Source organism: Kosakonia sp. MUSA4, assembly GCF_013085925.1.
Classification (GTDB): Bacteria; Pseudomonadota; Gammaproteobacteria; order Enterobacterales; family Enterobacteriaceae; genus Kosakonia; species Kosakonia sacchari_B.
The window spans coordinates 208,003-264,594 of sequence record NZ_CP025697.1; the positions used below are offsets into that span (position 1 = coordinate 208,003).

The window sequence follows — 56,592 nt, forward strand, 5'->3', positions numbered from 1 at the left end:
CCTCACGCATTGAAAGTTCTTCATCGGGAGCAGTCCGGACAACAGTCATCCGGAACGCCGGAGAATGGCGGTCATTTTTCCAGGTAATACCATCAAGACCGTGGAGTTGCCAGGCTCTTACCCAGCGTCGCACTGATGTTCTTTCAACACCAAAACGTTCAGCGGTACGGTGTGTTCCATCTTTTCCGGCGAGGTAGTGATTAACTACAGCTAATCTGGTTTCGAGGGAATATTTTGGCTTTGCCATAAAAAACTGCACCTTACTCAGTTGGGTGTCCAACTTTTGGGGTGCAGTCCAACCGCCGGGCTTTTTTTTACGGCTGTACGGAGCGGATCGTTGTGGCGCGGCGCTTCGGCAGCAGCAACCACAGCGCGGCCAGCATGATCACCGCATACAAACTCTTCCAGCCAGGGATTACCAGCAGTAACAGGCACAGCGCGCTGCCGACCATCGCCAGCGCTTTATAGCGCCCTTTCAGCAAGCGGCAACCTGCCAGCATGCACAGCAGGTAGATCATGATGAAAATGCCGTTGGCGTAGATAATCAGCGTATCCAGATTAATGCTGAAAGCGTAGATGACGATGGTGCATACCATGCAGCAGAACAGCACGGCGTTGAGCGCATTCACCGGTAACTGGCGTTTAGAGAGCTTTGCCAGCGCGCTCTCGGGTTTATATGCCGCCTGCGACCACACCAGCCGGGCGAAGCTCTGGATATAAATGTTCAGGCTGGCGAAGCAGGCCAGATAGCCAATAATGCAGGCTATCCACAGCGCCTGTTTACCGAACAGTTCAACGACGATTGCCGGAAGCGATGCCGCTGCGCCGAGCGTGCGCCAGACATCAAAGTGCAGCACCACCACGGTACAGGCCCAGTAGACTGAACCCGCCAGTAGCAGGCCAATCATCAGCGCACGTGGAAAATCCCGCTCCGGGTTTTTGAATTCCGAAGCCAGATGGGCGAAAGCCTCCAGGCCGACAAAACACCAGAACATTACCGCCAGGGATGCCGACATCGCGGAAACCGACACCTGCGGCAGCGGCGGGAAAGGAATGTCGCGGAAGGTGATGCCGCCACGCCACCAGATAGCGACGATTAATGCCACAATCAGCCCGGCAATAATCGACTGCAAATTGGCGCTGGAACCTGCGCCGCGCGTGCCGATAAACCAAATCAGCACCAGCGTGCCAAGTTCAGCCATCAGCAATAACGGCCCTTGCCAGCCAAACATGCCTTGCCAGAAGCCCGCGGCAATATGCAGGGCTGCCGGCAGACCGACCGGGATCACCGAGAGAAACAGCCAGCCGGTGACCCGCTCAAGCCGCGGGCCGAACGCCAGACCAACAAAGTGGGCGACGCCACCCGCGCTCGGGAAATGACGACCAAGTATCGCAAACACAATCGCCACCGGAAACACCAGTAAAATGAGCACCGGCCATGCCCACAAGCTGCTGTCGCCTGCGGCCAGCGCCGCCAGCGCGGGTACGGCGAATACGCCGGTGCCGAGTAAAGACGTTGATAACAATCCAATGCCCTGTGCCAGCCCCAGCTCTTGTTTTAATCCACTCATTGTCTTCGTCTGTCGATTGTCGGTTGCGCCGATGTTATCACAATCGGTTTTACTTATGGCCGCGCCAGTGCCTGCCAGCAAGGGTGGGAACCGCCTGGTTTAGCGGGTGAGTCAGATTTCATAAATTTTTTTTGTTGTTCCCCCTTGAAGGGTGAAACAGCTAACCCCATCTCTCTGGTCACCAGCCGGAGAACCGTTTGCGGCCCGGCGCCATCCATAACTGATAAAGACTTTCTCAAAGGAGAGCTATCAATGAGTATTCGTCCGTTACATGATCGTGTGATCGTCAAACGTAAAGAAGTTGAATCCAAATCTGCTGGCGGCATCGTTCTGACCGGTTCTGCAGCAGGTAAATCAACTCGTGGCGAAATCATCGCTGTCGGTAAGGGCCGCATCCTGGAAAACGGTACCGTTCAACCACTGGACGTGAAAGTGGGCGATATCGTGATTTTCAACGATGGTTACGGTGTGAAAGCTGAAAAAATCGACAACGAAGAAGTGCTGATCATGTCCGAAAGTGACATCCTGGCAATTGTTGAAGCGTAACAACGCGCGCGAACCTGAACGAATTTAAGGAAAGAGAAAATGGCAGCTAAAGACGTAAAATTCGGTAACGACGCCCGTGTAAAAATGCTGCGCGGCGTAAACGTTCTGGCAGATGCAGTGAAAGTTACCCTCGGTCCAAAAGGCCGTAATGTGGTTCTGGATAAATCTTTCGGTGCACCGACCATCACCAAAGATGGTGTTTCCGTAGCACGTGAAATCGAACTGGAAGACAAGTTCGAAAACATGGGCGCGCAGATGGTGAAAGAAGTGGCCTCCAAAGCGAACGACGCTGCGGGCGACGGTACTACCACTGCAACCGTTCTGGCGCAGTCAATCATCACTGAGGGTCTGAAAGCTGTTGCTGCGGGCATGAACCCGATGGATCTGAAACGTGGTATCGACAAAGCTGTCGCTGCTGCGGTTGAAGAGCTGAAAGCACTGTCCGTACCGTGCTCTGACTCTAAAGCTATCGCTCAGGTAGGTACTATCTCCGCAAACTCCGACGAAACCGTGGGTAAACTGATTGCGGAAGCGATGGATAAAGTGGGTAAAGAAGGCGTGATCACCGTTGAAGACGGTACCGGTCTGCAGGACGAACTGGACGTGGTTGAAGGTATGCAGTTCGACCGTGGTTACCTGTCTCCTTACTTCATCAACAAGCCGGAAACTGGCGCAGTAGAACTGGAAAGCCCGTTCATCCTGCTGGCTGATAAAAAAATCTCCAACATCCGCGAAATGCTGCCGGTTCTGGAAGCCGTTGCGAAAGCAGGCAAACCGCTGGTTATCATCGCTGAAGACGTTGAAGGCGAAGCGCTCGCAACACTGGTGGTTAACACCATGCGCGGCATCGTGAAAGTCGCTGCTGTTAAAGCACCGGGCTTCGGCGATCGTCGTAAAGCTATGCTGCAGGACATTGCAACCCTGACCGGTGGTACCGTGATTTCTGAAGAAATCGGTATGGAACTGGAAAAAGCCACCCTGGAAGATTTGGGCCAGGCTAAACGCGTTGTGATCAACAAAGACACTACCACCATCATCGATGGCGTGGGTGAAGAAGCTGCAATCCAGGGTCGCGTAACCCAGATTCGTCAGCAGATCGAAGAAGCGACTTCCGATTACGACCGTGAAAAACTGCAGGAGCGTGTAGCTAAACTGGCTGGCGGCGTTGCCGTTATCAAAGTTGGCGCAGCAACTGAAGTTGAAATGAAAGAGAAAAAAGCACGCGTTGAAGATGCGCTGCACGCGACCCGTGCTGCCGTTGAAGAAGGCGTGGTTGCTGGCGGTGGCGTTGCGTTGATCCGTGTAGCAAGCAAAATTGCTGAGCTGAAAGGCCAGAACGAAGACCAGAACGTCGGTATCAAAGTTGCGCTGCGCGCAATGGAAGCTCCGCTGCGTCAGATCGTGCTGAACTGCGGCGAAGAGCCGTCTGTAGTGGCGAACACCGTTAAAGCTGGCGACGGCAACTACGGTTACAACGCTGCGACCGAAGAGTACGGCAACATGATCGACATGGGTATTCTGGATCCGACCAAAGTGACCCGTTCTGCTCTGCAGTATGCGGCGTCCGTTGCTGGCCTGATGATCACTACCGAGTGCATGGTAACCGACCTGCCGAAAAGCGATGCGCCTGATTTAGGTGCTGCTGGTGGCATGGGCGGCATGGGCGGTATGGGCGGCATGATGTAATTGCTGCCTGACGCGCGAGCAGGGCGACCTGTCGCGGGTTCAACGAAAAAGAGCGGGCATTCCCGCTCTTTTTTTGCTTTCTGCTTTGCTCATGGATGTGCATGAAACTATACCAGCAACGCTAACTCTGAAGGCGCCTGCACGTCCTGGTGCCAGCTCGCGCGAGGCTGAAGGCCTGTGGAAAAATTGCAGATACCAGTGCGGCTCTGCCAGACGCCAGTCAATAGCATGAAAAGCACGACCAGCAGCAATAATAACCCTAACTTTTTACAGTTTCTGCATATTAGCGGTGCGTCCGCTCTTACCCCACTATTGGCGAATTCTTTATTGGCAACAATATGTATATCCGCACTCAGTAAAAAACCTGTCTTAGGAATGGTTTTAATAACTTGAACGCCTAATCCAAAATTAGATAACATTCTACGTAACAGAGAAATATATTGATTTAACGTATTATTTGACGAGTGCTGACCATATTTACCCCAAACCGCTTTCAAAATATCATTGCGCGGTAAGATTTTTCCTTGATTCTCAATTAAAAAAGTCAACAATCTACTGCTGGCTCGAGTCAGTGTTAAATGGCTTTTTTCGCTTTCAACTTCGTTATTCCAGATAGTGCCATCGGCAGGCCTGAAATGGATTTTGTGATTAATGATAAATATCATAGTCGTACCTTGCATGGCGATGCTTATTATGGTTTTAGTTATTCTGCATTAATGAGTTAATTAAAGGTTGTTGTTACCACAAAACATTATAGTTGTTGCGATCTGTTTTTTAATGAATGTCCCATTGATGATTCCGTTCAACGAATTTTTTGATGTGCTACCATACTGTCTATCTAATATATGTTGTCAATGGTTTTGGTGATTGTTTACCCGGGTGGAGGGGTTAATCAGATTATTATGAGTACCAGGGTTTTAACATGTTACGGTTTGTAGATTCAGTTGATGCGCTTGATATTCTTTTCTTCGTTACCTGGCATATTATTTTATTGCCAATTATCGGTTGATATATAATCGCTTAACACGTTGTATTCAGCCCCGGGTTCTGCTTGAGGCGATGAGCACTGGCGGTGAAAAACCAGGCGTAACGCCGTGCGTGAAACGTACGCCTCAAACAGCACGGCCGCGTTGAAGAGCAGACAGCCTCTCCTGGCGTTGCTCCCTATCCAGTTTTATCGTTGCAATACGCTTTTCCTGGCACTATTTTCCGCGATTTGTGCGGCTTATGCTGAGGATGTTTTTCTTTTAGTCATCTTTTTAGTATAAGGTTTACACACGGGCGGCATGCGTCCAGCTCATTGATTATGGGGAATAACATGTACGTAAAACGTTTGGCTGGGATTATGGGCGGCGTGCTGCTGTTAGCAGGTTGCAGCAGTAGCAGCAGTGAACTAAGCGCCGCAGGGCAAGGCGTACGCTTTGTGGAAGATAAGCCAGGCGCGCAGTGCCAGTATCTCGGCACCGCCACCGGCTCGCAGAGCAACTGGCTCGCTGGCCAGCATGGTGAAGAGGGTGGTTCAATGCGCGCTGCGGCGAATGCGTTGCGCAACCAGGCGGCTGCGATGGGCGGCAACGTTCTTTATAACGTTTCCAGCCCGACGCAGGGTTTCTTATCCAGTTTTGTCCCGACCGCCAGCGAAATGAACGCGCAGGTCTATAAATGCCCTAACTAAGTTGTTTCTGCGGACTCCCGCTCATGCTGGCGGGAGTCTGTTAATTGCTTCATTCCGTTATTTATTCCTCTTCTCCTGACTCTTTTTCATAAATTTTGTTATTTCCCCCGTCCTGAATATTAAGTTTTCTTAAGGTTAAACAATATTTTCTGTTTCTTTGATGAGAAGATACCGCGATCACTAAAGTATGCGATTTTATTGTCGATATTGTTGGCAGGACGCAAAATAAAAGGATTTTAAAACGGGGTGATTTTGGTGGGTCAGAAGGGGGGCGGAAAGTCGATGAATATTACAAAAAAGCTATTGCTTGCATTTTCTTTATTAATCTTGAGTTTAATTGGTACAAACCTTATCGCAGTTTTTTCACTATCGAAAATTGGTAACGCGCAAGATTATTTCCAGGCAAATATCTTGCCGAGCCTCGACGCCATGAACAAAGAGATGCTGAAGGTCACCAGCATCCGTAGTCAGCTTTATCTACATGGTCTGACGCAAGATGCTGCTGGTATGAATGAAGTACAACAAAAAGCGTTAAAAATGTATGATGAATTATATGCCATGCATCAACATTACCTGAAAGACCTTATTTCCGATCAACACGATCTTGATTTGTCGAATAAAACGTTAGGTGATTTAGAAAAATTCCGTGCGGTGATGGATCAATATTTTAAAATATCCAATGCTAACGATCGTGATGGCATTGTTAAAGCCATGCATTCCGGGGGATTGGTTGCGAGTAGTATTACTCAATTGGTCAATGATTTTGACGAGCAAATTGCTTATAACACCTCGTTGGTGACTACCGCCAACAGTAATAATAGTTCGTTGATTTCTCGCGCAATGACGCTATCTCTGATTGCCACGCTGGCGGCGACGCTTATTCTGGGACTGTTTGGTTTATTCACCGTGTTGAATATCAAACGTCGTCTGAATGAGATGAAAGACGGGATGGTCAGTATCAGCGAAAAACTGGATCTCAGCCATGCATTACCAACGGGACGACTGGATGAGATTGGCCAGGCCGTTGGGGCATTCAACCGGCTAATTGAACGGGTCGCGGAATCACTGACCATGGTGCGCAGCGCCTCCGGCTCGGTGAATACTGCTGCCAATGAGATTGCGCTCGGCAACAATGAACTCTCTGCACGTACCGAACAGCAATCGGCCGCCGTGGTGGAAACGGCGGCGAGCATGGAAGAGCTGAGTTCGACGGTGAAACAGAACGCGCAGAACGCGCATCAGGCCAGCCAGCTAGCCACGTCAGCGGCAGATACGGCGGTAAAAGGCGGCACCGTTGTTAGCGTGGCGGTGAATCGCATGAAGGATATTATCGAAAGCTCGAAGCGCATTTCCGAAATCACCTCTGTGATTAATGGCATTGCATTTCAGACCAACATTCTGGCGCTTAACGCCGCTGTTGAAGCAGCCAGAGCGGGCGAGCAGGGGCGTGGTTTTGCGGTGGTAGCAGGCGAGGTGCGAAACCTCGCGCAGCGTAGCGCCCAGGCGGCGAAAGAGATTGAAGCCCTGATTCATGAGTCGGTTAACTATGTCGAAGAAGGTTCCCGGCAGGTCGATCTGGCGGGGGAAACGATGAGCGGCATTGTACACTCCGTGCAGCAGGTTAAAGATTTAATGCAGGAGATCGCCGCCGCGTCCGACGAGCAAAACCGTGGTATCTCGCAGATTGCCCAGGCGATGTCGGAAATGGATACCACCACGCAGCAGAACGCCGCGCTGGTACAGGAGTCTTCTGCCGCTGCCGGTAGCCTTGAAGAGCAGGCAAGCAAACTGCAACAGCTGGTTGATGTGTTCCGTTTGCCAGGGCTGCAACTGGAGAAAGTGAAAAAGTCGATCGGGAAAATACATCAACCAAAACAGGCTGTTGCCACTACGGGACAGGACGGTTGGGAGACGTTTTAAACGATAATGACGAGCCTGCAAAGGCTCGTCATTATTTGCGGCTTAGCGCTGGCGTAATTGCAAATCCAGCGGCGTCTTACTGGGTTCGCCGCCAATCTCGCGGGCAAGTTTCGGCACCATATAGCCGGAAACCAGCGTCAGAAGCTCGCGCATAATCAAACGCGCTTCGTCATCGCTCACCATAAAGTGCGCAGCGCCCTGAACTTTATCCAGCACGTGCAGATAGTAGGGCATCACCCCCGCATCAAATAACGCATTGCTCAACTCCGCCAGCGTTTGCGCATTATCATTCACGCCGCGTAGCAGCACGCTTTGATTCAGTAAAGTGACGCCCGCCTGCCGCAGTGCGGCCATCGCCGCGCGGAAGTCATCGCCGATCTCCTGGGCATGGTTAATATGATTGACCAGCAAAATTTGCAGAGATGAACGGGCGAAACGCGCGACCAGCGTATCCGTGATGCGCGCCGGGATCACAATCGGCAGGCGGCTGTGAATACGCAGGCGTTTAATGTGCGGAATGGCTTCCAGCTGTTCCAGCAGCCAGTCCAGCTCATGATCTTTCGCCATCAGCGGATCGCCGCCGGAAAAGATGATTTCATCCAGCTCCGGATGCGCTGCAATATAGTCCAGCGCGCCTTGCCAGTTACGCTTGTTGCCCTGATTTTCCGCGTAGGGGAAGTGGCGACGGAAGCAGTAGCGGCAGTTCACGGCGCAGCCGCCTTTCACCAGCAGCAGGGCGCGATTACGGTACTTATGCAGTAATCCGGGCACCACGCTACTCTGCTCTTCCAGCGGATCGGTGGTGAAACCGGGTGCGGCGATAAATTCCTGTGGTGCGGTGATCACCTGGCGCAATAGCGGATCGTTGGGATTGCCAGGCTGCATGCGCGCAGCGAAGGATCGCGGTACGCGTAGGGGAAACAGGCGTTTTGCCTCACGGCCTGCGGTTAAATTTTCATCCGTGTCTATCTTTAAAAGACGTAACAGTTCGTCCGGATCGGTTATTACATCGGCAAGTTGCATTAACCAATCTTCTCTGGACGGGGTATTTAGGGTTACAATATGCGCCATTTTGTGGCTAAGCTACCAGTTAACAATTTTCAGAGGGCCTTATGGCGACTTACTATAGCAACGATTTTCGTGCTGGTCTTAAAATCATGTTGGACGGCGAACCTTATGCGGTTGAAGCCAGCGAATTCGTTAAACCAGGTAAAGGCCAGGCATTTGCGCGCGTTAAGCTGCGTCGCCTGCTGACCGGTACTCGCGTAGAAAAAACCTTCAAATCTACTGACTCTGCCGAAGGCGCAGACGTTGTCGATATGAACCTGACTTACCTGTACAACGACGGTGAGTTCTGGCACTTCATGAACAACGAAACTTTCGAACAGCTTTCCGCTGACGCCAAAGCGATTGGCGACAACGCAAAATGGCTGCTGGATCAGGCTGAGTGCATCGTGACTCTGTGGAACGGCCAGCCGATCTCCGTCACCCCGCCGAACTTTGTTGAGCTGGAAATCGTTGAAACCGATCCAGGTCTGAAAGGCGACACCGCAGGTACCGGCGGCAAACCGGCTACCCTGAGCACTGGCGCAGTGGTTAAAGTTCCGCTGTTCGTACAGATCGGTGAAGTCATCAAAGTGGATACCCGCTCCGGCGAATACGTGTCTCGCGTGAAGTAGTGTCCGCGGCTTCGGCGTAGCGTCATGCTACGCCGTTGAACATAACAAGGCAGGAATGATGAAACGCCTTACCAAAATCCTTTTACTTATGCTTATCAGCAGCGCTTTGCTGTCGGGCTGCAATACGGCGCGCGGCGTCGGCGAAGATATTCAGAGCCTGGGCCACGCGATCTCTCACGCGGTCAGCTAAAAACTTCACATCTTCTTAAAAATCTTCCCGTTCCGGTCTCACTGCGGAATTTTGTCTATGCTTAAGTGGCTATACACGAATAATATTGGTCACAAAAGGAAGATATTATGGTTAAGAAGACAATTGCTGCGATCTTTTCTGTATTGGTCCTTTCATCCGTTCTGACAGCGTGTAACACCACGCGTGGCGTCGGTCAGGATATCTCTGAAGGCGGCAGCGCAATTTCTGGCGCAGCAAGCAAAGCGCAGCAGTAATCCTTGCCGGTACGGCATACGCCGTACCGCTAATTTGAATTTTCCGGCAGTGAAAGGAACGGTGTAAACCGATTTCCCATTCCGAGTTTCATGCGAATATTACGCTTGTAGGTATAAACGGTTTTGCCGTTAATACTTAGCCTGGCAGCGATGCTTTGGTTACTTTTCCCTTCCATCCATAGCGTGAGCACTTTCTCTTCCTGTTTGGTCAGTAATGGTGTCGCCATTTGTGGAATTGAACGCATCGGGCGCGCCAGCACAATGTCATCAATGACCTGCGCCAGTTTCTCCAGCGGTTCTGTTTTTAGCAGCGTTGCGCGAATTTTAAATTGCGCATAGAACCCGGAAAGTTGCTCATCGATACCTGATTCCAGCAGCAGTACCTGGTTTGAGTCGCCGCAGACGGAAAATAGCGAAGCAAGCTGTTGAATATGATGGATTTCATTTTTGAAACCATGAAGGTCGGCAATCACCAGATCGGGCTGCCACTGCACAATATGTTCTTTCGCCAGCATTAAATTATGCAACCCGGTGACGATAAACGAGGCGGGGAACAAATCGGGTTGATTGAGCCAGGACTCCACCCCAACGCGGGTGAAGTAACAACGGTCAATCACGAGAATCTTGAACATATTTTTCTTCGCAGTCAGAGGGTGGCGCACAACTTCCTGTATTCAGGAAAGTGATTCATCATAGGGGGTACATAAGGTGGGTAAATGCTGGAATTCCGCAGCGAACAGTGGCTATTTCTTGCTTTAACTTGCTGAATGTCAGCGGGCATAATCAAGTTGAAATTTTAAACTGTAGCGGGCAGAATTTGCCTCTCTTCACATCTCTGGCGGGACGACCTGTCAGTTTCATTTTTTTCGGGGACGGCCCCGCATCGGAGCCAATCATGTCCTGGTTAATTCTTCTTATCGCCGGTCTTCTTGAAGTGGTTTGGGCTGTCGGCCTGAAATACACCTACGGCTTTACGCGCCTTGTCCCCAGTATCATCACCGTTACCGCGATGATCGCCAGTATTGTGCTGCTGTCATGGGCAATGAAAACCCTGCCGGTCGGTACCGCTTATGCTATCTGGACCGGGATCGGTGCGGTGGGCGCGGCGGTTGCAGGGATTGTGTTGCTTGGCGAATCGGCAAGCCTGGCGCGTATTCTCAGTCTGTGTCTGATTGTCGCCGGAATCATTGGGTTAAAGCTCAGCACACATTAGTAAGACTGATTAATCCAGAGTAGTTTCTCCACAGCAAAACCTTGCCGGCTGGCGATATCCAGCATCTGCTGTTTGACCTCGGCTGGCAGGGTTGGCGTGCGCGACAGCAGCCACAAATAGTCGCGATCCGGGCCGCAAACCAGCGCGTAGCGATATTCATCGTCAAGAGCGATGATGTTGTAACCGCCATAGAAAGGACCGAAGAAAGAGACCTTCAGCGCAGCGGTATTCGGATTGCCGGTGAAATATGCCACGCCGGTGGACTGTTGCCACATGTCGCGCTGAGGATTATAGCCGCGGTTTATCACCGTCAGCCCGCCGTCGTTGCGCAAACTGTAGGTGGCGGTGACTTTCTCCAGACCGCTCTCGAAGTGGTGATCAAAACGCGCGATTTCGTACCATCTTCCGAGATAGCGCTGGGTATTGAAGTTTTGCACAACGGTGACGCCATCAGGCGGGGTAGGGGAACTACAGGCGGAGAGCAGTAACGCAGCGGTAATCGTGACGATCATCAGCAACATGCGCATGGGATTTTTCCTTCCAGATCTTTTCTTTAGGGTATAGACGCTGGCAGGAAATTTGCTCTCCCGCTTGCGCAGGAGAGCGACAGGTATCAAATAAAAATGACGCCGATCAGAGTGACCACGGTCAGAATCGCCGCGAGACCGTAGAACACCCATTTACCGTTCGGTACGTGAATTTTCAAATCATGCATCATATGGTGAATACGGTGCAGACCGCACCACACCGGCAGGACAATCATCAAAAACAGGAACACGCGGCCAATGAAGCTTTGCGCAAACGCCAGTACGCGCTCATAGCCCAGCGCTTCACCAGGGTAGAAGCCCAGCGGCAGCAGAATGCCGACCAGCAGCACGATGACCGGTGCGACAATGGCGCTCCACATACCACCTGCGCCGAACAAGCCCCAGAATACGGGTTCGTCAGAACGTTTTGGATTCGGGTTAATCACGTTGGCCTCCTTACCAGAAAAGAGCCACAAGCAGCACCACCACAGTGACTACCGCAGTCACCACCCAAAGCCCTTTCACTACCGGCTCTGGCCCCATTTTTTCGCCTTTGACGATGATAAGCTGCGCTTTCGGCGCCAGATCAAACCAGGTTTTGGTGTGCAGCAGCGCGGCAGCGAGCGTCACCAGATTGAGGATCACCACAATCGGGTTTTGCAGAAAATGCACGAACCCTTGCCAGCTTTCCGGCCCATGTTTTAGCGCAAACAGACCAAAGATCAGTTCGATACTGAACCAGACCGCAGGCACCGCCGTTCCTTCACGCAGCATATAGAAGCGATAAAACGGCAGAGTTTTCCACCAGCTTGACGGCATGGGACGAACCCAGGCTTTACGTTTAGTCGTCATAATGCACTCCTTAGCGTGGTTTCAGGGTAGCGATAAGAAAGTCTTTCGAGCTTTCCACCTTGCCCTGCTGAATGGCCGCAGCCGGATCGACATGTTTCGGACACACTTCCGAACAGTAGCCGACAAACGTACAGCTCCACACGCCGTTCTGGCTGTTGAGTTGCCCCATGCGCTCTTTTTTGCCGTTATCGCGGCTATCAAGGTTATAGCGATGCGCCAGCGTAATTGCCGCCGGGCCGATGAACTCAGGATTCAGACCAAACTGCGGGCAGGCGGCGTAGCACAGGCCACAGTTAATGCAGCCGGAGAACTGATGATACTTCGCCATCTGCGCCGGGGTTTGCTTGCCGGGCCCCTGATCCAGCGTGCGCGTATTGCCAATGATGTAAGGCTTAATCGCTTCGAGACTTTCGATAAAGTGGGTCATATCGACTACCAGATCGCGCTCAATCGGGAAGTTCGCCAGCGCCTCGACTTTCAGGCCTTTCTCGTAATCGCGCAGAAAGGTTTTACACGCCAGTTTCGGGACTTTGTTGACCATCATGCCGCAGGAGCCGCAAATCGCCATACGGCACGACCAGCGGTAGCTCAGATCCGGCGCAAGGTTATCTTTGATATAGTTCAGCGCATCGAGCAGAGAAGTGGCTTCATCGTAAGGCACGTCATAGAAGGCACTGTGAGGCGCATCGTCCACTTCCGGGTTGTAACGCACCACCTCCACTTTCAGATTCTTCATCTCAGACATTGTTCGTCTCCTTCTTCTCAGACGATTCAGCTTCTGCACCGTATACGCGTTTTGCCGGTGGCAGCGTAGTGATCTTCACGTCGCTGTATTCCAGTCGGGTTGCGCCGTCGGCATCGCGGAAAGCCAGCGTGTGCTTGAGGAAGTTGACGTCATCGCGCTCAGTACATCCCTCATCCAGGCGCTGATGCGCCCCGCGGGATTCTTTACGCGCCAGCGCCGAGTGCGCCATACATTCGGCCACGTTCAGTCCGTGTCCTAGTTCGATGGTGTAGAGCACGTCGGTGTTGAAGACGCTGGAAGTATCGGTAATGCGCACGCGTTTGAAACGCTCTTGCAGCTCGGCCAGCTTATCCACGGTTTTCTGCATTAATTCCGGCGTGCGGTAGATCCCGCAGCCTTCTTCCATGGATTCGCCCATTTCGTCGCGGATTTTCGCCCAGCTTTCGTTGCCGTCCTGATTGACCAGCGCTTTCAGCCGCTGCTCGACATCGGCTGCCTGCGCGTTTAACGCATCATCATTGGCCTGGCTCGCGGAGGCCGAACGTGCAATGGCGCGTTCACCGGCCAGGCGGCCAAACACCACCAGTTCCGCCAGCGAGTTCGAGCCGAGACGGTTGGCGCCGTGCAGGCCGACCGACGAGCATTCACCCACTGCAAACAGCCCGGTGATGCGGGATTCGCAGTTTTGGTCGGTTTCGATACCGCCCATGGTGTAGTGGGCTGTCGGGCGTACCGGAATCGGCTCTTTGATCGGATCGACGCCGACATAGGCTTTCGCCAGTTCGCAGATAAATGGCAGGCGCTCGTTGATTTTTTTCGCGCCAAGATGACGCAGATCGAGGTAGACCACATCACCGCGCGGCGTGGAGATAGTGTTGCCTTTACGCCACTCATGCCAGAACGCTTGCGACACTTTGTCGCGCGGGCCGAGTTCCATATATTTGTTCTTCGGCTCGCCCAGCGGCGTTTCCGGCCCCATGCCGTAATCCTGCAAATAACGGTAGCCGTTTTTGTTAACCAGAATGCCGCCTTCGCCGCGGCAACCTTCTGTCATCAGAATGCCGGAACCCGGCAGGCCGGTTGGATGGTACTGCACGAACTCCATGTCGCGCAGCGGAACGCCGTGCGCCAGCGCCATGCCCATGCCGTCGCCAGTTACAATGCCGCCGTTGGTGTTGTAACGGTAAACGCGGCCAGCGCCGCCCGTTGCCATCACCACGGCATTGGCGCGAATCTGCACCAGCGTACCTTCCATCATATTCATGGCGACCAGCCCGCGGGCATGGTTGTCATCCACAAGGATATCCAGCACGAAATGTTCGTCGAAGCGTTGGATTTGTGGGAACTGAAGAGAGGTTTGAAACAGGGTATGCAGCATATGGAAGCCGGTTTTATCGGCGGCGAACCAGGTACGTTCGATTTTCATCCCACCGAAGCGCCGCACGTTGACCGAACCATCCGGGCGACGGCTCCACGGACAACCCCACTGTTCAAGTTGGGTCATTTCTGTCGGGCAATGATGCACAAAATAGTCAACGACATCCTGTTCGCAAAGCCAGTCACCGCCAGCAACGGTATCGTGGAAATGGTATTCGAAGCTGTCATGATCCTGGGCGACGGCGGCAGAACCGCCTTCTGCGGCAACCGTGTGGCTGCGCATCGGATAAACTTTTGAAATCAATGCGATTTTGGCTTTCGGGTTGGCTTGCGCCGCCGCGATTGCGGTGCGTAATCCCGCTCCGCCTGCGCCTATCACAGCGATATCGGCTTGAAAGGTTTGCACGACATTCCTCCAGATTATTGTTGTTCCGCAACGATAAGCCAGACCGCTTAAGGCAGTTGCGAATATGTTCCACTGCTCCTTTTTGGGTAAGGAGCAGTATAACCGCAGAGATCCAAGGGAAATTTGATGCGTTCGATTTTTTTGCTGTTCTTTAAGGCAATGCATCATTCATATTGATAAATATCATCCTTGATTACTTCCTCTTTATTTATAGACGAGATAAATGAAATTTTTTTGCGCAAAATTTGTCTCTGCGGATCGATGCGGGTAGACTTCGTGCCCTTGTCTGAATTCGGAGAACGTACCATGAGCGAAACGGCCACCTGGCAGCCGAGCGCATCCATCCCCAATTTATTAAAACGCGCGGCAATCATGGCGGAGATCCGGCGTTTCTTCGCCGATCGCGGCGTACTTGAGGTGGAGACGCCCTGTATGAGCCAGGCAACGGTAACGGACGTTCATCTGTTCCCGTTTGAAACCCGTTTTGTTGGCCCCGGCCATTCTCAGGGGATCAATCTCTATCTGATGACCAGCCCGGAATACCATATGAAGCGTCTGCTGGCGGCGGGGTGCGGCCCGGTATTCCAGCTGTGCAGAAGCTTCCGTAATGAAGAGATGGGCCGTCATCACAATCCTGAATTCACCATGCTTGAGTGGTATCGTCCGCACTACGATATGTACCGTCTGATGAACGAGGTGGACGATTTACTGCAACAGGTACTGGAGTGCCCGGCAGCGGAATCGCTCACTTACCAGCAGGCATTTCAGCGTTATCTGGAAGTGGATCCGCTCTCTGCTGATAAAGCGCAGCTGCGCGAAGTGGCGGCGAAACTCGATCTGAGCAATATTGCCGAGACAGAAGAAGACCGCGATACGCTGCTACAACTGCTGTTTGCCATGGGCGTTGAGCCGCATATCGGCAAAGACCGTCCGACTTTCGTGTATCACTTCCCGGCAAGCCAGGCCGCGCTGGCGCAGATCAGCACCGAAGATCACCGCGTGGCGGAACGTTTTGAGGTCTATTTCAAAGGCATTGAGCTGGCGAATGGTTTCCATGAGCTGACTGACGCCCGCGAGCAGCAGCAGCGTTTTGAGCAGGATAACCGCAAGCGCGCGGCGCGCGGTCTGCCACAGCAGCCGGTGGACAATAATTTGCTGGAAGCGTTGAAAGCCGGCCTGCCGGATTGTTCTGGCGTGGCGCTGGGCGTTGATCGTCTGGTAATGCTGGCATTGCAGGCGGAAAGCCTGGCTGAGGTTATTGCGTTTACCGTTGACCGGGCCTGATGAGTCGGTGCAGTAACATGAAAAAAGGCGCCTGGGGCGCCTTTTTTGTTGCCTTACAAACTTCCCGCCGGGCGATTGCCTTTGCCTGCGGAAGTCAGCGTTCGCGCCGTGCGTTTCCCGTCGAGGCTCTCCAGCCGCATCTGGAATGGCGGGAACGGCAAATCGATACCGTGTTCGCGGAAGCCCGCCAGAATCAGCTGGTGGATTTCGTGGCGCAGCGGCATACGATGCCCCATCTCAGCGGCATAGATGCGCAGTTCAAACAGTTGAATACCCTGTTGCAGATCGACCAGGAACACTTCCGGTGCCGGATTATCAATCACAAAAGAGCAGCGTTCGGCTGCGGTATACAGGATCTGCGTCACCTCTTCACTGTTGGCATCTGCTGGCGCAGGCACGGTTAAAACCACGCGCGTGACGGAATCGGAGAGCGACCAGTTAATAAACTGCTCGGTAATAAACGCTTTGTTCGGCACGATGATCTCTTTACGATCCCAGTCGCTGATGGTGGTGGCGCGGGTGTTGATTTTCGTCACGCTGCCCGTCAGATCGCGGATCGTTACGGTATCGCCAATGCGGATCGGCTTCTCAAACAGAATGATCAGGCCAGAGATGAAGTTGGCGAAAATCTCCTGTAAGCCAAAGCCGAGACCGACACCCAATGCGGCGACCAGCCATTGCAGTTTGGCCCATTCGATGCCGATCATCGAGAAGCCGACCAGCCCACCGAACAACATCAGCAAATATTTAGTGATAGTGGTAATGGCATAACCGGTGCCGGGCGACAGATCCAGATGTTGCAGCAGCGCCAGTTCCAGCAATGCCGGAAGGTTGCGCACCAGTTGCGTGGTGATGATAAACACGAGAATGGCGATCAGCACCGCGCCGAGCGTAATTGGCTCCAGGCTTTCCACTCCCTGCACCGTCGAAGTGACATCCCACAGCGGAATATTTTCCAGAAAACCAAAAGCGGAATGGATCTCCGACCACAGCACGATGACAGACAGCAGCGCAATCAACATCAGGATCGACCGCACCAGCCGCAGCGACTGGACGCTGATCGCATCGAGATCCACTTCCTGTTCATCGACATCGGCAGCACCTTCGGTGCTGGCGTGATGCGGCACATCCTCTTCGCCCCGCGCACGTTGCGCGAGGATTTCCGCGCGGCGGTGGCGTGCGCGTTCAAACGCCAGGCGACGGCGCTGAATCAGCATCCAGCGGCGGATAATGTGGTAGACCACCAGCAGGGCGAACCAGATAGCGACGGAGGTTTCCAGACGCGCCAGCAGCGCCTGCGACGTAGCCAGGTAGCCGACCGCTGCGGCGAGGATCGCCGTCAGCGGCGCGCACAGCAGCAAATTCCACAACAGATGATTCGGCAAATTATCGGCGCTGCCGCTTTTGTCCACATAAAGCGGGATCCCGGCGCGTTTCAGGCTCAGCGTCACCAGCGCCAGCGCGCCACAGATGAGGATAAAGCACAGCCGCCCCAGCGAGCCGGAGAACTCCCGATCGTTGAGGTTATCGAACATAATCAGCGCCATGATCAGCGGTACGATAAAGCCAATACTCATCAGGTAGTAACGCATGCCGCGCGCAACGCGGTTGCGCGGCCAGCCAAAGTGGGCAACAAACAGGCCGGTTGGACGGGCGAAGGTCGCGCAAATCATCACCACCCACAACAGCGGCACGGTAGCCGTGACGCCATCGCCGACGGCGACCGCCAGCGGCCAGGGCCAGGCTTCCTGCAAACCGTAACCCAGCGTGGCCCACAGCACCGGAAGCGGTGATGCGACGAGGATCGACCAAAAAACGGTGCGCATGGTCAGCCAGAAGTGATCCTGTGTGACCTTGCCGACGCGGGCGCTTGAACGCTCCAGAAAGCGGGTAAAGTGCCGACGTGAATAGATGCTGAAACCCACCAGCGCTAACGCACCAAACAGCGGGAACAGCGTCTCTTTGCTGGTCAGCATCATAATACTGGCTTTGCCAAGCTGGCTGAGGGTATCCAGCGACAATAAGCGGCGCAGATCCTGCACAATCTCGATTGGCCATGTAAAGGTCAGCGGGCTGACATCCGCCGTCCAGAACAGATAGCGGTGCGTCGCTTCATTCACCTCTTTCAGCGCATCTTCGAGCTGGCTATTGGCCACTTTCAGCTTGGTGAGCTCAAGGATCAGCGTATCGCCGCCCTGAAGCAAAGAATTCAGCAGTTCGCGTTGCGTACGTAACTGGGCTTCCAGAATGCGGTTCTGCTCGGCGGTAAGCGCTTTGTCGTCCGCCTGGCGGATTTGTCGCAGTTGTGGCTGCTTATTCAGCAAATCTTCATAGCGCATCCGATGGACGCGCAGTTGCGCCATCTCGGTATCCAGTTGCTGTGGTTTTGGCATTTCCGGTAGGCGGGCAACCTGCGCGCGCAGCGCTTCACCCAGCATATTCGAGGCGCCGAGCCATTGAGACTGCTCACGCAGCGTATTAAGCGCCTGGCGAACCTGTAAAGTCTGCCCGGATGCCTGCCGCTGCTGGGATGCGACCAGATCCATACGCTGCGCCTGTTGGTTCAGCGCCTGCGACAGTTCGCGGTTGATGCGGAACTGCTCGACGATACCGGCAGGCAGATTGGCGCTGTTTTCCGCCAGTAGCTCAGTGCTCTCCAGCGCCTGTTCGGCTTCGCGCTGTCGCTGGCTGTTGAGCTGGTTACGCAATGCCTGTAGATACGCATCCAGTTGCTGGCTCTGCTTCTGCGCCAGTTCGGAGCGCATCCGCGCCAGTTCCTGACGGTTATTGGCGGAAAGTTGTGCCAGATCGAGCTCATCAACCAGCGCTTTCAGCTTTGCGGATTCTGCCTGCGCGCCGAAGTTTTGCGCCTGCGCCAATGGCGTGTTGGTGTTTTGCGCGCCGAGTCGGCGCTCCACTTCGGTGACCTGACGGCGCGCGTCGGTCTGCTGTTGCGGGATCTGACTCAGGGAATCGCTGATCTCTCTGGCGCGTTCCTGCTCCTGCTGGGCGAGGCGGGTTTTTTCCAGCAACTGGCTGCTGACCTGCAGGATCTCCTGATTCAGCGCGTCGCTGCTCATCCCCTCGGGAACCGATTTGGGTTCCTCGCGCAGGTTATCCAACTGTGCGCGCAGAGTGCGGGAAAGCTTGGGGAAATTATCAATAACTTGTTGATATTGCTGTGCACGCTCGAGGGAACCTTTGCGTTCCTCAAGGGCGTTTAGCGCGGCCTGGAGCACCTCGATCGTTTCTGCCTGCTCCGGCGTGTTTTTCGCCGCCTTAACCTGCTCCAGTTCCTGGGTGATTTGTCGGGCATCGGGAGCCGTTGCTGCAACGGCTCCCTGGCTGAGGCACCAGGCCATCAGAAAAACGATAATCAGGCGCACATCAGTCTCCGTGGTGCGGGGGTTAGCCCTGGTCTTTTTGATCGTCAACCAGCGGGCTGGCGTCGTGTTCTGCCTGGATTTCCGCTTCCGGCAGCGGTGCCGGTTCGGCATCTACCGGCGCGAAGGGCTCGGTAGAAACGGCCAGCGGCTGGCCGATTTTGGTTACCGACAGGCTTTGCAGTTGCTCTGCCAGCGCCACTTTACCCGGCGCAAACAGGTTGATGACGGTCGAACCGAGTTTGAAGCGGCCCATCTCCTGGCCTTTCAGCAGCGCAACCGCGCCTTCGCTGTCGCCCGCAGGCCATGTCCAGCGTTTGATAATGCCTTCGCGCGGCGGCGTGATGGTGCCTGCCCACACGGTTTCGATACTTCCGACAATGGTCGCGCCGACAAGAATTTGCGCCATCGGGCCGAACTCAGTATCAAACAGGCAGATCACGCGTTCGTTACGGGCAAAGAGATTAGGGACATTTTGCGCCGTCAGATGGTTAACGGAGAAGAGATCGCCCGGCACGTAAATCATCTCGCGCAGGATGCCATTACACGGCATATGAACGCGGTGATAATCGCGCGGAGAGAGATAGGTGGTGACAAAGCTACCGTTGCGGAACAGGTCTGCCATCAGGTAGTTGCCTGCCAGCAGCGCTTCCAGGCTGTAGTTGTGACCTTTGGCCTGCAGGATTTTGTCATTCTCAATGGCGCCGAGCTGGCTGATAACGCCGTCTGCGGGCATCACCAGCACGTTCGGATCGGTATTGATCGGGCGCACGTCGTCGCGCAGCGGACGCACAAAGAAATCGTTAAAGGTGCGGTAGCTGGCGGTGTCCGGCTTCTGCGCCTCTTTCATATCGACCTTGTAATATTTTACGAACAGATCGATAACCAGTTTGGTCAGCCAGCCTGCACGTTTGCTTGCGCCCCAGCCCGCCAGGCGAGTGAGCCACAGTTTAGGCAGAATGTATTGAAGCGAAAGTTTAAATGAATTTAACAAGGTAGCCTCCAGGCCATTGTTTTTGTCGTTCCTGACCCGACGCCGAAGCGCCTGAGTCTTTGAAAAGGGGACGATTTTAGCGACGCTTAGCTTAGTTGTCAGTCGTCCGATTCAGAAAAGCTTTTACGCGTTTTTACTTGCGCCATGCTTTCAAGAATACGGTGATAGTTGTCGAAACGGCTTTCTGCAATCTCGCCATTTTCTACCGCCTCGCGGATGGCGCAACCGGGATCGGTATCGTGTTTGCAGTCGCGGTATTTACAGTGACCGATGTAGTCATGGAATTCGACAAACCCGTTGGTGATTTGTTCCGGGTCAAGATGCCAGAGGCCAAACTCACGAACGCCCGGTGAATCAATCACATCGCCGCCGTGCGGGAAATGGTAGAGGCGCGCTGCGGTAGTGGTGTGCTGCCCCAGGCCGGAAACATCAGAAACATCGTTAGTGAGTATTTGCTCTTCCTGGAAATCGAGCAGCGCATTGAGCAGGCTTGATTTCCCGACGCCGGACTGCCCGGCAAAGATGCTTATACGGTCGGTTAGCGCTTCAACGAGCGGCGCCAGGCCATCTTGCTTGTGGCTGGAGACCATCAGCACCTTGTAGCCAATGTTGCGGTAGATATCCATCTGCTCATTGACGAATGCCATTCCTTCGTCATCCAGCAGATCGATTTTGTTCAGGACGATCAGCGGAGCAACCTGCAACGCTTCGCAGGCGACCAGATAGCGATCGATAATGTTGAGTGACAGTTCCGGCAGGATCGCGGAGACCACTACGATTTGATCGATATTGGCGGCGATGGGTTTTACGCCATCATAAAAATCAGGGCGCGTCAGCACCGAGGTGCGTTCGTGCACAGCTTCAACGATGCCCTTGACGGTGACGCCTTCCGCCGCTTCTTTACCTGGGCGCCAGACAACGCGGTCGCCGGTGACCAGCGAGCGGATCGTGCGGCGAATGTTACAGCGATGCACTTCGCCGTTGGCAGATTCCACATCGGCGTGCATGCCAAAGCGGCTGATCACCACCCCTTCGGACGCTTCGCCGAACAGGTTGTCATCGTAGTCAGCTTTCTCCGCAGACGTTTTCAGTCGGCGCTGGTGGTTCGCTTTTACGCGGCGCTGCTGTCCTTTGGAGAGTTTATTTTTACTCAATCGTGCTGGCTCCTGGTCGCCCTGGATGGGCAAAACCTCTATGATACACGCAATTTTAGATGAATATAGTTACGCGAGAAGGGTGGAAAATAGCATGAGCGCAAATGAAAACAACCTCATTTGGATCGATCTGGAGATGACGGGGTTAGATCCCGAGCGCGATCGCATTATTGAGATCGCCACGCTGGTAACCGATGCGAATCTGAACATCCTGGCGGAAGGGCCGGTGATTGCGGTACATCAATCCGACGCGCAGCTGGCGTTAATGGATGAGTGGAACGTGCGTACTCATACCGGCAGCGGTCTGGTTGATCGCGTTAAAGCCAGCCAGCTCGACGATCGAGCCGCGGAACTGGCGACGATCGAATTCCTTAAAGAGTGGGTGCCGGCGGGCAAATCCCCCATCTGTGGCAACAGCATTGGCCAGGATCGCCGTTTTCTGTTTAAGTACATGCCCGAACTGGAAACGTATTTCCACTACCGTTATCTGGATGTCAGCACGCTGAAAGAGCTGGCGCGTCGCTGGAAGCCGGAAGTCCTGGAAGGCCTGAAAAAACAGAATACCCACCAGGCGCTGGATGATATTCGCGAGTCGGTGGCTGAACTGGCGTACTATCGCGAGCATTTTATTAAGCTTTAAGGCAATGAAGGCGCGGGGCCGATTATTTTTTCAGTTGCCCCGCAAGCCAGTGCTGGCGCGGGTTTGCTGGAAAAATGCGCATTTTGTCGATTAAAGCAGCACTTGAACAAAAAAAGCGAAAATTTGCTGTCGGGGGCTTGCAGCAGAAATGATTTCTCGTATAATGCGCCTCCCGTGAAGACACAGAAATGTGCAACACGGCATCACGGAATTTCAGCGGAAATTGTTCGTAATTAGCTGAAAAATCGATGATAAGCGGGAATAGCTCAGTTGGTAGAGCACGACCTTGCCAAGGTCGGGGTCGCGAGTTCGAGTCTCGTTTCCCGCTCCAAAATTTGAAATGCACCATCCAGATTTACTGGTTTCGGCATTGAAGCTGAATCCGGATAAATATGCGGGAATAGCTCAGTTGGTAGAGCACGACCTTGCCAAGGTCGGGGTCGCGAGTTCGAGTCTCGTTTCCCGCTCCAAATTTGAAATGCCGAAAGGCACGCACCATCCAGATTTACTGGTATCGGCAAGCAAGCCTGTCCAGATAAGTATGCGGGAATAGCTCAGTTGGTAGAGCACGACCTTGCCAAGGTCGGGGTCGCGAGTTCGAGTCTCGTTTCCCGCTCCAAATCTTCATCTATAAAAAATTATCCACAGCGGGATCCCTCGCTGGGGCCGTTTTTTTATTGTCCTGTCAAACTATTATGAACAGAGTTATCCACAGGCATAACTTTCATTCGCAACACTATCATTGCTTCGCCAGGTGAATAGTCTCTTTTCAACCATCTGAAAAATAAAAACAAAATAATATTTCAAACTGTTAATGCGATCGCTTGACGATTTTGTGAACGTTGAATCGTAATGTGTTTTTTATTTTATTCACAAGCTGTGGATGGTTCAGGCATCGCGCGGCAGCCCTTTTTCAACCACCCGTACCAGTCGCTGCTTTTGCGGGGGTTGTACTTCCACTACGCAGGTATTTCGTTTCTCAATTTGCTGCGCAATCGCCCATTCTATGTGTTCGTCGAGAAGTGGGTGCTCACCCAGCCGCTGTCGGAGAGCCTGGATAATGGCCTCGTCCCACGGCGCATTGCCCAGCGCAACGGCAATATTGCGTAGCCAGCGTAAATGACCAATACGGCGAATCGCCGAACCTTCCGTGACTTTCAAAAAGTGCGCTTCATTCCAGGCGAACAGCTCAATCAGTGCGGGCGCATGCAGCGCTTTGCGCGGGCTGAAATCCTCTTCGTTGGTCAGCTGTGAGTAGCGATTCCAGGGGCAAATCAGCTGGCAGTCGTCGCAGCCGTAAATGCGGTTACCAATCAGCGGGCGAAACGCTTCCGGGATGGCACCTTCCAGCTCAATCGTCAGATAAGAGATGCAGCGGCGGGCATCGACGGTATAAGGCTCGACAATGGCGCCGGTCGGGCAAATCGTCATGCAGGCCACGCAGCGCCCACAGCCCTCTTCAACTGGCGAATCCACGGGTAACGGGAGATCAATCAGCAGTTCGCCAAGGAAAAAGAACGAGCCTGCATCGCGGCTGAGGATAAGTGAGTGCTTACCTGTCCAGCCCAGCCCGGCTTTTTCCGCCAGCGGACGCTCAAGAATGGGCGCAGAATCAACAAAAGGTCTAAAATTCAGCGAAGCACAATGCTGCTGGATAAGTTCTCCGAGCTTTTTGAGCCGGTTGCGCAGCAGCTTATGATAATCGCGACCCAGCGCATAACGGCTGACATAGCCCAGCGTTGGGTCTTTCAGCGTGCTGGCGAAAGCAGCCTGTGCAGGAAGGTAATTCATGCGCACGCTAATGACGCGCAGCGTGCCGGGGAGAAGCTCGTGGGGGCGGGTGCGCATCATGCCGTGGCGCGCCATCCACTCCATTTCGCCGTGATATTGTTTGTCCAGCCACGCCTGCAGCTTCGGCTCGCTGGCGCTGAGATCGGTATCCGTAATACCGACCTGCTGAAAACCCAGTTCAGAGCCCCACTGTTTGATTTGTTGCGCTAAGTCATTGAGATTGAGGGGCTGTGACATGACGGACCATAGAAATGAAGAAAAACGCAGCAAGTATACCACACTCTGTCTGGCCAACGGCTGAGATGAAACGCATGGAACGCGAGGCGGCAGACAGCCTCGGCATCACGCTCTATGAACTTATGCAGCGCGCGGGCGAAGCCGCGTTTGCCGTCGCGCGGGAGCAATTTCCTGACACGCGTAGCTGGCTGGTGCTTTGCGGGCACGGTAATAACGGCGGCGACGGCTATGTCGTGGCGCGTTTGGCGGCGGCGGCGGGCATTGCCGTGACGCTGCTGGCGCTGGAGAGTAGCAAGCCGCTGCCGGAAGAGGCCGCAACCGCGCGTGAAGCCTGGCTTGATGCAGGAGGCGTCATCCATGCCGCGGATGTCGCCTGGCCGGACGACGTGGACTTAATTATCGATGCCTTGCTCGGTACGGGGCTTACCAGCGCGCCGCGCGACGATGTCGCCGCGCTGATTGAACATGCCAACCTACATTCCGCGCCGGTGCTGGCGCTGGATATCCCCTCCGGCCTGAATGCGCAAACCGGCACGACGCCGGGCGCAGTCATTCAGGCGCAGCACACCGTGACGTTTATCGCGCTTAAACCGGGCTTGCTGACCGGCAAAGCGCGTGATGTCGTCGGTCAGTTGCATCACCATGCGCTGGGGCTTGAACCCTGGCTTAACGGCCAGCAAGCGCCGCTTTTCCGTTTTGATGAGAGCCAGTTAGCGCAGTGGTTGCCACCGCGCCGTCCAACAGCGCATAAAGGCGATCATGGGCGGCTGGTGATCATTGGCGGCGATCACGGTACGGCGGGTGCCATCCGTATGGCCGGTGAAGCTGCGCTGCGCGCAGGTGCCGGCCTGGTTCGCGTGCTGACGCGTAGCGAGAATATCCCCCCCATTATCACTGCCCGCCCGGAACTTATGGTCCATGAGCTGACGGCGGCATCGCTGGATGAAAGCCTGGAGTGGGCGGATGTGGTGGTGATAGGGCCAGGGCTTGGGCAGCAAGAGTGGGGCAAAAAAGCGCTGCAAAAAGTGGAGAATTTTCGTAAGCCGATGCTGTGGGACGCCGATGCGTTGAACCTTCTGGCAATCAATCCCGATAAACGTCACAATCGCGTACTGACGCCGCATCCCGGCGAGGCAGCGCGTTTACTCAACTGTAGCGTGGCGGAAATCGAAAGCGATCGCTTACTTTCTGCTCAACGTCTGGTAAAACGTTACGCTGGCGTGGTGGTGCTGAAAGGCGCTGGTACAGTGGTGGCGAGCGAGGCCGGTGAGACAGGCATTGTTGATGCCGGAAATGCCGGAATGGCGAGCGGTGGCATGGGCGACGTGCTGTCGGGCATTATTGGCGCGCTGCTCGGTCAGAAACTCAGTTTGTATGATGCGGCTTGCGCCGGATGCGTCGCGCATGGCGCAGCGGCCGACAGACAGGCGGCGCAATATGGTCAGCGCGGTATGCTGGCCACCGATCTTTTTATGACGCTTTTGCGTGTTGTTAACCCGGATGTAGTTGATACAAAAGATGATTAATCGAGTTATTCCTTTACCTGACGAGCAATCGACACTGGATCTCGGCAACCGCGTGGCGCAGGCCTGCGACGGCGCGACGGTGATTTATCTGTATGGCGATCTCGGTGCGGGTAAAACCACTTTTAGCCGGGGCTTTTTGCAGGCTTTAGGTCATCACGGGAATGTCAAAAGCCCGACTTATACGCTGGTGGAGCCTTACACCCTCGATAAGCTGATGGTGTATCACTTCGATCTCTACCGCCTTGCGGACCCGGAGGAGCTGGAGTTTATGGGGATCCGCGATTATTTTGCCAACGACGCGATTTGCCTGGTCGAGTGGCCGCAACAAGGTGCGGGTGTACTGCCTGACCCGGATGTCGAAATCCATTTAGATTACCAGGCGCAGGGGCGTGAGGCGCGCATTCGTGCTGTTTCCTCATCTGGCGAGTCGTTGCTGGCGCGTATGGCCGGTTAACAGGAAGGGTGACGGGATGATCTCTCGCGTGAAAGGTTGGTTGGCGGCAGTTCTTTTGCTGGCGTGTGCTCACGCTGGCGCAGCAAGTTTAGCCGATATTCAGGTGTCCAATGGCGACAGCCAGGCGCGTATCACCTTTAGCTTTATGGGCGATCCTGAGTATGCGTTTTCGCAGCAGGGTAAGCGCAGCGTGGCGCTGGATATCAAACAGACCGGCGTTATTCAGGGATTGCCGTTGCAGTTCAGCGGCAACAATCTGGTGAAAAGTATTCGCGCAGGTACGGCAAAAGATAACCAGTCGATCCGCCTGGTAGTGGATCTGACGCAGAACGGCAAAACCCGTGCGGTGAAACAGCAAAACGGCGCGGGTTACAAGGTGGTATTTACCATCGATGCTGATGTCCCGCCGCCGCCGCCGGTGGTGGCGAAGCGTGTCGAGACGCCTGTTGTTACGCCGCGCCAGACACAGCCTGGACGCAATCCGTTTAAATCAGACAATGACCGTATTACCAGTGTTACCAGCAGCAACACCGTGACGCGTCCGGCGGTGCAATCGCGCACGGTATCCGGCGACAAAGTGGTGATTGCGATTGACGCCGGGCACGGTGGCCAGGATCCTGGCGCAATTGGTTCCGGCGGCACGGAGGAGAAAAACGTCACCATCTCCATTGCTCGTAAATTGCGTGCGTTGCTGAATGACGATCCCATGTTCAAACCGGTGATGACCCGCGACGGCGACTATTTTATCTCCGTAATGGGGCGTTCCGATGTGGCGCGTAAGCAGAACGCCAACTTTCTTGTCTCGATCCACGCCGATGCTGCGCCAAACCGTGACGCTACCGGTGCGTCGGTCTGGGTGCTGTCGAACCGTCGTGCCAACAGCGAGATGGCGGGCTGGCTGGAGCAGCATGAGAAACAATCCGAATTGCTGGGCGGCGCGGGCGACATGCTGGCGAACAGCCAGTCTGACCCCTACCTCAGCCAGGCTGTGCTCGATTTACAGTTCGGCCATTCTCAGCGCGTAGGTTATGATGTCGCCACGGACATACTGGGCCAGCTCCAGCGCGTGGGGGCATTACATAAACGCCGCCCGGAACATGCCAGCCTTGGCGTGCTGCGTTCGCCGGATATTCCGTCGGTACTGGTCGAAACGGGTTTTATCAGCAACAGCGGTGAAGAGCGCTTGCTGGCCAGCGATGCGTATCAGCAGCAAATCGCCGAAGCGATTTACGGTGGCCTGCGTAACTATTTCCTCGCTCATCCATTGCAATCCGCGCCGCAGGGCGGAGGTGGGCAAACAGCCAGCGCCGCAGCGCCTGCAAGCGGTCTGCTTAACTAAGGATATTTTTCATGCCGATACAGGTTCTACCGCCGCAGCTTGCGAACCAGATCGCCGCTGGCGAAGTGGTTGAACGCCCTGCGTCGGTGGTGAAAGAGTTGGTGGAAAACAGCCTTGATGCCGGAGCGACGCGTATCGATATCGACATCGAACGCGGCGGTGCGAAGCTTATTCGCATCCGCGATAATGGCAGCGGCATCAAGAAAGACGAGCTGGCGCTTGCGCTGGCTCGCCATGCCACCAGTAAAATCGCCTCGCTTGACGATCTGGAAGCGATTATCAGCCTCGGTTTTCGTGGCGAAGCGCTGGCCAGTATCAGTTCAGTCTCCCGTTTAACGCTCACCTCCCGTACCGCCGATCAGCAAGAAGCGTGGCAAGCCTACGCGGAAGGCCGCGATATGGACGTAACGGTAAAACCTGCTGCGCACCCTGTTGGCACCACGCTGGAAGTGCTGGATCTGTTCTACAACACGCCGGCGCGGCGTAAGTTTATGCGTACGGAAAAAACCGAGTTTGGTCATATCGATGAGGTGATCCGTCGCATTGCACTGGCGCGTTTTGACGTCACTATCAATCTGAATCACAACGGTAAAATGGTGCGCCAGTACCGCGCAGTTGCCGAAGGAGCACCAAAAGAGCGTCGGCTTGGCGCGATATGCGGCACGGCGTTTCTGGAACAGGCGCTGGAGATTGCATGGCAGCACGGCGATTTATCTCTGCATGGCTGGGTGGCCGATCCTAAAAGCACCAGCAACGCGTTTGCTGAGATCCAGTATTGCTACGTGAATGGTCGCATGATGCGCGACCGGTTAATTAATCACGCCATTCGACAAGCATGTGAAGATAAGCTGGGTGCCGATCAGCAGCCTGCTTTTGTGCTTTATCTGAAAATTGACCCGCACCAGGTGGATGTGAATGTGCATCCGGCAAAACATGAAGTACGCTTCCATCAATCGCGTCTGGTGCATGATTTTATCTATCAGGGCGTATTGAGTGTGCTGCAACAGCAGCTCGAAACGCCGCTTCAACTGGAAGAGGAGCCTGCGCCGCGCGCGTTGCCGGAGAACCGTGTTGCAGCCGGGCGTAACCAGTTTGCTGCGCCACCCGTTGCCCGGGAACCCGATGCACCGCGTTATTCATCACCTGCTTCCGGCGCATCACGCGGGGGCAACGGTGCTACGGGGCAACCGTGGCCGAATGCGCAGCCGGGGTATCAGAAACAGCAGGGGGCGCTCTATCGCCAGTTGCTGGAAACGCCCGCGGCTGAACGTAAAACCGAAAGCGTTACTTCTGTTGCTCCTGCACTGGAAGGGCATTGCCAGAGTTTTGGCCGCGTGCTGACTTTGATCGCACCGCATTTTGCCTTGCTTGAGCGTGATGGCAACCTTGCGCTGTTGGCGCTGCCGGTGGCTGAACGTTGGCTGCGACTGGCGCAGCTTTCCCCGGACAATGCGCCGGTATGCGGCCAGCCGCTGCTGATCCCGGTACGTTTAAAAATCTCCACTGAGGAGAGTACGGCGCTGAAGCGTGCACAGCCGGTGCTGGCAGTAATGGGGATTGAATTGCTGCTGGATGGCCAGCATGTGACCATTCGTGCAGTGCCTTTACCCTTGCGCCAACAAAATTTACAAATCTTGATTCCTGCTCTGATAGGCTACCTGGCGCAGCAGACAAGCATTGATGCGGTGAATATAGCCCAGTGGCTGGCTCGTCATCTGGCGAGCGATCATCCGCAATGGAGTGTGGCGCAGGCGATTACCCTGCTGGCCGACGTCGAACGGCTTTGTCCGCATCTGGTGAAGACTCCGCCAGATGGTTTATTACAACCTGTAGAGCTACAAACGGCGATGAACGCCCTGAAACATGAGTGAAGTGAGTAAGGCAAGCCTGCCGAAGGCAATTTTTTTGATGGGGCCGACGGCCTCCGGCAAGACTGCGTTAGCCATTGAGTTACGTAAAGTTTTGCCAGTAGAGTTGATAAGCGTTGATTCTGCCCTTATTTATCAGGGCATGGATATCGGCACCGCCAAGCCGAGCGCGGAAGAATTACGCGCCGCACCGCACCGGTTGCTGGACATTCTCGATCCCGCGCAGGTTTATTCCGCCGCCGATTTTCGCCGCGATGCACTGGCGGCGATGCAGGAGATCACCGAAGCAGGGCGCATTCCTCTGCTGGTGGGCGGTACAATGCTCTACTTTAAAGCGCTACTGGAAGGGTTATCGCCCCTGCCATCAGCAGATGCAAAAGTCAGAGCGGAAATAGAAAAACAGGCGGCAGAGCGTGGATGGGAAGCGTTGCATCAGCAGTTACGGGAGATTGACCCCGTTGCGGCAGCGCGGATTCATCCAAATGATCCGCAAAGGCTTTCCCGGGCACTGGAAGTTTTTTTCATTTCGGGTAAAACTTTAACGGATCTGACGCAAACGTCAGGAGACGCTCTGCCTTACCAGGTGCATCAGTTCGCCATCGCCCCGGCGAGCCGTGAACTGCTCCATCAACGGATCGAGCAGCGTTTTCATCAGATGTTAGCTTCAGGTTTTGAAGCAGAAGTGCGGGCGCTTTTTGCTCGCGGAGATTTGCATACGGATATGCCTTCCATTCGTTGTGTGGGATACCGCCAGATGTGGTCGTATCTTGAAGGTGAAATCACATACGATGAAATGGTTTATCGAGGTATTTGCGCCACGAGGCAGTTAGCCAAGCGGCAGATAACCTGGTTGCGGGGCTGGGATGGCGTTCACTGGTTAGAGAGTGAAAAGCCAGAAAAGTCTTACCGTGACGTGTTACAGGTTGTTAGTGCTATCGCAGGGTGAATGTGTACAATTAAGTCGTATCGTGCGCGAATTTTTACGCAGTTTTCAGAACCTTCGGGTTCTAAGTACAAAACAAGCATATAAGGAAAAGATAGAATGGCTAAGGGGCAATCTTTACAAGATCCGTTCCTGAACGCACTGCGTCGGGAACGTGTTCCAGTTTCAATTTATTTGGTGAATGGTATTAAGCTGCAAGGGCAAATTGAGTCTTTCGATCAGTTCGTGATTCTGTTGAAGAACACGGTCAGCCAGATGGTCTATAAGCACGCGATTTCTACTGTTGTTCCATCTCGTCCGGTTTCTCATCACAGCAACAATGCGGGCGGCGGTACCAGCAGTAACTACCATCACGGTAGCAACGCGCAGGGCTCTGCACAGCAAGACGGCGAAGAAACCGAATAAGGTTGACGGCTGATTTTCCAGATCGGGGAGCCAGTTAAGCTGTGTTCCCCGCTGGTATTTTATGAGGGTTTACGCTTGTTTGACCGTTATGACGCCGGTGAGCAGGCGGTACTGGTACACATCTATTTTTCGCAAGACAAAGATATGGAAGATCTCCAGGAGTTTGAATCTCTGGTTTCTTCCGCCGGTGTCGAAGCAATGCAGGTGATTACCGGTAGCCGTAAAGCACCGCACCCCAAGTACTTTGTTGGTGAAGGTAAAGCAGTAGAAATTGCGGATGCCGTAAAAGCAGCGGGCGCTTCCGTCGTGCTCTTTGATCATGCGCTAACCCCCGCCCAGGAACGAAACCTGGAGAGACTGTGCGAATGTCGGGTTATCGATCGCACTGGTCTGATTTTAGATATTTTTGCCCAACGTGCGCGCACGCACGAGGGGAAATTGCAGGTTGAGCTGGCGCAGTTGCGCCATCTGGCGACGCGTCTGGTGCGTGGCTGGACCCACCTTGAACGACAAAAAGGCGGGATTGGTTTGCGCGGTCCGGGTGAAACCCAGCTCGAAACCGACCGTCGTTTGCTGCGTAATCGAATTACCCAGATCCTCTCGCGTCTTGAAAAAGTTGAGAAGCAGCGCGAGCAGGGACGTCGCTCCCGCATGAAAGCCGATATTCCAACGGTTTCGCTGGTGGGCTATACCAACGCCGGTAAATCCACGTTGTTTAACCAGATTACCGAAGCGCAAGTCTACGCGGCGGATCAGCTATTTGCGACGCTGGATCCCACGCTTCGTCGCATTGACGTAGCGGATGTCGGCGAAACCGTGCTGGCCGATACGGTCGGGTTTATTCGCCATCTGCCGCACGATCTGGTGGCTGCATTTAAAGCGACCTTGCAGGAGACGCGTCAGGCGACGCTGCTGCTGCATGTTATTGACGCCGCCGATGTGCGCGTGCAAGAGAACATTGATGCAGTGAATACGGTGCTTGAAGAGATTGAAGCGCACGAGATCCCAACGCTGCTGGTGATGAATAAGATCGATATGCTGGAAGATTTTGAGCCGCGTATCGACCGGGATGAAGAGAATAAACCAATTCGCGTCTGGCTCTCTGCGCAGACGGGCGTTGGCGTACCACTGTTATTCCAGGCTTTAACAGAGCGTCTTTCCGGTGAAGTCGCGCAGCACACGTTGCGTTTACCACCGCAGGCAGGGCGTCTGAGAAGTCGGTTTTACCAGCTTCAGGCAATAGAAAAAGAGTGGATGGAAGACGATGGCAGCGTAGGTATGCAGGTGCGTATGCCGATTGTCGACTGGCGTCGACTCTGTAAACAAGAACCGGCACTCGAAGAATACGTCGTTTGACCGGCAGCCTGAAGATTTTTCCCCTTTGGGGGTGCCCGCGAGGCCGGGCATACACCGCACGATATATACATATGGAGCACATACATGGCGTGGAATCAGCCCGGTAACAACGGACAGGACCGCGACCCGTGGGGAAGCAGCAAACCAGGCGGCAACTCTGAGGGAAATGGAAACAAAGGCGGTCGCGATCAGGGGCCACCTGATCTGGATGATATTTTCCGCAAACTGAGTAAAAAGCTCGGTGGCCTGGGCGGTGGTAAGAGTACCGGCGGCGCGCCTGGTTCCTCTGGCCCTCGCGGTCAGGCGGGCGGACGCATTGTCGGCATCGTTGCCGCTGCAGCCGTGATTATCTGGGCTGCGACCGGGTTCTATACCATTAAAGAAGCAGAACGCGGCGTCGTTACGCGCTTCGGCAAGTTCAGCCATTTGGTTGAGCCAGGTCTGAACTGGAAGCCAACCTTTATCGATAGCGTGACGGCGGTAAACGTCGAATCGGTTCGTGAACTGGCGGCTTCCGGCGTGATGCTTACTTCTGATGAAAACGTCGTGCGCGTTGAGATGAACGTGCAGTACCGCGTGACCGATCCTGAGCGTTACCTGTTCAGCGTTACCAGCGCCGACGACAGTCTGCGCCAGGCAACCGACAGCGCCCTGCGCGGTGTAATCGGTAAATATTCCATGGATCGTATTCTGACCGAAGGGCGTACCGTTATTCGTAGCGATACCCAGCGTGAGCTGGAAGAGACCATTCGTCCGTACAACATGGGGATTACCCTGCTCGACGTCAACTTCCAGGCTGCGCGCCCGCCGGAAGAGGTGAAGGCTGCGTTTGACGACGCGATTGCAGCACGTGAAAACGAGCAGCAGTACATCCGTGAAGCGGAAGCTTACAGCAACGAAGTACAGCCGCGCGCAAACGGCCAGGCACAGCGTATTCTCGAAGAGGCGCGTGCTTATAAGACGCAGACCGTCCTGGAAGCGCAGGGTGAAGTGGCGCGTTTCGCGAAGATCCTGCCGGAATATAAAGCCGCGCCGGAAATTACCCGCGAGCGTCTGTATATCGAAACCATGGAAAAAGTGCTGAGCCATACCCGCAAGGTGCTGGTTAACGATAAAGGCGGCAACCTGATGGTGCTGCCGCTGGATCAGATGCTGAAAGGCGGCGCGAGCGCGCCTGCGGCAAAGAGTGATAGCAGTGGCGCAAACAACCTGCTGCGCCTGCCGCCTGCGTCAAACTCTGGCAGCAGTGCAAACAGCGCCCCGGCACCATCTGCCGGAGACATCATGGACCAACGCCGCGTAAACGCGCAGCGTAACGACTACCAGCGTCAGGGGGAATAACGATGCGTAAGTCAGTTATCGCGATCATCATCATCGTGCTGGTAGTGCTCTACACCTCTATTTTTGTGGTGAAAGAAGGCGAGCGCGGAATTTCGCTGCGCTTTGGTAAGGTATTGCGCGACGACGAAAATAAACCGCTGGTTTATGAGCCGGGCTTGCACTTTAAGCTGCCGTTTATCGAATCGGTTAAACTGCTTGATGCGCGTATTCAGACCATGGATAACCAGGCCGATCGCTTTGTTACTAAAGAGAAGAAAGACCTGATTGTTGACTCTTATATCAAGTGGCGCATCAGCGATTTCAGCCGTTATTACCTGGCGACCGGCGGCGGTGACGTCTCCCAGGCCGAGGTGCTGCTGAAACGTAAGTTTTCTGACCGTCTGCGTTCTGAAATTGGTCGTCTGGATGTGAAAGACATCGTTACCGATTCTCGTGGCCGTCTGACTCTGGAAGTGCGTGATGCGCTGAACTCCGGTTCTGCGGGGACGGAAGACGAAGTGGCGACGCCGGCAGCAGATGACGCCATTGCGAAAGCCGCAGAGCGCGTACAGGCTGAAACCAACGGTAAAGTACCGGTTATCAACCCGAACAGTATGGCGGCGCTGGGTATCGAAGTGATCGACGTGCGTATCAAGCAGATCAACCTGCCGGCAGAAGTGTCGGATGCGATCTACAACCGTATGCGCGCCGAGCGTGAAGCGGTAGCCCGTCGTCACCGTTCGCAGGGCCAGGAAGAAGCGGAAAAACTGCGTGCTGCCGCGGATTACGAAGTGACGAAAACACTGGCGGAATCTGAGCGTCAGGGGCGTATCCTGCGCGGTGAAGGTGATGCTGAAGCGGCAAAACTGTTTGCCGATGCCTTTAGCCAGGACCCGGATTTCTATGCCTTTATCCGTAGCCTGCGCGCATACGAAAATAGTTTTGATAGCAACCAGGATGTGATGGTGCTCAGCCCGGACAGCGATTTCTTCCGTTATATGAAAACGCCGACTTCCGCGACGCGCTAAGTTTGCGCCTGCGGTTTTCATGGTAAAAACCACCGCCAAAACCCGGCGGTGGTTTTGTTTTTTAAGGATTAGACATGAATTCGACAATCTGGCTCGCCCTGGCGCTGGTTTTGGTCTTTGAAGGCCTTGGTCCGATGCTTTATCCGCGTGCCTGGCGGCGTATGATTGCCTCGCTGAGCCTGCTTCCGGACCATCTTCTGCGTCGTTTTGGCGGTGGGCTTGTGGTTGCGGGAGTAGTGATCTACTACATGTTGAGGAAAACGATTGGCTGAGTGAAAAGTGGGCGTCTTTGGTCAATTTTGCGCGGAAAAAGTGCTGAATCTGAAAAAAAGCGGTGGTAGAATCCATTTTTAAGCAAACGGTGATTTTGAAAAATGGGTAACAACGTCGTCGTACTGGGCACCCAATGGGGTGACGAAGGTAAAGGGAAGATTGTTGATCTTCTGACTGAACGGGCTAAATATGTTGTGCGCTACCAGGGCGGTCACAACGCAGGCCATACTCTCGTAATCAACGGTGAAAAAACCGTCCTCCATCTTATTCCATCAGGCATTCTTCGCGAAAACGTCACCAGCATTATCGGTAACGGCGTTGTGCTGTCTCCGGCGGCGCTGATGAAAGAGATGAAAGAACTGGAAGACCGTGGTATCCCGGTTCGTGAACGTCTGCTGCTTTCCGAAGCATGCCCGTTAATCCTTGATTATCACGTGGCGCTTGACGTTGCGCGTGAAAAAGCGCGCGGCGCGAAAGCTATCGGCACCACCGGCCGTGGCATCGGCCCTGCGTACGAAGATAAAGTGGCTCGTCGCGGTCTGCGCGTGGGCGATCTGTTCGATAAAGCGACTTTCGCCGACAAACTGAAAGAAGTGATGGAATATCACAACTTCCAACTGGTGAACTTCTACAAAGTGGAAGCCGTTGACTACCAGAAAGTGCTGGATGATGTGATGGCGATTGCCGACATCCTGACTGCGATGGTTGTGGATGTTTCCGACCTGCTGGATCAGGCGCGTAAACGTGGCGATTTCGTCATGTTCGAAGGCGCACAGGGTACGCTGCTGGACATCGATCACGGCACCTATCCGTACGTAACCTCTTCCAACACCACGGCTGGCGGCGTCGCTACCGGTTCTGGTCTTGGTCCGCGTTACGTTGATTACGTGCTGGGTATTATCAAAGCATACTCCACGCGTGTGGGCGCAGGTCCGTTCCCGACCGAGCTGTTCGACGATATTGGCGAGTTCCTGTGCAAACAGGGTAACGAATACGGTGCTACTACCGGTCGCCGCCGCCGTACCGGCTGGCTGGATGCGGTTGCGGTGCGTCGCGCCGTGCAGATCAACTCCCTCTCTGGCTTCTGCCTGACCAAGCTGGACGTGCTGGATGGCCTGAAAGAGGTGAAAATCTGCGTTGCTTATCGTATGCCAGATGGCCGCGAAGTGACGACCACGCCGCTGGCTGCTGACAACTGGGAAGGTATCGAACCGATTTACGAAACCATGCCTGGCTGGTCTGAGTCTACTTTTGGTGTGAAAGATCGCAGCGGTCTGCCGCAGGCGGCGCTGAATTACATCAAACGTATTGAAGAACTTACTGGTGTGCCGATTGATATTATCTCAACTGGCCCGGATCGTACTGAAACCATGATCCTGCGCGATCCGTTCGACGCGTAATGTTGTTCCGGGGCGCGTTTTGCGCGTCCCGTCTCCTCGCTTTTTTTACCCTTCTGTTCAAATAAATTAGCGGCATGACTAGTGGCTGGTTTATCATCAATAGAGTCAATACCTGCGGGTATCTCATCTTTTCCCATTTACTGAGGTTGATGTGCAGTTAACGAGTTTTACCGATTATGGTTTACGCGCCCTGATCTATATGGCATCGCTGCCTGATGGAAAAATGACCAGTATTACTGAAGTCACAGAAACCTATGGCGTATCCCGTAATCATATGGTCAAAATAATCAACCAGTTAAGTCGTGAAGGCTATGTCACGGCCGTGAGAGGGAAAAACGGTGGGATTCGGCTGGGGAAACCCGCGCAGGATATCCGCATTGGTGATGTCGTCCGTTCGCTGGAGCCGCTTGCGCTGGTCAATTGCAGCAGCGAATTTTGCCATATCACCACTGCATGCCGCCTGAAAAAGGCGCTTGCCAAAGCCGTGCAAAGTTTTCTCAAGGAGCTGGATAACTACACGTTGGCCGATTTGGTTGAAGAGAATCAACCGCTTTACAAATTATTGCTGGTGGAATGACGAAAATTTCCGCCAGAGCTGACTACGGAGGACCCGCAATGTCACAAGATCCTTTCCTCGAACGAGAATCTGAAAAATATACCAACCCCATTCCCAGCCGCGAATTTATCCTCGATCACTTAGCCAAACGCGAAAAACCAGCCAGCCGCGATGAACTGGCGGTTGAACTGAAAATCGAAGGCGAAGAACAAAATGAAGCGCTGCGCCGTCGTTTGCGCGCCATGGAGCGTGACGGCCAGCTGGTGTTCACCCGCCGTCAGTGCTACGCCTTGCCGGAACGTCTGGACTTGCTGAAAGGTGTGGTGATCGGCCACCGCGACGGCTATGGCTTCCTGCGCGTCGAAGGGCGTAAAGACGATCTTTACCTCTCCAGCGAGCAGATGAAAACCTGCATCCACGGTGACCAGGTGCTGGCGCAGCCGCTGGGTGCCGATCGCAAAGGCCGCCGCGAAGCGCGTATCGTACGTATTCTGGTGCCCAAAACCGGGCAAATTGTTGGCCGTTACTTCACCGATGCTGGCGTCGGTTTTGTGGTGCCGGACGACAGCCGCATGAGCTTTGACATTCTGATTCCGCCGGAAGAAACCATGAGCGCGCGCATGGGCTTTGTGGTGGTGGTGGAGTTAACCCAGCGTCCGACACGCCGCACCAAAGCACTTGGCAAGATTGTTGAAGTGCTCGGCGACAATATGGGTACCGGCATGGCCGTCGATATGGCGCTGCGTACCCATGAAATTCCCTACCAGTGGCCGCCAGAAGTTGAAAAACAGATTGCCGGGCTGAAAGAGCAAGTACCGGAAGAGGCAAAAGCGGGACGTGTGGATCTGCGCGATCTGCCGTTGGTCACTATTGATGGCGAAGACGCCCGCGATTTCGATGACGCTGTCTATTGCGAGAAAAAACGCGGCGGCGGCTGGCGTTTGTGGGTGGCAATTGCCGATGTGAGCTATTACGTGCGCCACGGAACATCGCTCGACAACGAAGCGCGCAATCGTGGCACATCGGTATACTTCCCGTCGCAGGTCGTGCCTATGCTGCCGGAAGTGCTCTCAAACGGTCTCTGTTCGCTCAACCCGCAGGTGGATCGCCTGTGTATGGTCTGCGAAATGACCGTCTCGACGAAAGGCCGTTTAACCGGTTTTAAATTCTACGAAGCGGTGATGAGCTCCCATGCGCGTCTGACCTACACCAAAGTGTGGCATATGTTGCAGGGCGATCAGGAGCTGCGCGAGCAGTATGCGCCGCTGGTGAAGCATATCGAAGAGTTGCATAACCTCTACAAAGTGCTCGACCAGGCGCGTGCTGAACGCGGCGGCATCTCGTTTGAGAGTGAAGAAGCGAAGTTTATCTTCAACGCCGAGCGCCGTATTGAACGCATCGAACAGACCCAGCGTAACGATGCGCACAAACTGATTGAAGAGTGCATGATCCTCGCCAACATCTCGGCAGCGCGCTTCGTCGAGAAAGCCAGCGAACCGGCGCTGTTCCGTATTCACGATAAACCGACCACCGATGCGATCACCGCATTCCGTTCCGTGCTCGCCGAGCTGGGGCTGGAACTGCCGGGCGGCAACAAACCGGAACCGCGCGATTATGCCGAGTTGCTGGAGTCGATTGCCGATCGTCCCGATCACGAGATGCTGCAAACTATGCTGCTGCGCTCGATGAAACAGGCGATTTACGATCCGGAAAACCGTGGTCACTTCGGGCTGGCGCTGCAATCCTATGCGCACTTTACGTCGCCGATCCGCCGTTATCCGGACTTGTCATTGCACCGCGCCATTAAGTATCTGCTGGCGAAAGAGCAGGGGCTGAAGGGCAACAGCACTGAAACCGGCGGCTGGCACTACAGCATGGAAGAGGTGCTGCAACTGGGCCAGCACTGTTCGATGACCGAACGCCGCGCAGATGAAGCCACCCGTGAAGTGTCGGACTGGCTGAAGTGCGATTTCATGCAGGATCAGGTGGGCAACACCTTCCCGGGCGTTATCGCCAGCGTCACCGGCTTCGGTTTCTTTGTGCGCCTGAACGATCTGTTTATCGATGGCCTGGTGCATGTCTCCTCGCTGGACAACGACTACTACCGTTTTGACCAGATTGGTCAGCGCCTGATTGGCGAATCCGGCGGGCAAACCTATCGCCTCGGCGATCGGGTGGAAGTGAAGGTTGAAGCCGTCAATATGGATGAGCGTAAGATCGACTTCTCGCTGATCTCCAGCGAACGCGCGCCGCGCAATGTCGGTAAAACCGAGCGTGAAAGAACGAAAAAAGGCGCTGCGGGTAAAAACGTTGGCGGTAAAAAACCGCCGCGTCGCCAGATGGGGAAAAAGGTGAATTTTGAGCCGGACAGTGCCTTCCGCGGTGATGCCGCAGGTAAAGGTAAAAGCAAAGCGAAAAAAGCCAAAAACCCCTCGGCAAAAACGCAAAAAATAGCCGCAGCCACCAAAGCTAAACGCGCGGCGAAAAAGAAAGTCGAGCAGTAATATCCGCGAAGCCCTTCCACTGTGAAGGGCTTTTTTTATAGCTTAGCTATTTCCTGCACATCGATATTTATTATTTATCGTTAGCCTGCGAACACAGATCTATATAGTAAATATCCATCTCGTATTTACCGAATTAAAACCGTGGCATTTCGCTTCGGTTGGTCTCTGTTTTCCAAGGAGCGATTATGCATCTGGCCCGTTTCCCCCGCCTGTCATTAGGTCATTTCCCGACGCCGTTAGAACCGCTGGAGAAGTTAAGCGCGCTGCTGGGCGGTCCCAAAATATGGATCAAACGCGATGACGCTACCGGTCTGGCGACGGGCGGCAATAAAACCCGCAAGCTGGAATTTTTGCTGGCGGATGCGCTGGCGAAAAACGCAGACGTAATTATTACCCAGGGCGCAACGCAGTCGAACCACGTCCGGCAAACCATTGCTGGCGCTGCGAAACTCGGGCTGGCAAGTAAAGTGCTGCTGGAAAAACGCGTCACCGATTTTGGTGAAGATTATCAGCGCTCTGGCAACATCCTGCTGGATGAGTTGCTGGGCGGTGAAATTGTCGCCCATCTGCCGGGCGGCACGGATATGCAAAAAGCCATGGAAGAGTATGCCGAACAGTTGCGCGAACAGGGACATCGCCCGTATGTCATCCCCGGCGGCGGCTCCAACGCCATCGGCGCGCTGGGTTACGTTGCTTGCGCCGAAGAGCTGTTATTCCAGTCCTCACAGTTACGGCTACGCATCGATCATGTCGTCCACGCGACCGGCAGCACCGGGACGCAAGCCGGGCTGGTGGCAGGTTTCACCGCTACTAACAGCCATGTGCCGGTGCTGGGCATCAGCGTCCGCGCGCCGAAAGCGAAGCAGGAAGAGAACGTCTGGAACCTGGCATCACGCACGCGCGAACTGCTGGGCGTGGCGGGCGATCTGCCACGTGAAGCGGTAGCCGCCAATAGCGATTACGTCGGTGATGGTTACGGTTTGCCGACAGAAGGCATGCTGGAAGCGCTGACGCTGTTTGCCCGCCATGAAGGCATTTTGCTCGACCCGGTTTATTCCGGTAAAGGCGCCGCCGGGCTTATTGATCTGATTCGCAAAGGCTACTTCACGCATGACGAAAATGTGGTGTTTATCCACACCGGCGGCTCAGCCGGGCTATTCGGTTACCGCCAGGTGCTGGAGGCGCATGCCCGCCATGGCTAAACCCTTCTTACTGGGCGTGCTGGGCGGCATGGGGCCGCTCGCCACGCTCGATTTTCAGCACAAGCTGTTACAGGCGACACCTGCCGATAGCGACCAGCAGCAACTGCCGTCGGTGGTGTGGAACGTGCCGCAAATCGCCGATCGGCAAAAAGCGCTGGCCGGGCTGGGGCCATCGCCGCTGCCGCAGTTGCTTCGGGGAATTGAAAAGCTTAATCAGGCGGGCGCCAGCCATATCGCTATTCCCTGCAACACCGCGCATCACTGGTATGACGAACTCAGCCGCGCCAGCAACGCGCCGCTGTTGCACATTGTGGATGCCACAATGGCGTCGCTGGCGAATTTAGTGCACAGACCTCAGCGGGTTGGGCTGATTGCCACGCAAGGCACGCTGGATGCGGGTTGGTATCAGCAGCGCCTGGCACAGCAGGGAATTGAGGTGCTGCTGCCGAATGACGATGAACTGCAACAGTGGTTTGTGCCCGGCTGTTATGCCGTGAAACGCGGCGCACTGCGTGAGGGCGGTGAATTGCTGGCAAAGCAGGCAAATGCGTTACTGGCGCGCGGCGCGCAACAGTTGATTCTGGCTTGTACTGAAGTGCCGGTTGCGCTGGAAGCGATTGCCGCGCCGTTTCTCGCACAAACCTGCGATCCGTCACAGGCGCTGGCGCAGCAGTGCGCACAAATCTGGCTCGATTATCGCCATTCTTATTCCACGTATATCCAACGCAATAATTCGAATAAATAAAAGCGCCGCCTGTCGATATAGTAGTTCGGCGCTAATAACATCCAAGGTTTAATAACATGAAAAAAAGTCTCTGCTTATTACTGGCAGCGGGTAGCTTATGGCTAAATACCAGCGTTGCCGCTACACCAGCCGAAGTACGCGTCGCTTATAGCGGCGGTTCCCAGGTATTAATGTTGGCGAAAGCCGATGGTTCGCTGGATAAAGCCTTAAACACGAAAGTTCAGTGGGTGCAATTCGCCTCCGGCGCGGATGCGCTCAGTTATTTCGCCAGCAATGCTATCGATATTGCCAATTTCGGTTCCAGCCCGGCCACGGCCGGTATTGTGCGTAAATTACCCGTGGAAATTATCGGCGTTTCCGGCGTGATTGCCAGCTACGAACGTTTAATTGGCAAAGATGGCATTAAAACGCTGCGTGATATCGAAGGAAAACGCGTGGCCTATCCGCCAAATTCGACGGCGCAATATGCGCTGGAAGCCGCGATCAGCGTGAATAAACTCGACCGCAGCAAAATTACCTTGCTGCCGCTGCGTCCGGCAGAAATGGTGGCGGCCTGGAAACGCGGCGATATCGATGCCGGTTACGTCTGGGCGCCGTTTGCCCAGGAGCTGGAATCCTCCGGCGGCCATCAGGTCTTTGCCACCAAAGATCTGCAAAAAGAGGGCTACCTGATTTACAACAATTACGTGGTGCGCAAAGCTTTTGCTGAGCAGTACCCGGAAGCGGTGACCGCCTTCCTGCGCGTACACCAGCAGAAAGTGGATGAGTTCAAAAAGGATCCTGAACGCGCCGCCGCGATTGTAGCAAAAGAGGTCGGCGCGCCGGTGACTACCGCCGCCAATACCCTCGGCGGGCTGGAGTATCCCACGTTAAGCGAGCAGGGCACTGCTGCGTGGCTGGGTAACGGCACGCAAACCAGCGAGAGCGGCATCGGAAAAGCGCTGAGCAAAACCTCGAACTTCCTTGCCGGAATTGGCGAAATCCGCAAACGCGATATCCCGGCGAACTGGGATAGCGCCATCGACTCGCGCTACATCCGCGAGGCAGCAGCCGCAAAATGAAACTGCGTCAACATATCGCCATCAGCGTGCTGTCAGTGGCGATCTTTTTTGTGATTTGGCAAGTGGCGGCCACCCGGCAATGGGTGGACCCGCTGTTGTTACCTTCGCTGACCGACATTGGGCTGACCGCCGAAGAGCTGCTGGCGGACGGTTACCGCCAGGTTCCGCTGTGGCAGCACGTCGCTGTCAGCCTGGCGCGAGCGCTGAGCGCTTTTGCGGTGGCGATTGTCATCGGTATCCCACTGGGTTTGTTGATGGGCTTATCCGACGGTCTTTCTGCGGTGCTCAACCCGTTTGTGCAGTTCCTGCGCCCGCTACCGAAGATTGCGCTGATCCCGCTGGCGGTGGTCTGGCTGGGGATTGGTGAAGCGTCGAAATTCTTTCTGATCTTTATTGCCACCTTTTTAAGCGTGGTCGTCGGTGCCAGCGCGGCGGTGGAACGCATCGGTCGCGCACGCATTCGCGTCGCGCAAACGCTGGGAGCATCCAAAAGACAGATCTTTTTGCGCGTTGTGCTACCGGATGCATTGCCGGAGTTGTTTACCACCGTGCGCCTTTCCATTGGCATTGGCTGGACATCGCTGATCGCCGCCGAAATGGTCGCCGCCAGTTCCGGCCTCGGCTGGATGGTGATCAACGCCAGCTCTTATTTACGGACGGACATTGTCATGCTTGGCATTCTGCTGCTGGGCGGCATTGGTTACTTACTGGATTTGTTACTGTTAGGGCTACAACGCGGTCTGGTGCCCTGGGCGGGGAAAGAGTGATGACGGCACAAATCGCGCTGGAAAATGTTTCTCTGACGTTTGCGGCAAAACCGCAACCGTTCACGGTGCTGGAGGATATCTCGCTGGCGCTGGCGCCGGGGGAATTTGTTGTGCTGCTTGGCCCCTCCGGCTGCGGTAAATCCACCATTCTCAACCTGGTTGCCGGGTTTACCCGGCCCGATAGCGGGCAGGTTCTGGCGGCCGGAAAAACGGTGAGCCAGCCTGGACCGTCGCGCGGCATGATCTTCCAGCAGCCGAACCTGTTCCCGTGGTTATCGGTGCTGGATAACGTGACGTTCGGCCCGCGGCTCGGCAAATACCGCAAAGAAGAGGTTAACGCCCAGGCGCTGGACTGGCTGGCGCGCGTGGGGCTGAAAGGTTTTGAACACCATGCGCCGTGGCAGCTTTCCGGCGGCATGAAACAACGTGTCGCGCTGGCGCGCGCCTGGCTGCCCGGCCCGGATGTGCTGCTGCTCGATGAGCCGTTTGGCGCGCTGGATGCGCAAACCCGGCTGATGATGCAGGAACTGCTGCGCAGCGCCTGGCTGGAAACGCGCACCACGCTGCTGTTCGTAACGCATGATGTGGATGAAGCGCTGTTTCTCGCCGACCGCATTCTGATCATGTCAGCGCGCCCCGGCAAAATCGTCGAAGAGATTTCTCTGCCGTTTGGCCGCGATCGCGATATCGAAACCCTCGCTGGCGATCCGCACTATGGCGAGATCAAGCAGCACGTGCTGCATCGTGTACGGCTGGAGGCAAAACGGCATCTGAGTTAGCGAGGTACTTTCTGCGGCGCGTGTCGGTTATAATGAGCGCAGGTGATGAGAATCACAGCCCACATAACACGGCGAAACTGCCTCAAACGAGTACCATCAATGAGTGAAATGATTTACGGCATCCATGCGGTGCAGGCACTGCTGGAGCGCGCCCCGGAGCGTTTTCAGGAAGTCTTTATTCTGAAAGGCCGCGAAGACAAACGTCTGCTGCCGCTGATCCATGCGCTGGAAGCGCAGGGCGTGGTGATCCAGGTGGCGAATCGCCAGTATCTGGATGAGAAAAGCGAAGGCGCGGTGCATCAGGGGATCATTGCACGGGTGAAACCAGGGCGTCAGTATCAGGAGAACGATCTGCCGGATCTGATCGCCAGCCTCGAACAACCGTTCCTGCTGATCCTTGATGGCGTTACCGATCCGCATAATCTTGGCGCCTGTTTGCGCAGTGCAGATGCGGCAGGCGTTCACGCGGTGATCGTGCCGAAAGACAAATCTGCCCAGTTGAATGCGACCGCGAAAAAAGTGGCGTGCGGCGCAGCGGAAAACGTTCCGCTGATCCGCGTCACCAACCTCGCGCGCACCATGCGTCAGTTGCAGGAAGAGAATATCTGGATCGTTGGCACCGCCGGTGAAGCGGACCACACTCTGTTCCAGAGCAAAATGACCGGGCCGATGGCGCTGGTCATGGGCGCGGAAGGCGAAGGTATGCGCCGCCTGACGCGTGAACACTGCGATGAGCTGATCAGCATCCCGATGGCGGGCAGCGTTTCATCGTTGAACGTCTCAGTGGCGACCGGCATCTGCCTGTTTGAAGCGGTGCGCCAGCGCGCGCTTTAAGTCCGCAATACCACAAAAACCACCCTTATTTGGGTGGTTTTTTTTGCCCTGAATCCGGAGATTTCACGGCAGGTCTTTTGATGAAGTGGTAGGCATGGGTATCCGTGAAGCCAGTACGCTCCAAAGATACTTCGCGGTTTGTGCCGCGTTATATCGCCGGATAAACCCAAGCCCGGTAGCGCCATGCCACCGGGATGCTTCACTCTTCCAGCGAACGCAAATGATCGTTTTTGTTGAGTGTCATCAGCGCCACCATACTCACCACGGCGGTCGCCATCACGTAGTACGCCGGGATATCGACATTGCCGGTCTCTTTGATAAGGCCGGTGATAATTAACCCCGCACAACCGGAAAAGAGCGCATTCGACAGTGAATAGGCCAGGCCCAGCCCGGTATAACGTACGCGCGTGGGGAACATCTCTGCCAGCATTGCCGGGCCTGGCCCGGCCAGCATGCCGACCAGACCACCGGCAACCAGCACCACCAGCGCTTTTATCGCTAAGGTGCTGGATTCCGCCTGCAAAAGGTTCAGCAGCGGCAGCGCCAGAATTAACAGCAGCGCGGTGGCAAGCACCATCACGGCGCGCCGTCCGATGCGGTCGCTCAACATGCCGGACGGAATAATAGTTAATGCAAAGCCAATATTGGAGATCACCGCAATCAGCAGCGCCTGGTTAAAACCGGTATGTAGCGCCGACTGCAAATACGCGGGCATGATCACCAGATAGGTGTAACCGGCGGCAGACCACACCATCACCCGGCCAATCCCCATGACAATGGCTTTTAGCGTATCGGCGAAGTGCGCCCGTTCGGCAACCGGTTGTTCTTGCTGTTGCACGAAGCTCGGCGTCTCTTCCATGCTGACCCGTAACCACAGCGCGACGATGCCCATCGGCAACGCGAGGAAAAAGGGGATGCGCCAGCCCCAGTCATGCAGCGCGTCTGGCGTCAGCAGCGCGGAAAGCAGCGCCACAATGCCTGCGCCAGCCAGCAGCCCTAACGCGACGGTAAAAGATTGCCATGCGCCATACAGCCCGCGTTTGCCGCGCGGCGCGAACTCCGTCATCAGCGACACCGCGCCGCCGTACTCCCCACCGGCAAATAAGCCCTGCAAAATTCGCAAACCGGTGATGATGAGCGGCGCGGCGAGGCCGATGCTGGCATACACCGGAACGAGACCGATCGCGGCAGTGGCGAGCGTCATCATCACCAGTACGATAATCAGCGTCGGTTTGCGGCCGATACGATCGCCGATACGCCCGAACACCATGGCACCCAGCGGGCGGAAGAAAAAGGCGATGGCAAACGAGGCGTAGGTGAGGATTAAGCTGGTCAGCCCCGTTTCCCCCGAGAGCTGAAAGAAATTTTTGGCGATGACGGTAGCGAGGAAACCGTAAACCGCGAATTCATACCACTCGATAAAGTTGCCAATCGAGCCTGCCATTAAAGCGCGCTTATGCGCATTGGGTGCAACGTGAGGTGCCGGCATCATTATTCTCTTCTGCAAGGTGAGAATAAATTATTCACCACGAACATCGATGGCGAAATATATTATTCTTATATTATGTGAGCCGTTTCACGAATGAGCATTGCAAGATCGCGGCCTTGTGAGCCTGTTCCCGTGCAGCATTGAGGTGCGCTGTCCATACTTATCTTCAGTGCCCATGAAGGAGGGAGACACCATGCACTGGCAGACTCATACGGTTTTCAACCAACCTGTTCCTCTGAATAACAGCAACTTATTTCTTTCCGACCGCGCGCTGTATGACGCCGTCATGCGCGAGGGCGCGGCGTGGGACGCCGAGTTCCTTGCCAGCATCGGGCAGCAGCTGGGAACGGCGGAATCACTGGAACTGGGGCGGCTGGCGAATGCCAATCCGCCAGAATTGTTACGTTATGATCCCGCAGGCCAGCGGCTCGACGACGTGCGTTTTCACCCGGCCTGGCATTTATTGATGCAGGGATTGTGCGCCAACCGGGTTCACAATCTGGCGTGGGAAGAAGACGCGCGTGTTGGCGCGTTTGTCGCTCGCGCCGCGCGCTTTATCCTGCATGCGCAGGTCGAATCCGGCACGCTGTGCCCCATCACCATGACGTTTGCCGCCACGCCGCTGTTGCAACAGGCGTTGCCGAAGCTTTTTCACGACTGGTTTAAACCGTTACTCAGCGATCGTTACGATCCGCATATGGCGCCTGGCAATCAGAAGCGCGGTCTGCTGATCGGCATGGGGATGACGGAAAAACAGGGCGGTTCCGATGTGCTGAGCAATACCACCCGCGCGGAAAAAAGCGGCGATGTGTACCGGCTGGTGGGACATAAATGGTTCTTCTCCGTACCGCAGAGCGATGCACATCTGGTGCTGGCGCAGGCTCCCGGCGGCCTCTCCTGCTTCTTTGTGCCGCGCTTTTTGCCCGACGGTCAGCGCAACGGCGTACGGCTGGAGCGGCTGAAAGACAAGCTCGGCAACCGTTCAAATGCCAGCAGCGAAGCGGAATTTTGCGATGCCAGCGGCTGGTTGCTGGGGGAAGAGGGCGACGGTGTACGGCAAATTCTGAAGATGGGCGGCCTGACACGTTTTGATTGCGCACTGGGCAGCCACGGTTTGATGCGGCGCGCTTTTTCGGTGGCGCTGTACCATGCGCACCACCGGCAGGCTTTTGGCAAAAATCTGGTCGATCAGCCATTGATGCGCGACGTTCTTAGCCGTATGGCGCTGCAACTGGAAGGGCAAACCGCGTTTCTGTTTCGTCTGGCGCGCGCCTGGGATCTCCGCGCTGATGCGCAGGAAGCGCTATGGGCGCGGTTATTTACCCCGGCGGCGAAATTTGCCGTCTGCAAGGCGGGCATACCTTTTGTTGCGGAAGCGATGGAGGTGCTCGGCGGGATTGGCTACTGCGAAGATAATGAGCTGCCGCGCCTGTATCGTGAAATGCCGGTGAATAGCATCTGGGAAGGATCCGGCAATGTGATGTGCCTGGATGTGCTGCGCGTGTTGAGCAAGCAATCAGGTGTGATAGCGCTGCTGGCCGAGGAGTTTGGCGCGGTGAAAGGCCAGGATCGCCATTTCGATCGCGCCTGGCGGCAGTTGCAGCCGCAACTGCATAAACCGAATGAAACGCAGGGTAGAGCCATCACCCGGCAGCTCTTTCTGTTGGGATGCGGAGCGCAAATGTTGCGCCACGCATCACCGCCGATGGCGCAAGCCTGGTGCCAGGTGATGCTCGATACCCGTGGTTCGTCGCCGCTGGCCGTCCAGATTCAGGACGACCTGCTGCTCCGCGCCACGGGTGGGGCAAATTAATCCACTTTAAGGCGGAACTGGCTCACCAGACGGGTCAGGTTAGCGCCTTTTTCCCGCAGCGCCTGGGCGGTTTCTTCGCTATGCGACACCCGCCCGGCGTTGACATTGGTGGCATCGCCGATGTGCGTCATCGCCAGATTGACCTGATTGATCCCCGCCGACTGCTCGCGCGAAGCGTGGTTGATTTCGCCGACCAACTGGTTGATATGGCTCATATGGTGGATGATCGATTGCATCGCCACCTGCGTCGCTTCCGACTGAGCATGACCTTCGCCCACTTTCTTCTGCGTGTCGCCAACCAGCACTTCGATCTCCTTCACCGCATTGGCACAGCGTGACGCCAGCGCGCGAACTTCCTGCGCGACCACCGCAAAACCTTTCCCGTTTTCGCCTGCGCGGGCGGCTTCCACCGCCGCATTCAGCGCCAGGATATTGGTCTGGAAGGCAATGGATTCAATAACATGGGTGATATCGGCAATCCGCTGCGAGGCGGTGCGAATATCTTCCATCGTCGTGACGGAAAGGGCGACGGTCTCGCCGCCTTTTTGCACCACATCGGTGGTGTCATTCACCAGGCTTTGCGTTTGTTCCATGTTGGCAGCATTTTGCTGCACGGTGGCGGCCAGTTGCTCCATGCTGGCGGACGTCTCTTCCACGCTGCTGGCCTGCTTGTTGATCTGCTCACTGATCTCACTGCTGTCGGAAGCCAGCGCATTGGTGCCAAGGTTTATTTCCGCTGCGGATTCGCGCACCTGCAACACAATGGTGTGCAGACCATCGCCAATGCCGTTAATGGCGGTGATTAACTGGCCGACTTCATCCTGGCGATCGACTGCGAGCGTGGCGCGGAGATCCCCGGCGGCATAACGCTGGGCCAGCTCGATAACGCTACGCAGCGGGCGGGTCAGCCAGCGGCGAATAATCACCACGAACATGGCGGCAAACAGCAGGGAGATGACTACGCCTGCCAGCAGGAACAGGTTGCGCATAAAGGTGACATCCTGTAACAGAACGTCTTTATCCACTTCGCCAATTACGCTCCAGTTCCAGCCGGGCAGCGTGGTGTACGACATCAGCAGTGTACGGCCATCTTCACTTTCACGTTCCAGCGTGCCTTCGCTGTTTTTCAGCAACGTTTGCAGATCGTTTTCATCCCATTGCGGACGCTTGCCTTCCTCGGTGTCATGGAACAGGTAGCTACCGTAATCATCACCCTCATTGCGATCGAGTACGAAAATGCGGCCGCTGTCGCCCAGCTTGTTTTCGAGGATTTTGCTGCGCATTACATCCCAGGAGCGGGAGATATCGACGCCGACAAACAGGATGGCGATGATATTGCCGCTGGCATCCTTCACCGGTTGATACTGAGTGATGTAGCGTTTGCCGAACAGCAACGCCTGGCCGCGGTAAACCTCGCCTTTCATGATTGAGGTGAAAGCCGGGCTGGTTTTTTCCAGGCGGGTGCCAATCGCGCGCTCGCCATCCTCTTTACGCAGCGAGGTGGCTACGCGGACGAAGTCACTGCCGCTACGCACGAATATCGTGGCGATCGCGCCGGTACGCTTCAGAAAGTCATCCGCGATGGCGTTGTTGTTGTGCAGCTCAATGTCGCCGCCTTTGAACAGTGGGACATCAATGCCGCTAATTTCGCGACGCAGTTGCGGATCGACCGCCAGCGGTTGCGGCAGGAAGCTGCTGAACAAACGCGTGTAGCTTTCCACCTCTTCGCTAATACTGCTGTTGAACATTTCTACCATACTCACCACGCCGGTGGTCTGGTTACGCAGATCTTCCATCGCCAGCGTTTCCTGTAACTGGCTGGCTTTATTGCTCATCAAAAAAGTAAACAGGAGGAAAAGCACAGCAACGCTGATGCCAGTCAGGAGTGACAATTTGGCACCGAGGCCAGTGCGAATAAAAAGGGGTCTCATAGGATGTCCATATATTTTGCGGGTATGCCATTACCGCCGAACAATAGGAGATGCAAATTTGATTGTCAAAATAGTGAAAATTCATTAATGGCTATTCGCCATAAAATATAATTATTGTGTATGTGTTCGTGCGCAGACACGCGGGATAGCATTTCGGGAAGGAATGTGTGGTGCTGAAATACGGTGATTTTAATAATATTTCATGAGAATGAGATGAGGATTTTCTGCATGCTAAATATATTTATCTCTACCGGTTTTCTTTTTTTCTCTTTTCAATGGTGATAATTATTTTAAGACAATGAGTTTTCTGGCTGTTTTTTAACTATAAATTGTCGGTGAAAATAATAATGGCTTTTTGCTGACGAGCGCTAAACAGAGTGGGATCCAGGTAAATCCTTATAAAACGATGGCCCGCAGCACAAAAAGAACAGATAAACAGATGAAATCTGACCTGTGACTCTCTGTGCTGCGGGCAGTGACGTTAATCCATTTTTAAGCGGAACAGGCTGACCAGCTCTGTCAGATGCGCCCCTTTTTCCCGCAATGTGCGGGCGGTTTCTTCGCTTTGCGATACGCGTCCGGCGTTGATATGCGTGGCATCGCCAATGTGCGTCATTGCCAGATTGACCTGGTTGATTCCCGCCGACTGCTCACGGGATGCATGGTTAATCTCATGGACTAAGTTGTTGATATCGCTCATATGGCGGATGATCGATTGCATCGCCACTCGCGTCGCTTCCGACTGAGCGTGGCCTTCGCCCACTTTCTTCAGCGTGTCGCCAATCAGCGCTTCGATCTCCTTCACCGCGTTAGCACTGCGTGCAGCCAGCGCGCGGACTTCCTGGGCGACTACGGCAAAACCTTTACCGTGTTCACCTGCGCGGGCAGCTTCAACCGCCGCGTTCAGCGCCAGAATGTTGGTCTGGAAAGCAATGGATTCAATCACATGAGTGATATCAGCGATACGCTGCGAGGCTGCGCGAATATCTTCCATGGTTGCCACCGAGTGATCCACGGTTTCGCCGCCTTTTTGCACGGCATCGGCGGTGTCATTCACCAGGTTTTGCGTCTGTTCCATATTGGCGGCATTTTGCTGCACGGTGGCGGCCAGTTGCTCCATGCTGGCGGACGTCTCTTCCACGCTGCTGGCCTGCTTGTTGATCTGTTCGCTGATTTCGCTGCTGTCGGAAGCCAGCGCAGTGGTGCCAAGGTTTATTTCCGCTGCGGATTCGCGCACCTGCAGCACAATGGTGTGCAGCCCATCGCCAATGCCGTTGATCGCGGCGATCAACTGGCCGACTTCATCCTGACGATCAACGCTAAGGGTGGCACGCAGATCCCCGGCGGCATAGCGTTGCGCCAGATCGATCACCTGGCGCAGCGGACGGGTGAGCCAGCGGCGAATAATCACCACAAACAGCGCGGCAAACAGCAGGGAAACCACTACGCCAGCCAGCAGGAACAGGTTGCGCATGCGGTTGACGTCCTGCAACAGCACCTCTTTGTCCACTTCACCAACCACGGTCCAGTTCCAGCCGGGTAATGCGGTGTAAGACATCAACATTGTGCGGCCATCGGCATGGGTGCGGGCCAGCGTGCCGCTGCTGGTTTTGAGCAGCGTTTGCAAATCCTTTTCATCCCACTGCGGGCGTTTGCCTTCCTCGGAATCATGGAACAGGTAGCTGCCGTAGTTCTTGCCTGCATTACGATCGATCACAAAGAAATGGCCGCTTTCCCCCAGCTTACGGCCGAGGATCTTGCTGCGCATGATCTGCCACGAGCGGGAGATATCAATGCCGACAAACAGGATGGCGATGGTATTGCCGCTGGCGTCTTTCACCGGTTGATACTGGGTGATGTAGCGCTTGCCGAACAGCAGCGCCAGGCCGCGATAAACCTCGCCTTTCATTACCGGGGCGAAAGCCGGGCTGGCGTTGTCCAGCCGGGTGCCAATCGCACGATCGCCATTCTCTTTGCGCAGCGAGGTGGCCACGCGGACGAAGTCATCGCCGCTGCGTACAAACAGCGTGGCGATCGCGCCGGTGCGATTTAGAAAATCATCGGGAATGGCATTGTTGTTGTGCAGTTCGGTATCGCCGCCTTTCAATAGCGGAACATCAATGCCGTTAATTTCGCGGCGCTGTTGCGGATCGACCGTCAGCGGTTGCGGCAGGAAACTGCTGAACAAGCGCGTGTAACTTTCCACCTCTTCGCTGAGGCTACTGTTGAACATTTCAACCATATCCACCACGCCGGTGGACTGATTGTGCAGGTCTTCCATGGCCAGCGTTTCCAGTTGTTGGCTGGCTTTATTGCTCATCAGAAAAGTAAAAAGGAGGAATAGCGTTGCCACGCTTGCGCCAGTCAGAAGTGACAATTTAGCACCGAGACCGGCGCGGGATAAAAAGGCGCGCATAATTTGTCCGTTGTTCTGTGTATGAAGCACCTTCAACGGCACAAATCGAATAACATTTAGTGCGTCAATGTAACAAAATGTTACATTGAGATATCTTTACATTAACATAGTCTTAATGATTGCAGGGAAATAAAAAAGCCACCAAATCAGGTGGCTTTGTTTAGCGGCTCAGGCGTACAAGATGGCCTGCACCCGCCAGTTGTCAACTCGTTGATCTTCCTGCATTCGTACAATGCGATACCAGGAAGCTCCCTGTTCGTCTGCTTTTAACGCGATAACACGCTCCACATCCTGTAGGCTCCCTGAGACATTATTGACGGAAATCAGCCCGATTTCGTTCAGTCCCGTCACGCAGTCAGCGCTGGCGAACTCTGCGGGCTGCGCTGTTGTATTAAGCATTCCTGTAGAAAGCAACAGTGAGTTTACGGCAAGAGATCGTTTCATTGTCAGCTCCATTTTACGTTACCCCGAAATATTGCAGGGCTTCCTTTCGCGCAACGGATTCCATTAATCCAATTGTGCCCAGGAGAACATCAATGGACGCAAAGCAGTGTAAATATCCTGAAAATCAATGCCTCGCTATCGCCGATATAACAACGCACGTCCGAACCAACGGGACGGAATAATGGAGTCATCCATCATAATAATGACGTAATAATCGGCTTTTGCTGTGGCTGCTTTGGCCTTAATCGCGGCTTCCACGTCCATGGGAGAACCCAGTACTGTTACGCTTACCTCGCCTGTTTTTTGTAGACCGTGCGTTTGGTTGCGGCTGATCTCCTGCGGATGATCGCTCACCGGCGGGGCAGGCTGCGGTGTACCCTCTAACACAGAACAGCCGCTAAGCAAGGCGGCAAACAGAACCGATAGCAAGATGCGCATGGGTTTCTCATCTCTCCTGATAGCCATAGTGTAGTTCCTGACGTGATCCACTTTGGGGGAATGTTCCCAAATTGTTACCGTGAGCACTAATTTCGAATGAAAGTGGTTTGAAAGCGTAATCTATATCTCAACCTTACCTGATGCTATTGCGAATTCTGACTTGCGTCGAGGGGTTGCCAATGGCATACCAGCACAAGAAATCAAGGAGCGTGTGATGATCGAACTGCAAACAGAACACTTTGCCGGCGTGGAAGCACTGCATGCTTTTCCGGCGGGAAAACGTGATGAACCCCTGCCCAGCGTGGTGTTTTATCATGGTTTTACCTCGTCAAAACTGGTCTACAGCTATTTTGCCGTCGCGCTGGCGCAGGCGGGTTTTCGCGTGATCATGCCCGATGCACCGGATCATGGCGCACGTTTTAGCGGTGATGCGGAGCGGCGCTTGCGCCAGTTCTGGCAAATTTTACAGGGCAATATTGAAGAGTTCTCCGCGTTGCGCGACGCGCTGGAGAGCCAGTCGCTTATTGATAATCAGCGGCTGGCGGTCGGCGGCGCGTCGATGGGCGGGATGACGGCGCTGGGGATTATGACCGTACATCCGGAAGTGCGCTGCGTGGCCAGCCTGATGGGTTCCGGCTATTTCTCTTCGCTGGCGCATACGCTTTTTCCACCGCTGGAAGTGACCACCGCAGAGCAACAGCGCGAGTTTGAAACCATTCTGGCGCCGCTGGCGCAGTGGGAGGTCAGCCATCAACTGGCGCGTGTTGCCGATCGTCCGCTGCTACTGTGGCACGGTGAGCAGGATGATGTAGTGCCCGCTGCCGAATCTTTCCGTTTACAGCAGGCGTTGCAGGATGCGGGGCTGGATGCGCATCTCACTTATCAGTGGGAAACGGGCGTGACGCATCGCATCACGCCGCTGGCGCTGGAAGCCACAACGGATTTTTTCCGCCGTTATCTCTGAAGGCGCATGCCGCACAGCGCCACCACGCAAATAATGGCGCCGGCCCAGAATGTGGATGCCGCGCCGTGGGTTTCCCATAAGATCCCGGCGCCAAGGCTTGCCAGCAGCAGCGCGACGCCGCTAATCAGATTGAACATGCCGAAGGCGGTACCGCGCAGTTCCGCCGGAGCGGTATCTGCAACCATGGTCGCCAGCAAACCTTGCGTCATTCCCATGTGTACGCCCCACAGCGCGACGCCGAGCAGCATGATGCTCCAGTGCTGGCTGAGCGCCAGCGCGATATCCGCCAGAATCAGCACCAGCAGACCCAGTTGCAGCAAATGGCGATGGCTGATGCGATCCGACAGTTTACCGAACGGATAAGCACTGACCGAGTAGACCAGATTCATCGCTACCATTACCAGTGGAATGGTCGCCAGCGGAATCTCCATCTGCTGCGCGCGCAGCACCAGGAACGCCTCACTGAAACGGGCGAGGGTAAAGACAAAGCCAAGCGCCACCACCCACCAGTACGCTTTGCCCAGGCGCGTTAAGTTTTCCCGGCGGATAGGATTCGTGCGTTTGTGCGTGACCGGCGTTTGCGGTTCCTGCAGGCCGAAAAACAGCAGCGCAACGGCCAGTACGCCGGGGATCAGCGCAATCCAGAATACAGTCTGGAAATCATCGTTCCACAGCAGCATAAAAGCGACGGCCAGCAGCGGCCCGAGAAACGCGCCAACAGTATCCAGCGACTGGCGTAAACCGAAAGCCGCACCGCGAATTTCCGCAGGCGTTACATCAGCGACCAGTGCATCGCGCGGCGCACCGCGAATACCTTTGCCGAGCCGGTCTATCATTCGCGCGCCGAATGCCATACCGGCTGAAGTAGCCAGCGCAAACAATGGCTTACTCAGCGCGCCCATGCCATAGCCCAGCAGCGCCAGTCCTTTACGTTTGCCAATATAGTCGCTGATCGCGCCGGAGAAGACCTTCACCATCAGCGCGGTGGCTTCCGCCAGCCCTTCGATCAGGCCGATGATCACCACGCTGGCGCCGAGCGTCGTCGCCATAAACAGTGGCAGCAGGCTGTGGATCATTTCTGATGAGATATCCATCAGCATACTGACGCCGCCCAGAACCCAAACGCCTTTGGGTATACGGCTGAGTGTCGAAAAACGTGTGAACATGGCTTCCCCGCGTACTTTCCATAACGCTGAAAAGCTCTTATTAAACCTGCCGGTAGGGTATTTGATAAGATCCGAAAGAAAATTATTCTCACTTCTGAGCGCGGCCCCAATCCGGGGCCGCAGCGCAAGGGAAACTTAGCCTGATTCGGTTAGCGGTAGATATCCGCGCTGGCGTGCAGAGCGCCGTTGCTGCCTGGCTCGTGTGTCAGGATTGGGTGAAAGTAGGTGGCGTTTTGTGCGTCGGTTGCGGCATTCAAAGCCTGGTCGGCTTCCTGTTCGCTGGCGAAGTTATGATTGATGTAGATAACGCCTAAGCTGCGCACATCATCCATGTTCCGGGCTTGCCGGTTGTCGAGTTTTATTGCTGCCGTCGCGTTGAGGCTGAGCAATAAGGTTGTTAGTAAAATTGCGATGTATTTCATGATGTTACTCTCCAATATAACGCCGAATATTATGTTTTGAACATTTCTCCTCCTTTGTTTTGAGGCCTGATTAAAGTTTACGCGGTTGTTATAAAACGTATCGCGACCATTTCTGATGCTGTCGTTCAAAAAATTGCCGGAATGCGTTTTGTTTAATTTTAATGCGTGCAGGGGAGTTCTCTTTGCGCTTAGTGCGAATTATTTGTGCAATTCACCTTGAGTTTGCCCGGTGGGATCAGTATTATGACGCGTCAATTTTTCAGCCGACCTTTAACACGTTCCTTGCCTCCCCGGGCCACGGCTGACCCAGACAGGAGGCTGAATAATCCGTAAGGAGCAATTCGATGCGTCATTACGAAATCGTTTTTATGGTCCATCCTGACCAGAGCGAACAGGTTCCGGGCATGATCGAGCGTTACACTGGTGCTATCACCGGTGCGCAAGGCACGATCCACCGTCTGGAAGACTGGGGCCGCCGTCAGCTGGCTTACCCGATCAACAAACTGCACAAAGCTCACTACGTTCTGCTGAACGTTGAAGCGCCGCAGGAAGTGATCGATGAGCTGGAAACAAGCTTCCGCTTCAACGACGCCGTTATCCGTAGCATGGTAATGCGTACTAAACACGCGGTTACCGAAGCATCTCCGATGGTTAAAGCGAAAGACGAGCGCCGTGAGCGTCGCGATGATTTCGCAAACGAAACCGCAGATGATGCAGATGCTGGGGATTCTGAAGAGTAATTTCTGATGGCCAATCGACTGGTGTTGTCCGGCACCGTGTGCAGGACCCCGCTTCGTAAGGTCAGCCCGTCAGGAATTCCTCACTGCCAGTTCGTGCTTGAGCACCGTTCTGTGCAGGAGGAAGCCGGTTTTCACCGGCAGGCGTGGTGCCAAATGCCTGTAATAATCAGCGGGCAGGAGAACCAGGCCATTACTCAAAGTATAACGGTCGGTAGTGCAGTAACTGTTCAGGGATTCATCAGTTGCCACAAGGCAAAGAATGGCCTGACAAAAATGGTTCTGCAT

54 protein-coding genes and 3 tRNA genes (1 of these 57 only partly in view) are annotated in these 56,592 nt (G+C 54.9%); 36 read left to right on the forward strand and 21 right to left on the reverse strand.

Annotated elements, in window-relative coordinates; all coding sequences use genetic code 11:
• On the reverse strand, nucleotides 1-247 hold a 247-nt coding region (locus tag C0557_RS00930; protein ID WP_217273278.1), incomplete at its 3' end, for a helix-turn-helix domain-containing protein.
• 67 nt (nucleotides 248-314) lie between these two features.
• A complete protein-coding gene (gene yjeH / locus C0557_RS00935; protein WP_208657190.1) occupies nucleotides 315-1,571 on the reverse strand; it encodes an L-methionine/branched-chain amino acid transporter in 1,257 nt (418 codons plus the stop codon).
• 252 nt (nucleotides 1,572-1,823) lie between these two features.
• On the opposite strand from yjeH, the gene C0557_RS00940 reads away from it, so the two are divergent.
• On the forward strand, nucleotides 1,824-2,117 hold the full coding sequence (locus tag C0557_RS00940) for a co-chaperone GroES (RefSeq protein WP_007372708.1): 294 nt from the start codon (nucleotides 1,824-1,826) through the stop codon (nucleotides 2,115-2,117).
• Nucleotides 2,118-2,156: 39 nt separating this feature from the next.
• On the forward strand, nucleotides 2,157-3,803 hold the full coding sequence (groL, locus tag C0557_RS00945; protein WP_074780378.1) for a chaperonin GroEL: 1,647 nt from the start codon (nucleotides 2,157-2,159) through the stop codon (nucleotides 3,801-3,803).
• A gap of 107 nt (nucleotides 3,804-3,910) precedes the next feature.
• Here the strand turns inward: groL and C0557_RS00950 are convergent, their stop codons facing one another.
• On the reverse strand, nucleotides 3,911-4,468 hold the full coding sequence (locus C0557_RS00950) for a winged helix-turn-helix domain-containing protein (RefSeq protein WP_217273279.1): 558 nt from the start codon (nucleotides 4,466-4,468) through the stop codon (nucleotides 3,911-3,913).
• A gap of 653 nt (nucleotides 4,469-5,121) precedes the next feature.
• On the opposite strand from C0557_RS00950, the gene C0557_RS00955 reads away from it, so the two are divergent.
• Nucleotides 5,122-5,478: a DUF4156 domain-containing protein gene (locus C0557_RS00955; RefSeq protein ID WP_043955494.1), complete on the forward strand. Its 357-nt coding sequence runs from the start codon at nucleotides 5,122-5,124 to the stop codon at nucleotides 5,476-5,478.
• Nucleotides 5,479-5,889: 411 nt separating this feature from the next.
• Nucleotides 5,890-7,398, forward strand: a complete 1,509-nt coding sequence (locus tag C0557_RS00960; protein ID WP_371813224.1) for a methyl-accepting chemotaxis protein — start codon at nucleotides 5,890-5,892, stop codon at nucleotides 7,396-7,398.
• Between the two features lie 42 nt (nucleotides 7,399-7,440).
• Here the strand turns inward: C0557_RS00960 and epmB are convergent, their stop codons facing one another.
• On the reverse strand, nucleotides 7,441-8,469 hold the full coding sequence (epmB, locus tag C0557_RS00965) for an EF-P beta-lysylation protein EpmB (protein ID WP_208657193.1): 1,029 nt from the start codon (nucleotides 8,467-8,469) through the stop codon (nucleotides 7,441-7,443).
• Between the two features lie 41 nt (nucleotides 8,470-8,510).
• Between epmB and efp the strand changes: the two genes are divergently transcribed.
• From efp to ecnB, 3 genes are all read left to right on the forward strand, one after another.
• Nucleotides 8,511-9,077, forward strand: coding sequence for an elongation factor P (gene efp, locus C0557_RS00970; protein WP_007372714.1), 567 nt, complete (start codon nucleotides 8,511-8,513; stop codon nucleotides 9,075-9,077).
• Nucleotides 9,078-9,135: 58 nt separating this feature from the next.
• Entirely contained in the window at nucleotides 9,136-9,267 is a 132-nt protein-coding gene (locus C0557_RS00975; protein WP_208662749.1) for an entericidin A/B family lipoprotein, read from the forward strand.
• A 107-nt stretch (nucleotides 9,268-9,374) separates the two neighbouring features.
• Nucleotides 9,375-9,521, forward strand: a complete 147-nt coding sequence (gene ecnB, locus C0557_RS00980) for a lipoprotein toxin entericidin B (protein WP_014168289.1) — start codon at nucleotides 9,375-9,377, stop codon at nucleotides 9,519-9,521.
• Nucleotides 9,522-9,550: 29 nt separating this feature from the next.
• Here ecnB and C0557_RS00985 read toward each other — a convergent pair whose 3' ends face one another.
• Nucleotides 9,551-10,153, reverse strand: a complete 603-nt coding sequence (locus tag C0557_RS00985) for a helix-turn-helix transcriptional regulator (RefSeq protein ID WP_208657194.1) — start codon at nucleotides 10,151-10,153, stop codon at nucleotides 9,551-9,553.
• Nucleotides 10,154-10,416: 263 nt separating this feature from the next.
• On the opposite strand from C0557_RS00985, the gene sugE reads away from it, so the two are divergent.
• Nucleotides 10,417-10,734: a quaternary ammonium compound efflux SMR transporter SugE gene (gene sugE / locus C0557_RS00990; RefSeq protein WP_083416258.1), complete on the forward strand. Its 318-nt coding sequence runs from the start codon at nucleotides 10,417-10,419 to the stop codon at nucleotides 10,732-10,734.
• Here the strand turns inward: sugE and C0557_RS00995 are convergent.
• The 5 genes from C0557_RS00995 to frdA all read right to left on the reverse strand — a co-directional run bounded on the left by C0557_RS00995 (nucleotide 10,731) and on the right by frdA (nucleotide 14,641).
• On the reverse strand, nucleotides 10,731-11,261 hold the full coding sequence (locus C0557_RS00995; RefSeq protein ID WP_208657195.1) for a lipocalin family protein: 531 nt from the start codon (nucleotides 11,259-11,261) through the stop codon (nucleotides 10,731-10,733). The genes sugE and C0557_RS00995 overlap by 4 nt on opposite strands.
• An 86-nt stretch (nucleotides 11,262-11,347) precedes the next feature.
• Complete coding sequence (gene frdD, locus C0557_RS01000) at nucleotides 11,348-11,707, reverse strand: fumarate reductase subunit FrdD (protein ID WP_208657196.1); 360 nt, start codon at nucleotides 11,705-11,707, stop codon at nucleotides 11,348-11,350.
• 10 nt (nucleotides 11,708-11,717) lie between these two features.
• Nucleotides 11,718-12,113, reverse strand: coding sequence for a fumarate reductase subunit FrdC (frdC, locus tag C0557_RS01005; RefSeq protein ID WP_208657197.1), 396 nt, complete (start codon nucleotides 12,111-12,113; stop codon nucleotides 11,718-11,720).
• 10 nt (nucleotides 12,114-12,123) lie between these two features.
• Nucleotides 12,124-12,858, reverse strand: coding sequence for a succinate dehydrogenase/fumarate reductase iron-sulfur subunit (locus tag C0557_RS01010; RefSeq protein WP_074774160.1), 735 nt, complete (start codon nucleotides 12,856-12,858; stop codon nucleotides 12,124-12,126).
• Nucleotides 12,851-14,641: a fumarate reductase (quinol) flavoprotein subunit gene (gene frdA, locus C0557_RS01015; RefSeq protein ID WP_043955477.1), complete on the reverse strand. Its 1,791-nt coding sequence runs from the start codon at nucleotides 14,639-14,641 to the stop codon at nucleotides 12,851-12,853. Before frdA ends, C0557_RS01010 begins: the two co-directional genes overlap by 8 nt.
• A 306-nt stretch (nucleotides 14,642-14,947) precedes the next feature.
• Here frdA and epmA point away from each other — a divergent pair, with 306 nt between their 5' ends.
• Complete coding sequence (gene epmA / locus C0557_RS01020) at nucleotides 14,948-15,925, forward strand: elongation factor P--(R)-beta-lysine ligase (RefSeq protein ID WP_208657198.1); 978 nt, start codon at nucleotides 14,948-14,950, stop codon at nucleotides 15,923-15,925.
• 53 nt (nucleotides 15,926-15,978) lie between these two features.
• Here the strand turns inward: epmA and mscM are convergent, their stop codons facing one another.
• The 3 genes from mscM to rsgA all read right to left on the reverse strand — a co-directional run bounded on the left by mscM (nucleotide 15,979) and on the right by rsgA (nucleotide 21,456).
• Nucleotides 15,979-19,311, reverse strand: a complete 3,333-nt coding sequence (gene mscM, locus C0557_RS01025; RefSeq protein WP_208657199.1) for a miniconductance mechanosensitive channel MscM — start codon at nucleotides 19,309-19,311, stop codon at nucleotides 15,979-15,981.
• A gap of 22 nt (nucleotides 19,312-19,333) precedes the next feature.
• Nucleotides 19,334-20,302, reverse strand: coding sequence for an archaetidylserine decarboxylase (gene asd / locus C0557_RS01030; RefSeq protein WP_208657200.1), 969 nt, complete (start codon nucleotides 20,300-20,302; stop codon nucleotides 19,334-19,336).
• A 98-nt stretch (nucleotides 20,303-20,400) separates the two neighbouring features.
• The gene (gene rsgA, locus C0557_RS01035) at nucleotides 20,401-21,456 is read right to left on the reverse strand and encodes a small ribosomal subunit biogenesis GTPase RsgA (RefSeq protein ID WP_208657201.1); all 1,056 of its coding nucleotides are present in this window, start codon (nucleotides 21,454-21,456) and stop codon (nucleotides 20,401-20,403) included.
• 94 nt (nucleotides 21,457-21,550) lie between these two features.
• Between rsgA and orn the strand changes: the two genes are divergently transcribed.
• From orn to C0557_RS01055, 4 genes are all read left to right on the forward strand, one after another.
• Nucleotides 21,551-22,096 (forward strand): oligoribonuclease, encoded by a 546-nt coding sequence (gene orn, locus C0557_RS01040; RefSeq protein WP_208657202.1) that lies wholly within the window; start codon nucleotides 21,551-21,553, stop codon nucleotides 22,094-22,096.
• A 255-nt stretch (nucleotides 22,097-22,351) separates the two neighbouring features.
• A tRNA-Gly gene (locus C0557_RS01045) sits at nucleotides 22,352-22,427 on the forward strand.
• A gap of 63 nt (nucleotides 22,428-22,490) precedes the next feature.
• Nucleotides 22,491-22,566, forward strand: a tRNA-Gly gene (locus tag C0557_RS01050).
• Nucleotides 22,567-22,639: 73 nt separating this feature from the next.
• Nucleotides 22,640-22,715 (forward strand) — tRNA-Gly (locus C0557_RS01055).
• A 269-nt stretch (nucleotides 22,716-22,984) separates the two neighbouring features.
• Here the strand turns inward: C0557_RS01055 and queG are convergent.
• Complete coding sequence (gene queG / locus C0557_RS01060) at nucleotides 22,985-24,124, reverse strand: tRNA epoxyqueuosine(34) reductase QueG (protein WP_208657203.1); 1,140 nt, start codon at nucleotides 24,122-24,124, stop codon at nucleotides 22,985-22,987.
• Between the two features lie 14 nt (nucleotides 24,125-24,138).
• Here queG and nnr point away from each other — a divergent pair, with 14 nt between their 5' ends.
• From nnr to rlmB, 19 genes are all read left to right on the forward strand, one after another.
• Nucleotides 24,139-25,650, forward strand: coding sequence for a bifunctional ADP-dependent NAD(P)H-hydrate dehydratase/NAD(P)H-hydrate epimerase (gene nnr / locus C0557_RS01065; RefSeq protein ID WP_208657204.1), 1,512 nt, complete (start codon nucleotides 24,139-24,141; stop codon nucleotides 25,648-25,650).
• Entirely contained in the window at nucleotides 25,643-26,104 is a 462-nt protein-coding gene (gene tsaE / locus C0557_RS01070) for a tRNA (adenosine(37)-N6)-threonylcarbamoyltransferase complex ATPase subunit type 1 TsaE (protein WP_007372735.1), read from the forward strand. Before nnr ends, tsaE begins: the two co-directional genes overlap by 8 nt.
• Before the next feature lie 16 nt (nucleotides 26,105-26,120).
• A complete protein-coding gene (gene amiB, locus C0557_RS01075; RefSeq protein ID WP_208657205.1) occupies nucleotides 26,121-27,443 on the forward strand; it encodes an N-acetylmuramoyl-L-alanine amidase AmiB in 1,323 nt (440 codons plus the stop codon).
• Between the two features lie 11 nt (nucleotides 27,444-27,454).
• Nucleotides 27,455-29,314, forward strand: coding sequence for a DNA mismatch repair endonuclease MutL (gene mutL / locus C0557_RS01080; protein ID WP_208657206.1), 1,860 nt, complete (start codon nucleotides 27,455-27,457; stop codon nucleotides 29,312-29,314).
• Complete coding sequence (gene miaA, locus C0557_RS01085) at nucleotides 29,307-30,257, forward strand: tRNA (adenosine(37)-N6)-dimethylallyltransferase MiaA (RefSeq protein ID WP_208657207.1); 951 nt, start codon at nucleotides 29,307-29,309, stop codon at nucleotides 30,255-30,257. Before mutL ends, miaA begins: the two co-directional genes overlap by 8 nt.
• A 96-nt stretch (nucleotides 30,258-30,353) precedes the next feature.
• Nucleotides 30,354-30,659, forward strand: coding sequence for an RNA chaperone Hfq (hfq, locus tag C0557_RS01090; RefSeq protein WP_007372739.1), 306 nt, complete (start codon nucleotides 30,354-30,356; stop codon nucleotides 30,657-30,659).
• A gap of 75 nt (nucleotides 30,660-30,734) precedes the next feature.
• Nucleotides 30,735-32,015 carry a ribosome rescue GTPase HflX gene (gene hflX / locus C0557_RS01095; RefSeq protein WP_074774192.1) on the forward strand — a complete coding sequence of 427 codons (1,281 nt, stop codon included), beginning with the start codon at nucleotides 30,735-30,737 and terminating at the stop codon, nucleotides 32,013-32,015.
• An 84-nt stretch (nucleotides 32,016-32,099) separates the two neighbouring features.
• The gene (gene hflK / locus C0557_RS01100; protein ID WP_064568701.1) at nucleotides 32,100-33,356 is read left to right on the forward strand and encodes an FtsH protease activity modulator HflK; all 1,257 of its coding nucleotides are present in this window, start codon (nucleotides 32,100-32,102) and stop codon (nucleotides 33,354-33,356) included.
• 2 nt (nucleotides 33,357-33,358) lie between these two features.
• Nucleotides 33,359-34,363, forward strand: coding sequence for a protease modulator HflC (gene hflC, locus C0557_RS01105; protein ID WP_007372742.1), 1,005 nt, complete (start codon nucleotides 33,359-33,361; stop codon nucleotides 34,361-34,363).
• Between the two features lie 74 nt (nucleotides 34,364-34,437).
• Nucleotides 34,438-34,635: a DUF2065 domain-containing protein gene (locus C0557_RS01110; protein WP_035886960.1), complete on the forward strand. Its 198-nt coding sequence runs from the start codon at nucleotides 34,438-34,440 to the stop codon at nucleotides 34,633-34,635.
• Between the two features lie 102 nt (nucleotides 34,636-34,737).
• Nucleotides 34,738-36,036 carry an adenylosuccinate synthase gene (gene purA, locus C0557_RS01115; RefSeq protein ID WP_017459166.1) on the forward strand — a complete coding sequence of 433 codons (1,299 nt, stop codon included), beginning with the start codon at nucleotides 34,738-34,740 and terminating at the stop codon, nucleotides 36,034-36,036.
• 151 nt (nucleotides 36,037-36,187) lie between these two features.
• Nucleotides 36,188-36,613: a nitric oxide-sensing transcriptional repressor NsrR gene (nsrR, locus tag C0557_RS01120; RefSeq protein WP_208657208.1), complete on the forward strand. Its 426-nt coding sequence runs from the start codon at nucleotides 36,188-36,190 to the stop codon at nucleotides 36,611-36,613.
• 38 nt (nucleotides 36,614-36,651) lie between these two features.
• On the forward strand, nucleotides 36,652-39,096 hold the full coding sequence (gene rnr, locus C0557_RS01125; RefSeq protein WP_208657209.1) for a ribonuclease R: 2,445 nt from the start codon (nucleotides 36,652-36,654) through the stop codon (nucleotides 39,094-39,096).
• 185 nt (nucleotides 39,097-39,281) lie between these two features.
• Nucleotides 39,282-40,298: a D-cysteine desulfhydrase gene (locus C0557_RS01130; protein ID WP_208657210.1), complete on the forward strand. Its 1,017-nt coding sequence runs from the start codon at nucleotides 39,282-39,284 to the stop codon at nucleotides 40,296-40,298.
• Nucleotides 40,291-41,043, forward strand: coding sequence for an aspartate/glutamate racemase family protein (locus tag C0557_RS01135; protein WP_208657211.1), 753 nt, complete (start codon nucleotides 40,291-40,293; stop codon nucleotides 41,041-41,043). Before C0557_RS01130 ends, C0557_RS01135 begins: the two co-directional genes overlap by 8 nt.
• Nucleotides 41,044-41,099: 56 nt before the next feature.
• On the forward strand, nucleotides 41,100-42,104 hold the full coding sequence (locus tag C0557_RS01140) for a glycine betaine ABC transporter substrate-binding protein (protein ID WP_043955454.1): 1,005 nt from the start codon (nucleotides 41,100-41,102) through the stop codon (nucleotides 42,102-42,104).
• Complete coding sequence (locus C0557_RS01145) at nucleotides 42,101-42,871, forward strand: ABC transporter permease (RefSeq protein ID WP_071920082.1); 771 nt, start codon at nucleotides 42,101-42,103, stop codon at nucleotides 42,869-42,871. Before C0557_RS01140 ends, C0557_RS01145 begins: the two co-directional genes overlap by 4 nt.
• Nucleotides 42,871-43,650: an ABC transporter ATP-binding protein gene (locus C0557_RS01150; RefSeq protein ID WP_074774207.1), complete on the forward strand. Its 780-nt coding sequence runs from the start codon at nucleotides 42,871-42,873 to the stop codon at nucleotides 43,648-43,650. The genes C0557_RS01145 and C0557_RS01150 overlap by 1 nt, the downstream gene beginning before the upstream one ends.
• A 99-nt stretch (nucleotides 43,651-43,749) precedes the next feature.
• Nucleotides 43,750-44,484, forward strand: coding sequence for a 23S rRNA (guanosine(2251)-2'-O)-methyltransferase RlmB (gene rlmB / locus C0557_RS01155; RefSeq protein WP_208657212.1), 735 nt, complete (start codon nucleotides 43,750-43,752; stop codon nucleotides 44,482-44,484).
• A gap of 199 nt (nucleotides 44,485-44,683) precedes the next feature.
• Here rlmB and C0557_RS01160 read toward each other — a convergent pair whose 3' ends face one another.
• Nucleotides 44,684-45,973 (reverse strand): MFS transporter, encoded by a 1,290-nt coding sequence (locus C0557_RS01160; protein WP_208662751.1) that lies wholly within the window; start codon nucleotides 45,971-45,973, stop codon nucleotides 44,684-44,686.
• A gap of 193 nt (nucleotides 45,974-46,166) precedes the next feature.
• Here C0557_RS01160 and C0557_RS01165 point away from each other — a divergent pair, with 193 nt between their 5' ends.
• The gene (locus tag C0557_RS01165) at nucleotides 46,167-47,786 is read left to right on the forward strand and encodes an isovaleryl-CoA dehydrogenase (protein WP_208657213.1); all 1,620 of its coding nucleotides are present in this window, start codon (nucleotides 46,167-46,169) and stop codon (nucleotides 47,784-47,786) included.
• Here the strand turns inward: C0557_RS01165 and C0557_RS01170 are convergent.
• The 4 genes from C0557_RS01170 to bsmA all read right to left on the reverse strand — a co-directional run bounded on the left by C0557_RS01170 (nucleotide 47,783) and on the right by bsmA (nucleotide 53,042).
• Nucleotides 47,783-49,717, reverse strand: coding sequence for a methyl-accepting chemotaxis protein (locus C0557_RS01170; RefSeq protein WP_208657214.1), 1,935 nt, complete (start codon nucleotides 49,715-49,717; stop codon nucleotides 47,783-47,785). The genes C0557_RS01165 and C0557_RS01170 overlap by 4 nt on opposite strands.
• A gap of 481 nt (nucleotides 49,718-50,198) precedes the next feature.
• Nucleotides 50,199-52,133, reverse strand: coding sequence for a methyl-accepting chemotaxis protein (locus tag C0557_RS01175; RefSeq protein ID WP_208657215.1), 1,935 nt, complete (start codon nucleotides 52,131-52,133; stop codon nucleotides 50,199-50,201).
• 168 nt (nucleotides 52,134-52,301) lie between these two features.
• Entirely contained in the window at nucleotides 52,302-52,589 is a 288-nt protein-coding gene (yjfN, locus tag C0557_RS01180) for a DUF1471 family protease activator YjfN (RefSeq protein WP_007372763.1), read from the reverse strand.
• A gap of 123 nt (nucleotides 52,590-52,712) precedes the next feature.
• Complete coding sequence (gene bsmA, locus C0557_RS01185) at nucleotides 52,713-53,042, reverse strand: biofilm peroxide resistance protein BsmA (RefSeq protein WP_208657216.1); 330 nt, start codon at nucleotides 53,040-53,042, stop codon at nucleotides 52,713-52,715.
• A gap of 187 nt (nucleotides 53,043-53,229) precedes the next feature.
• Here bsmA and yjfP point away from each other — a divergent pair, with 187 nt between their 5' ends.
• The gene (gene yjfP / locus C0557_RS01190) at nucleotides 53,230-53,979 is read left to right on the forward strand and encodes an esterase (protein ID WP_208657217.1); all 750 of its coding nucleotides are present in this window, start codon (nucleotides 53,230-53,232) and stop codon (nucleotides 53,977-53,979) included.
• Here the strand turns inward: yjfP and C0557_RS01195 are convergent.
• Nucleotides 53,970-55,145 (reverse strand): MFS transporter, encoded by a 1,176-nt coding sequence (locus tag C0557_RS01195; protein WP_208657218.1) that lies wholly within the window; start codon nucleotides 55,143-55,145, stop codon nucleotides 53,970-53,972. The genes yjfP and C0557_RS01195 overlap by 10 nt on opposite strands.
• Before the next feature lie 149 nt (nucleotides 55,146-55,294).
• Entirely contained in the window at nucleotides 55,295-55,567 is a 273-nt protein-coding gene (gene yjfY / locus C0557_RS01200; RefSeq protein ID WP_074775135.1) for a DUF1471 family protein YjfY, read from the reverse strand.
• A gap of 344 nt (nucleotides 55,568-55,911) precedes the next feature.
• On the opposite strand from yjfY, the gene rpsF reads away from it, so the two are divergent.
• Nucleotides 55,912-56,307, forward strand: a complete 396-nt coding sequence (gene rpsF / locus C0557_RS01205) for a 30S ribosomal protein S6 (protein ID WP_007372769.1) — start codon at nucleotides 55,912-55,914, stop codon at nucleotides 56,305-56,307.
• Between the two features lie 6 nt (nucleotides 56,308-56,313).
• Nucleotides 56,314-56,592, forward strand: partial view of a primosomal replication protein N gene (gene priB / locus C0557_RS01210; protein ID WP_035886983.1) — the 5' portion only. Its footprint extends 36 nt past the window's final position; 279 of the gene's 315 nt are visible here — the first part of the coding sequence; it begins with the start codon at nucleotides 56,314-56,316; the stop codon falls past the right edge of the window.

Excerpts from the sequence above, each read along its gene's own strand:
- yjeH (WP_208657190.1), bottom strand. The coding sequence starts at position 1,571 with ATGAGTGGATTAAAACAAGAGCTGGGGCTGGCACAGGGCATTGGATTG.
- C0557_RS00940 (WP_007372708.1), top strand. The coding sequence starts at position 1,824 with ATGAGTATTCGTCCGTTACATGATCGTGTGATCGTCAAACGTAAAGAA.
- groL (WP_074780378.1), top strand. The coding sequence starts at position 2,157 with ATGGCAGCTAAAGACGTAAAATTCGGTAACGACGCCCGTGTAAAAATG.
- C0557_RS00950 (WP_217273279.1), bottom strand. The coding sequence starts at position 4,468 with ATGATATTTATCATTAATCACAAAATCCATTTCAGGCCTGCCGATGGC.
- C0557_RS00955 (WP_043955494.1), top strand. The coding sequence starts at position 5,122 with ATGTACGTAAAACGTTTGGCTGGGATTATGGGCGGCGTGCTGCTGTTA.
- epmB (WP_208657193.1), bottom strand. The coding sequence starts at position 8,469 with ATGGCGCATATTGTAACCCTAAATACCCCGTCCAGAGAAGATTGGTTA.
- efp (WP_007372714.1), top strand. The coding sequence starts at position 8,511 with ATGGCGACTTACTATAGCAACGATTTTCGTGCTGGTCTTAAAATCATG.
- C0557_RS00975 (WP_208662749.1), top strand. The coding sequence starts at position 9,136 with ATGAAACGCCTTACCAAAATCCTTTTACTTATGCTTATCAGCAGCGCT.
- ecnB (WP_014168289.1), top strand. The coding sequence starts at position 9,375 with ATGGTTAAGAAGACAATTGCTGCGATCTTTTCTGTATTGGTCCTTTCA.
- C0557_RS00985 (WP_208657194.1), bottom strand. The coding sequence starts at position 10,153 with ATGTTCAAGATTCTCGTGATTGACCGTTGTTACTTCACCCGCGTTGGG.
- sugE (WP_083416258.1), top strand. The coding sequence starts at position 10,417 with ATGTCCTGGTTAATTCTTCTTATCGCCGGTCTTCTTGAAGTGGTTTGG.
- C0557_RS00995 (WP_208657195.1), bottom strand. The coding sequence starts at position 11,261 with ATGCGCATGTTGCTGATGATCGTCACGATTACCGCTGCGTTACTGCTC.
- frdC (WP_208657197.1), bottom strand. The coding sequence starts at position 12,113 with ATGACGACTAAACGTAAAGCCTGGGTTCGTCCCATGCCGTCAAGCTGG.
- C0557_RS01010 (WP_074774160.1), bottom strand. The coding sequence starts at position 12,858 with ATGTCTGAGATGAAGAATCTGAAAGTGGAGGTGGTGCGTTACAACCCG.
- epmA (WP_208657198.1), top strand. The coding sequence starts at position 14,948 with ATGAGCGAAACGGCCACCTGGCAGCCGAGCGCATCCATCCCCAATTTA.
- orn (WP_208657202.1), top strand. The coding sequence starts at position 21,551 with ATGAGCGCAAATGAAAACAACCTCATTTGGATCGATCTGGAGATGACG.
- queG (WP_208657203.1), bottom strand. The coding sequence starts at position 24,124 with ATGTCACAGCCCCTCAATCTCAATGACTTAGCGCAACAAATCAAACAG.
- nnr (WP_208657204.1), top strand. The coding sequence starts at position 24,139 with ATGAAGAAAAACGCAGCAAGTATACCACACTCTGTCTGGCCAACGGCT.
- tsaE (WP_007372735.1), top strand. The coding sequence starts at position 25,643 with ATGATTAATCGAGTTATTCCTTTACCTGACGAGCAATCGACACTGGAT.
- amiB (WP_208657205.1), top strand. The coding sequence starts at position 26,121 with ATGATCTCTCGCGTGAAAGGTTGGTTGGCGGCAGTTCTTTTGCTGGCG.
- mutL (WP_208657206.1), top strand. The coding sequence starts at position 27,455 with ATGCCGATACAGGTTCTACCGCCGCAGCTTGCGAACCAGATCGCCGCT.
- miaA (WP_208657207.1), top strand. The coding sequence starts at position 29,307 with ATGAGTGAAGTGAGTAAGGCAAGCCTGCCGAAGGCAATTTTTTTGATG.
- hfq (WP_007372739.1), top strand. The coding sequence starts at position 30,354 with ATGGCTAAGGGGCAATCTTTACAAGATCCGTTCCTGAACGCACTGCGT.
- hflK (WP_064568701.1), top strand. The coding sequence starts at position 32,100 with ATGGCGTGGAATCAGCCCGGTAACAACGGACAGGACCGCGACCCGTGG.
- hflC (WP_007372742.1), top strand. The coding sequence starts at position 33,359 with ATGCGTAAGTCAGTTATCGCGATCATCATCATCGTGCTGGTAGTGCTC.
- C0557_RS01110 (WP_035886960.1), top strand. The coding sequence starts at position 34,438 with ATGAATTCGACAATCTGGCTCGCCCTGGCGCTGGTTTTGGTCTTTGAA.
- purA (WP_017459166.1), top strand. The coding sequence starts at position 34,738 with ATGGGTAACAACGTCGTCGTACTGGGCACCCAATGGGGTGACGAAGGT.
- rnr (WP_208657209.1), top strand. The coding sequence starts at position 36,652 with ATGTCACAAGATCCTTTCCTCGAACGAGAATCTGAAAAATATACCAAC.
- C0557_RS01130 (WP_208657210.1), top strand. The coding sequence starts at position 39,282 with ATGCATCTGGCCCGTTTCCCCCGCCTGTCATTAGGTCATTTCCCGACG.
- C0557_RS01135 (WP_208657211.1), top strand. The coding sequence starts at position 40,291 with ATGGCTAAACCCTTCTTACTGGGCGTGCTGGGCGGCATGGGGCCGCTC.
- C0557_RS01140 (WP_043955454.1), top strand. The coding sequence starts at position 41,100 with ATGAAAAAAAGTCTCTGCTTATTACTGGCAGCGGGTAGCTTATGGCTA.
- C0557_RS01145 (WP_071920082.1), top strand. The coding sequence starts at position 42,101 with ATGAAACTGCGTCAACATATCGCCATCAGCGTGCTGTCAGTGGCGATC.
- C0557_RS01150 (WP_074774207.1), top strand. The coding sequence starts at position 42,871 with ATGACGGCACAAATCGCGCTGGAAAATGTTTCTCTGACGTTTGCGGCA.
- rlmB (WP_208657212.1), top strand. The coding sequence starts at position 43,750 with ATGAGTGAAATGATTTACGGCATCCATGCGGTGCAGGCACTGCTGGAG.
- C0557_RS01160 (WP_208662751.1), bottom strand. The coding sequence starts at position 45,973 with ATGCCGGCACCTCACGTTGCACCCAATGCGCATAAGCGCGCTTTAATG.
- C0557_RS01165 (WP_208657213.1), top strand. The coding sequence starts at position 46,167 with ATGCACTGGCAGACTCATACGGTTTTCAACCAACCTGTTCCTCTGAAT.
- C0557_RS01170 (WP_208657214.1), bottom strand. The coding sequence starts at position 49,717 with ATGAGACCCCTTTTTATTCGCACTGGCCTCGGTGCCAAATTGTCACTC.
- C0557_RS01175 (WP_208657215.1), bottom strand. The coding sequence starts at position 52,133 with ATGCGCGCCTTTTTATCCCGCGCCGGTCTCGGTGCTAAATTGTCACTT.
- yjfN (WP_007372763.1), bottom strand. The coding sequence starts at position 52,589 with ATGGAGCTGACAATGAAACGATCTCTTGCCGTAAACTCACTGTTGCTT.
- bsmA (WP_208657216.1), bottom strand. The coding sequence starts at position 53,042 with ATGGCTATCAGGAGAGATGAGAAACCCATGCGCATCTTGCTATCGGTT.
- yjfP (WP_208657217.1), top strand. The coding sequence starts at position 53,230 with ATGATCGAACTGCAAACAGAACACTTTGCCGGCGTGGAAGCACTGCAT.
- C0557_RS01195 (WP_208657218.1), bottom strand. The coding sequence starts at position 55,145 with ATGTTCACACGTTTTTCGACACTCAGCCGTATACCCAAAGGCGTTTGG.
- yjfY (WP_074775135.1), bottom strand. The coding sequence starts at position 55,567 with ATGAAATACATCGCAATTTTACTAACAACCTTATTGCTCAGCCTCAAC.
- rpsF (WP_007372769.1), top strand. The coding sequence starts at position 55,912 with ATGCGTCATTACGAAATCGTTTTTATGGTCCATCCTGACCAGAGCGAA.